Raw genomic sequence first — 57,671 nt, 5'->3', positions numbered from 1 at the left:
CAGAGGGAGAGACCTTCGAGGTCACTACCTTCCGCAAGGAATCCGACTACGCGGATTTCCGCAGGCCGGATGAGGTGGAGTTTATTTCCGAGCTGGAGGAGGATTTGCGCCGCCGGGATTTCACCATGAATGCCATGGCCATGGACAAAAACGGGGTGATCCGCGATCCCTTCGGCGGAAAGGACGATCTTCAGGCCGGTCTGCTCCGCTGTGTGGGCGATCCTGCCGAGCGGTTCCGGGAGGATGCGCTGCGGATGCTGCGGTGCGTCCGCTTTGCCGCCGTTTACGGTCTTGCGGTGGATGAAGCCACCTGGCAGGCGGTGCTGGAGCGGCGGGAGCTGCTCTTGCATGTGGCCATGGAGCGGGTCCGGGTGGAGCTGGAGCGAATGATGGCCGGGCCGCATCCCGTGGAGGGCTGGAGACTGCTTGCCGCCAGCGGCTTGCTGGCGTTTACGAAGGAAGCGCTGGATTGGCCGTATTCCGCTGCTGAAGGCTGTGCCTTGCCTGCGGAGCTTGGGACGCTGGCGGCGTTGGAGGATGCAGGACAGCGCTGGATTTTGCTCCTGCTGACGGCTGGCATGGATGCCAAGCGGAGTCGGGAGCTGCTTCGGAAGCTAACCTTTTCGCTGAAGGATTTGGAGCGTTTTGCCAGAGCGGCGGAATTCCACCAATGGGCGTCGGAAACAGAGTGGACTGCGGACATGGCCCGGAAATGCAATGGGCTGGAGGCTTGCTCAGCAGCCGAAGCGTGGCAATTGGCCGCCCTGCAAATCGGCGTGGAAGCGGCTTCCGATTGGCTTGCGGTGATGGAGGCGCTGGAGCGGCAGGATTATCCTGCAGCGCCGGGCCTTCGGCTGCCTGTGGATCAAGGGCGGGAGTGGCTCAACGGGCTCAAGGTCAGGGAATTGAAGGAGCTGGCCTTAACCGGCGGGGAGCTTATTGCCGCCTCCGGGCGCAGCGCCGGTCCTTGGGTAGGCGCGGCGATGTCCCGCCTGCTGCGGCTTGCGGCCGTTGGCCGGGTTGCCAACATCAAGCAGGAATTGCTGGAAGCAGCGCTGAAGGCTGAAGGAGGCGCATAGAATGAAGCAACGGCTTTTGGAGCTGTTTAAAAGCGCGGGCGGCGGCTATTTGTCCGGCGGAGAGATCAGCAAAGCTCTTGAGGTCAGCCGGACGGCCGTCTGGAAGCACATCCAGGCGCTGAAGGAAGACGGCTTTACCTTTGAGGCTGTGCCGCGGCGCGGCTACAAGCTGCTGTCCCAGCCGGACACCCTCTCGCCGGATGACCTGCTTCCCTTGCTGCGTACCCGGGTCCTGGGCAAGAGCATTCACTGCTTCGATGAGGTGGACTCTACGCAAAATGTGGCCCAGCGCCTGATCCGGGACGGAGCGCCGGAGGGCACGCTGGTGCTGGCTGAGCGCCAGACGGCCGGCAGAGGGCGGCTGGGACGCCACTGGCATTCCCCCAAGGGAAAAGGGATTTATATGAGCCTGGTGGTCAAGCCGGAAATTCCTCTGCACCTGACGCCGCATCTGACCCTGTTGGCCGCGGTGGCCTTAAACCGGGCCATCCGCAAGGTGGTGCCCGAGGTGGAGCCGGGCATTAAGTGGCCCAATGATCTGCTTATCGGCGGTAAAAAAATCAGCGGCATTCTCCTGGAATCCAGCGCCGAGAATGAGCAGCTGCAGTATATTGTGACGGGGGTGGGCATCAGCTGCAACCTGGAGCGGTCGGACTATCCGGAGGAGCTGGCGGACAGAGCCACCTCCCTCTTGATTGAATCCGGCAGGCGGATTGACCGCGCCAGGCTGATCGCTCAATTTTTGGGGCAGCTGGAGGAGCTGTACGGGCTTTATTACTCCCAGGGCTTCAGTCCCATTCAGACCCTCTGGGAGGCTTCGGCCGTAACCCTGGGGCAGACTGTGCGCTCCTCCGACGCCAACGGGTCCTTTGAAGGGACAGCGGTAGGGCTCAATGAATGGGGCGGGCTGCGCTTGCGGCTGGCCGACGGCAGCGAACGGACGATTTATTCGGCCGATGCCAGGGAACAGAATTACCGCTAGAATCGACATGGTGGTCTCGGGGCCATTGAATATTCTTGAATTATGAAGGGGGAACGGAGATGAAACGTTTGCTTCTTCGGAGTGTTGGGCTTACAGCCTGTCTGTTGCTTACCATGACTGCCTGCTCCGGCCAAAAAAGTTCAGAGACGGATGCCGTTAAGCTGGGCACCGCCTACAAGGAAACGCAGTACAATGTGCGGCAGGAAGCCTGGTCCGATGACGAGCAGGCGGTGAATGAAAGGCTGAAGCCGTTTTTGACCGGCGAACGGTACGAGAAGCTGCTTGCCAACCGGGAGGGATATTACCCCCTGTTCCTGGCCAAAAACTCCGAAAGCACCGTTTCTCTTCATTCCATCAGCTTCCAGCCTGCTGAACATACCGGGGAAACATTGGAATTTACCTACACCCTTCAACTGGGCCTGTCCAACGGAAAAGGCCAGACCAAGGTGGAAAAGGCCGGACAGATGGGCTTCAAAAAGGAAAACGGGGAATGGAAAATTTACCGGGATAGTGAGGAAAAGCTGCAGGAAAAGGACTTTCCCGCCAACTGAATGATTGAAAATGAATAGCTTTTTTTCATAAATTGCAGTATGATGCAAGTAAAGACTTAAGCAGCGTAAACCAGGTGCTTCTGGTCAGGCGGTATCTTCCACAGAACCGCACTTTCTCGCTGTTTGGGGAATGCTATACCTTAGGGCTTTCCGAAGGAAAGCCGGCATCGTAAGCATCAGCTTATATCGGATTCTGCTCTGAGCCGTTTGGACCGAGACAGAAGGGATCATAAGACAATTGAACCATGTCTTTTTGTGACCTTATCGGCCTTCCTGCGGCGGGAAGGTTTTTTTATTTTCATAAAATAAGGAGAGATCACTATGGAAAGCCGTAAACCGGTCACAATTCCGCAATTCAAAAAGATGAAAAAGGACGGAACGCCCATTGCGTTCCTCACTGCATATGATTATCCTTCCGCCCAATTGGCGGAGGAGGCCGGTGTGGACGGCATCCTGATCGGCGATTCCTTGGGCAATGTGGTGCTGGGTTATGATTCCACCCTTCCCGTTACTCTGGACGATATGATCCACCACACCAAAGCCGTCACCCGCGGCGCGAAGATCCCTTTTGTGATCACGGATATGCCTTTTTTGACTTATCATGGCAGTATCGATGAAACCATGCGCAATGTGGGCCGTGTGATGCGGGAGGGGTTGTGCAAAGGGGTAAAAATGGAGGGCGGCGCTGAAATTGCCGCTGCGGTGGAAGCATGTGTGCGCGCCGGGGTTCCCGTCATGGGGCATATCGGGCTGACTCCCCAGGCGGTCCACCAGATTGGCGGCTACCGGATTCAGGGCAAGGATTCCGCCGGGGCGCAAAAGCTGCTGGAGGATGCGCTGGCCTTGGAAAAAGCCGGAGCCTTCGCCATTGTGCTGGAGCTGGTGACGGAGGAGGTAGCCCGGATGATTACCTCCCGGCTGTCCATCCCCACCATCGGTATCGGAGCAGGCGCCGGATGCGACGGGCAAATTCTGGTGTTCCACGATATTCTCCATTACGGCCCGGACATCCGTCCCAAGAAGTTCGTGAAAACCTATACGGATGTGGGCAGTGCCATCCGCCAGGGCATCCGCCAATATGTGGATGAGGTAAAAACCGCACAGTTCCCCCGCGATGAACATGCATTTAAGGGGAATCAGGAGGCCATCGCCTATCTGTACGGCAATAAGGAGTAACTATTCCCCCAAAAGTGAAGAGAAGCTCTGATGTCTATACCCATTACTTTTGGGGGAGCCCCCCCTATAAGATTGTTTTTCAGAGGGAGAGAGAAACCATGCAAATCGCCAGAACGATAGAAGATGCGCGTTTTATGATTATGGAAGCCAAAACCCGGGCGCTTCAGGAAGGGCGCTCCACGGTAACCGGTCTTGTTCCCACCATGGGTTATCTCCATCAGGGACACGCCAGCTTGCTCCGCAGGGCCAAGGAGGAATGCGGCGTCCGGGTGTTGAGCATTTTTGTCAACCCCATTCAATTCGGGCCCAAGGAGGACCTGTCCCGGTATCCCCGGAATGAAGACGGCGACTTTCAGCTGGCGGAGGAGAATGGCGTGGATGTAGTGCTTCTGCCGTCTGTGGAGGAGATGTATCCGCGGCCCATTCAAACCAGCGTTCGGGTGGCAGGAGTTACGGAAAGACTGTGCGGCGCTTCCCGGCCCGGTCATTTTGACGGGGTGGCTACGGTGGTCTCCAAGCTGTTCAATATTGTCCAGCCGGATAAAGCCTACTTCGGCATGAAGGACGCCCAGCAGGTGGCGGTGATCGAGCAGATGATCTTCGACCTGAATATTCCCGTGGAAATTGTGCCTTGTCCCATTGTCCGGGAAGCGGACGGATTGGCCTTGAGCTCCCGGAATGTGTATCTCGGCGGGGAGGAGCGGCGCCAGGCCCTGATTCTTTCGGAAACCCTGCGTTTGACGGAAGGGTGGCTGGCGGAATGCCAGGGGGATTTTGCCGCGGTGAAGGAAAAAATGGCGGCCCATATCCGGACCATGCCTCTTGCCGATATTGATTATGTGGATTTGATGCTGTACCCGGACATTCGTCCGGTGTACGGATTGCCTCAAGAGGAATGGACCGGCCAACGTCTCCTGGCGGCGCTGGCAGTCCGTTTCGGAACGACCCGCCTGATTGATAACCGGTTGTTTGAGCTGGGGATGCCGAAAGGAGCGATTTCCAATGTTTAGAACTATGATGAAGGCCAAGCTGCACAGAGCGACAGTGACAGAGGCCAACCTGAATTATGTGGGTAGCATTACAATCGATGAGGATTTGATGGATTTGGTGGATCTGCTCCCCAATGAAAAGGTGCAGATCGTCAATAATAATAACGGCGCCCGGCTGGAGACCTATACGATTCCCGGTCCCCGCGGGTCCGGCGTGATCTGTCTCAACGGAGCCGCCGCGCGGCTGGTCCACCCCGGCGATATTGTCATTATTATCAGCTACGCCATGATGACCGATGAAGAGGCGCGTGCCCTAAAGCCCAAGATTGCAGTGCTGGATCACGCCAATAAGCCTGTGAATATGCTGGAATCCGAGCCTCCATCCACCGTTCTTATCTAGACAGCCCCTAATTTTAAGCGGTATGAAACCTGCTGCGGTGACAAAGAATGAGGGTACAACAATCTTGAAGCCCAAGGTGGTGTGCCCATGTTCAAACAGCTGTTTGCCTCCATGAACGGCGCATTGGATGATATTCTGTCGCGTCTCCCCGCGTCCAGCGGCAAAGAGCGTAAGGACCTGGAAGAGCGGCTGTCCGTGTTAAAGGCAATGAGCGACACCTGCATTGAGGAATGGCTGTTGTTTGAGGAAAAGCTGGGGCTGCTGTCGGATGGAGGAACTGCCCCGGAGACGCCCTCTCCCAAGGCTAAGACCCAGCCGCCATCCGCCAAGTCTGCGCCGTTAACGGCTGCGGCTGCCATATCATCTGCGACCGCCGGATTCATGTCCGAGTCGTCCGCCAAACCCAAAGCTGCGCCCTCCTCCGGGCTGAAAAAGACGCTGAATTCGGCCAGCTTTTCCAAAGGGCAGGGGTACTATAAGCTCTCCATGTACAAGCGGGCGGTGGAGGAGCTGGAGCGTGTAGTGGAGAAGCAGCCGGATGATCTGCTGGCCCGGATGTACCTGGCTATGGCGTACTTCCACTGTGAGGAATTTGCGGAGGCCTACCGCCATTTTCAAATTGTGGTGCCCTTGACGGATGATCAGAGGATCAAGGCCATTTCCTACAATGCCATGGGCTGCATTCAGGCCGAACGGCAAAATCTGGACAAGGCGCTGGAGCTGTTCCGGCTGGCCCATTCGGCGGACCCGGCCTCTGTTGAGCCTGTTTTGAGTCCGGCCCATTGGGATAAACGAAGGTAAACAAAACATTTGTTCTTCCCAATCCCGAATCCTTTTGGTATCCTAAAAAGGACAGGTCTAACATAACGAGAGAGGATTGGACGGGGAGAATGAAATTCGCCGTATTGGATTTTGAAACAACAGGCAACCAGCCCTCCGACGAAATCATTCAAGCCGGACTGGTCATCCTGGAAGATACTGAAATTATCGGCAGATACGCCTCCTTTATTAAACCGTCGGGGCCTATACCCGACTTTATCACCACCCTGACCGGCATCACGGACGAAATGGTGGAGAATGCCTCTTCCGTAGAGAACGTAATGGCGCAGATGGCCCCTCTTCTGGAGGACGCAGTGCTGGTGGGTCATAATGTATTGTTTGATCTCGGCTTTTTGCAGCGGGGTTTGGATGTTTCGGGGTATCGGCCCTTTTCCGGAAGGGTTCTCGATACCCTGGATTTTTTGCGTATGCTGTTTCCCATGCTTGGCAGCCTGCAGCTCTCCATGGTAACGCAGACCCTGGAGATTCCCCATGACCGGCCTCATCAGGCCGATTCCGATGCGGAAGCCACGGCGCTGCTCTGGGTGAAGGTGCTGGAGCGGTTTGAGGATTTGGATTTACTGACGGTACAGCGTCTTTCCTTTCTTTTTGAAATGGAAAACACGGACCTGAGCTGGTTCCTGAAGGAAATCCGGGAGCTGAAGGAAACGGCCACTTCTCTTGATCCCGACCAGGACCGGTACTTCCGGCAATTTTCCCTGAAGGCCGGGGAATGGGGCGAGGACAAGAAGCCCCGCGCCGGCAAGGAATGGCTAGCCAAACCCTTCGAGGAGTTTCATGCCCAGCTGACGGACCGGATGAAGGAAAAGTTCCCGGGCTACGAGGAACGTCCGGCCCAGGCGCAGATGATCCGCGAGGTGCAGGGAGCATTGTCGGACAGCGCCCATTTGCTCATTGAGGCGGGCACCGGAACCGGCAAATCCCTGGCTTATCTCATTCCGGCGCTTCATTACGGGATCAGCGAGGAGAAGAAAATTGTTGTCAGCACCCACACTATTCAGCTGCAGGAGCAGCTGCGTCAGCGGGATATTCCGCTTCTGCAGGAGCTGTTTCCCTTTGGCTTCGAAGCGGTGGTGCTGAAGGGCCGCAATCATTATCTGTGCCTGCGCAAGTTTGAGGCGAAGGTCAATCAGGCGGACTTTGCCAATGGCCGGGACGACCGGTTGACGGCAGCGCAAATGACGGTCTGGCTTTCCGACACGGAACGGGGAGACGATGAGGAGCTGTATTTAACCTCCAAGGGCAATGATTTCTGGCAGGATGTGCAAAGCGACGCGGACTCCTGTCTGAACCGCCACTGCCCGTGGTTCCGGCGCTGCTTTTATCACCGGGCCAAGCATGAGTCGAACCAGGCGGATGTGATTATCGTCAACCATTCCCTGCTGTTTACGGATATCAAGGCGGAAAACCGGCTGCTTCCGGCTTATTCCCAATTGATTGTGGATGAGGCCCATCATTTTGAGGAAGTGGCGGCCAAGCATCTGGGACTGGAATTGCATTATCTGAGCTTTGTGCACACGTTGACATGGCTGTACAAGGATTCCCGCTCCGGGCTCCTGCCGTTGGTTTCTCTGCGGATTCAGGAGCATGCGGCCGGGGACAAAGCCGCCAAGTGGCTTAGAGCCATTGTGGACGTGGAGGAAAAGCTGGTGGAGGCCAAGGAGCATTGGGACGAGCTGTCCCAGCTGCTGTATGACTTTGCCGGAATGTCGGCAAGCGCCTCCGACCCTGCGTCGGCTGAAGCCGGGCAGCTGGTGGTCCGGGTAAAGCCGGCCATGCTGCCCCCCAGCTGGGAAACCCTCCGCAAGATGGAGGAAAATATCTATGTCGGTCTGGGCGAAGCCTCGCGGCAGCTGGACCGGCTTTTGAATGATTGGAAGGATGTTCAGGATGACTTGGGCATTCAGACCCTGGTTACGGATTTGAATGGGGCAGGCAAGGATCTGGACCGGCACCGGGACACGCTGCACAGGTTCATGCATATGCCCGAGCAGGATGATGTCTATTGGATGGAAGCAAGCAGCCAGTTCAAAAGCAAGTCCCTTCAACTGGTAAGTGTGCCTGCAGATGTAAGCGCCATCCTTCGACAGTTCTTTTTTGATGCAAAAGATAGTATAATATTGACATCTGCCACCTTGTCCGTAGACAAAAAATTTCATTATATCTGCGAACAGCTGGGGCTTGCGGAGAATAGCCCGTCCGGCAAGGTCCGGACAGTGCTTCTGCCGTCCCCCTTTCAATACAGGGAGCAGGCGCTGGTAGCCGTGCCCCGGGATTTTCCCAATATTAAAGGCAGCGCCGCCGAAGCGTATTATATCGAGAAGCTGACGGAATCCCTGCGGGATGTGGCGGTGGCCACCAAGGGAAGAATGCTTGTGCTGTTCACATCCTACCGGATGCTGAAGGCGGTCCACCAGAGGCTGAAGGAGGAGCTGTCCCCCCATGGGATTCAGGTGCTGGGACAGGGGATGGACGGGGCCAACCGCAGCAAGCTGACCCGGATGTTCAAGGACAGCGCCGCAAGCGTCCTGCTGGGCACCAGCTCCTTCTGGGAGGGTGTGGATATTCCCGGCGACGCCTTAAGCTGCCTGGCGATTGTAAGATTGCCTTTCCAGCCGCCCAACCATCCCTTAGTGGAGGCCAAGTGCGAGCTTTATAAGGAAAAAGGACAAAACCCCTTTATCAAGTATTCGGTGCCCCAGGCGGTGATCCGCTTCAAGCAGGGCTTTGGCCGGCTGGTGCGGACCGCTACGGATAAAGGCACGGTTATTGTCTACGATACCCGGGTGATCGATACGGCATACGGCAAGCATTTTCTTTACTCCCTGCCCGGGCCGAAGATTGAGCATATGACGACTTCGCAATTGGTGCCGAGAATCATGGAATGGATGAGGAGTGAGGAAGGTTGAAGACGGAGAAGATTTCGGAGGCCGTCGTGCGAAGGCTTCCGGTATATCTGAGGTTTCTCAATGAATTGAACATGAAGAACGTTCAGACGGTGTCTTCCCAGGATCTGGGGAACAAGCTGGATCTGAACCCGGCCCAAATCCGCAAGGATCTGGCATATTTCGGGGAGTTCGGCAAAAAAGGCATCGGTTATGATGTGAATTACCTGATCGAGAAGATCCGCCAGATTCTGAAGCTGAACCAAGACATTGCCGTTGCCCTGGTGGGGGCAGGAAATCTGGGGCGGGCGCTGTGCAACTACAATGTCTATCTGAAGGATAATATGAAGATTACGGCCATCTTCGACGACAGCCCGGATAAGGTGGGCACCACCATCAACAATCTGGTTGTGCATCCCATGAAGGAGCTGGTGGGTATCATCCGGGAGGAGGCCATCCGGATCGGCATTATTACGGTTCCCGCTTCCGAAGCCCAATCGGTGGCGGATGAGTTTGTCCGCGGCGGGGTGGAGGCGATCCTGAATTTTGCCCCGGTGATTATCAAGGTTCCCATGAACATCCGGGTCCATAATGCGGACTTCACCACCGATTTGCAAAGCTTGGCCTATTATTTGGATGAATAGAGGAGTAAAGGGCTGGCCTGCGCTGCTGCGGGGCCGGTCTTTTTTTATGAATATAACGGTCGGAATGACCGCGGCACTGTGCAGCAGCTCAAGCGGCAGTTACCGCCGTGTGGAGCGGAAAAGGGGAAGAGACTGCAAGGGGAAGGAGCTGCAAAAAAAGGCCGCCCAACGGGCAGCCTTCCAGGGAATTCCGATTTACGCGTATTTCAGCACGATGCTGTCCAGGATATCGGCCACATTCTCGCAGGCATCCGTGGTCAATTCAAGCTGCTCATACATTTCCTTGAGCTTGAAGTCGTGGTACGGGTCCTTGGGGTTGTGGAAAATCTCCTTGATGCCTTGACGGAGCAGCTTGTCTCCCTCATTCTCCATGCTGTTGATCTTCACGGTGAATTCGGCAATCTGCATATACTTCTTCTTGGAAAGCAGCTTGATGGCGTCCAGAATGTACTGGCAGGCATTCACCAGCACAACCGAGAACTCCTTCATGCAATTGTCGGTAGATTGGATATTCAAATAATCAAACCGCGCGATACATTCCTCAATGCCGTCGATTACGTCATCCATCTTCGCAGCCAGCGCCAGGATGTCCTCCCGGTCGATAGGGGTAATAAACACCTTGTTCAGTCCGCGGAACACGGAGTGGGTAATGGTGTCTCCCTTATGCTCCAAGTCGCGGAGCTCCTGCTGGAAGGCGGTAGGTGAGCCTTCGCTCATCATCGCCTGGCGGAATACGTGGGCGGCCTGAAGTGTATTCTCTGCGGATTGTGTCAGCAGTACATAAAAATCCTCATCCTGTTTCTTGCCGATTGCCATCTCCAAAAACCTCCAAGGCTTGCGGGCATTGAAACCCGTGTATTCAAAACGTCCATGCACCAAAGTTATGCATCCGTACCTCCTAAAATACCATATTCTCTGTACCGTATGCAATGGAACTTTTCTTGATTTTCCCTTCCCGGCATTGTAGAGTGAAGAAAAGAGATTGCCAGCGGCATCCATGATCCGCGGCATCAGGAAAGGGGTTTAGCGGATGACCAGACTGATTATCGAAAATGGGGTTTTTGTCACCGGCGACGCAGCGCGTCCGGTGGTGCAGGGATATATGGCGGTAGAGGGCGACCGGATTGTTGAGCTTCAGGAAGGCGCGTACCGGCAGCAGACCACTGACGAAAGCGGGAACGTCCAGCGTTTTGACGCCCGCGGCAAGCTGTTTATGCCCGGATGGGTGAATACCCATGGACATGCGGCCATGGCTTATTTGCGCGGCTACGGGGATGATTTGGCGCTGCAGGTGTGGCTGTCGGAGAAAATGTGGCCCAATGAAGCCAAATTTACTGCGGAGGATGTGCGGTACGGAACTCTTCTCTCCATCCTGGAGATGATGAAGGGCGGCACCACCACTTTTGTGGACATGTACGATCATATGGACGAGGTAGCCAAGGCGGTGGAGGAATCCGGCATCCGGGCTGTGCTGGCCCGGGGCGTCATCGGCCTGTGCCCGCCGGAGGAGCAGGACCGGAAGCTGCAGGAGGCTATCCGTTTTGCCAGAGAGTGGAACGGCAAGGCCAACGGCAGAATCACCACCATGATGTCGCCCCACGCTCCGTATACCTGTCCGCCCGAATATATCGAGCGCATCGTCCAGGCAGCCCATGATCTGGACCTGCCCATCCATATCCACATGTCCGAGACAGTGCGCGAGGTAGAGGAGAATGTGGCCCAATACGGCTTGCGTCCGGCCGCCCACCTGGAGAAGCTGGGGGTGTTCGGACGGCCTTGCCTCATCGCCCATGGGGTCCATTTGACGGATGACGAGATTGATATTCTGTGCCGTTATGATGTCCGCATCAGCCATAATCCCGGCAGCAATCTGAAGCTGGCCAGCGGCGTGGCCCGGGTGCCGGATCTGCTTGCCGCGGGACTGCTGGTTTCCCTGGGCACCGACAGCTCGGCCAGCAACAATAACCTGGATATGTTCGAGGAAGCGCGGTTGGCCGCCCTGATTCATAAAGGCGTCTCCGGCGATCCCACCGCCGTCCCGGCAACGGTAGCTTTCCGCATGGGGACGGCGGACGGGGCCAAGTCTCTGTGGCTGCCGGACACCGGCGTTCTGAAGCCGGGCATGAAGGCCGACTTTATCGGGCTGGATAATAACCGTCCCCATTTCTATCCCCGGACGGATTATGTGTCCCATATCATTTATTCCGCATCCGCAGGGGATGTCACCGATGTGTGGATTAACGGCAAGCAAACCGTGAAGAATGGGGAATGCCTGACGCTGGACGAGGAGAAAATCAAGGTGGAGTTCCAACGCCGCTATGAAGGAATTATCGGAAGATAAGCCTCGCATCAAGCCGTTTGCGGATGCTTGGCCGTGAAGAGGGATGGGAGAATGAGCCGCTGGAAAAAGAATGTGCTTCTGGGGACCGTCTGCGTTATTGTGCTGCTCCTGGGACTGGTTGTTTATGTGGAGCGCTTGACCTCGGGTGAATGGCAAGAGAAGAAGGAGGCCGTTCTGGCCGCCTACAGCCAGACCATGTTGGTCAAGGCCGACCGGGTGGACACCTTCGTGGGATCGGAGACCTGGCGCATCGTGTTCGGGGAGGACAAACTCCAGAAGAAGATGATCGTATGGATCGGCGAAGAATCCGGCATTCATGCGGAGTATGAGTCTGCCGGCGTATCCATGGACAGTGTTACGGAGAAAGTGGCCTCGGCCGATCCCGCAACCCGGATTATCCGGGTGACTCCGGGCAAGCTGGCGGAGGAGCTGGTGTGGGAGGTTTATTACGAGCGCGAGCAGGAAGACGGGCGGGAAGCAGGCTTTTACGACTATTACCGGTTCGCCGACGGCCAGCTGCTGGATACCTACAAACTGGGAGCAAGAGGTTGAAAGTTTGTCAAGACACCTGAGAGGGTGTCTTTTTTGCGTGCAGATGTTCCATGGTAGGGGCGCAGATGCAGATGTTTCGCCGATGTTCCACGGATGTACCGCGGATGGGTCGTCGGTTGCGGACAGAGGAGCCGTTATTTTCGGCATGTAGCCCTTTTCCGGAGTTTCGCGGACAGACGATTCGTTATTTCTCGTCCGAAGCATGGAGAACCGCTATTTTTTCACACTTAACGGATTCTGTGTCCGCACCGGAGAAAAAAAGGCGGATTTTTGCGAAATAACGGAACCATGGTCCGTCCAATCAGCCGTCCACGTGATGCAGGAGTCAGGAAACGCCAATTCAGAGACTACACGGCAGAGATGAAGTTTTTCTCACTTCCGTTCCACAATTTAGCCAAGCAGTATTCACAAAGTTGATATACTCTAGTGTATAAAAAAGTGATATACTAATCTCTATATTAGTATTTATTCTAAATAACGAATCCTTTTCAATTAATAGGAAGGGGGACATACCCTTGAAACTGAAAGCAACGCCTATTCTGATTGCAGTTGCCGCATCTGCAGCCGTATTGTTCGGCGGTTGGTTCATTTATCATAGTGTCGCGCTTGAAAGCCCCTTGAATCATGCGCTGAATGAGACAGCCGGGGTTGTGGACTACAAAGCCAGCATCTCCGGGGAAAAAACGGTATTTCAAGTGCAGCTTGACAACCAAGCCAATATACGTGAAATTGTTCACAAAATTAACCAAAAAAACGATGAGGTAGCCGGCAACCGCGTACCCGAAATTAAAGTGAGCAGCAATACGTCGCCGGAGCTGGAGGAATGGTGGTCCACCGCTTTGTTCGATGTGGCCCAGGCCATGGAAACCAAACGCTACGCCGACATTCCCGCGGCCTTGGAGGCCAAAGCAGGCCAGCTGCAAGGGCTGGCAGTGCAAACCGAGATGGATGACAGCAATGTGTATGTGCGTCTGACGGAAGGGGAGCATGTGAAGTTTGTGATTCTGCCGCGCAGCGCTGCCAAGATGGGAGTGTGGAGCTATGATTAAATACGGGAAGGAAATTGTCATCGGCGTTGTGCCGGTTGTCATTATATTTCTTGCCTTTCTTGGACTGAATGTGATCCCTATCGTTTTTATGGGATTGATAGCGGGAGCGCTTTTTATGATCACCAAGGCCAGGACGGGCGGGGCTGCGGCAGTAAGCGGCGTGGACCGGAAATCCAAAAGCCGGACTCCTTCGTACATGACCTTCGAGGATATCGGAGGCCAGGATCGGGCCAAGAATGAGCTGAAGGAAGCCTTGGACTTTATTATTAAGCATGAGGATATCAAACGGCTGGGCATCCGCCCGCTGAAGGGCCTTCTGCTGGAGGGGCCTCCGGGCACCGGGAAAACCCTGATGGCCAAGGCCGCGGCCCATTATACCAACTCCATATTCGTTTCCGCTTCGGGATCGGAGTTTGTGGAAATGTATGTGGGTGTCGGCGCCAGCCGGGTCCGCGACCTGTTCAAGGATGCCCGGAACCGGGCCCAGAAGGAAGGCAAGGACAGCGCCATCGTCTTTATCGATGAGATCGATGTGATCGGGGGGAAACGCTCCGGCGGCCAGCATAAGGAGTACGACCAGACGCTGAATCAGCTCCTGACGGAAATGGACGGCATCCATACCTCGGACAGCCCGCGGATTCTCCTGATGGCGGCCACCAACCGCAAGGAAATGCTGGACAGCGCGCTGCTCCGCCCCGGCCGGTTCGACCGCCACATTACGGTGGATCTGCCGGACCGCAAGGGCAGATTGCATATCTTGAAGCTCCATGCCAGGAACAAACCCTTGGAAGAGTCGGTTGATCTGGAAAAGGTAGCGGACGAGACCTTCCAATTCTCCGGCGCCCAGCTGGAAAGTGTGATGAACGAAGCGGCCATCTACGCCTTGCGGGACGGTCTGGAAAAAATCAGCCAGCAGCATCTGTCTTTGGCTGTGGACAAGGTGATGATGGGCGAACGCTCGGACCGGGAAGCCTCCCGGGAGGAGAAAATCCGGGTGGCCTATCATGAACTTGGACATGCCATTGCCGCGGAATTGCTGAAATCCGGCTCCGTCTCCCAGGTTGCCCTCTCCCCGAGAGGCCAGGCGCTGGGGTATGTGCGGCATAATCCGCAGGCGGAACAATACCTGTACACCAAGGAGTACATCGAAGAGAAGATCATGATCGCCCTTGGCGGCGCCGTTGCCGAAGAAATGTTCTACGGCGGGCGCAGCACCGGCTCACGCAATGACTTCGAGCAGGCCCTGTCCATGGTGAAGAACATGATGGACGCCGGGCTGACCCGGCTGGGCATTATCGACCGGGAGATGATGACCAAGGAGGAGCTGATGAAGGAGAATGCGGCCATTATGGATGAGCTGACCACCCGTACCCGCACCCTTCTGGAGCAGCACCGCCGCGTGTTCGAGCAGTCCCTGGATATTCTTCTCCGGGAGGAAGTTATGTCCGGAGAGCAGTTCAGAGCCTTGCTCAAGGAAAAAATGTCGGCAGTGGAAGAACTCAAGAACGTTTCCGCTTAATGCCAAAAAAAGGCGAAAACTTAAGAAAAGTGGGGAGACCAGCTTGCACTCCTCACTTTTTTTTCGTATGCTTAGAAAGGGCCATCATCTATTATTGTCGAAATATCGAATGTTTGTCTTCATTCGACCCCAAGCGGATGGAAAAATGGTATGATAGCTCATGGCAGAAAAGCTGACCTGGATCTGCACGTCCGGGAGGCTTTTTCTTTGCGAATCGGATCTTGGGGCTTGGATACAATGTAAAAGAGCCCGGTTTGCATTTGCAAACGTGTGAATGTCCTACATAAATATAACAAGGAATGGGTGAAAAGAGTGCAATTCAAACGGATTGGTGTAATTGGGGCCGGCACGATGGGCCAAGGCATCGCCGAAATGCTGGCGGTGAAGGGGATGGAAGTATTCCTGGTGGAGAAAACCCCTGAAAAACTGGATCAGGCTTGGGACATGATTGTGGTCAGCCTGGACAAGCAGATTGAAAAATGGGCCATTACGGTCTCTGAAAAGAAGCTAATTCTCTCCAAAATCCACAAGGTTTATGCCTTGGATAAGATTGCCGAATGCGATATGGTGATTGAGACCATCAGCGAGGATCTGGAAGCCAAGAATGAAGTGATCCGCAGCCTGGACAAGATTTGTCCGCCGGAAGTGATTCTGGCCAGCAATACCTCCACACTCAGCCTGACCCAGTTGGCAGCGGAAACCACGCGTCCCGACCGGGTTATCGGCATGCACTTCCTGCATCCGGTGGCCAAGATCGATCTGGTGGAAATTATCCGCGGCCTGAAAACCTCCGAGGAGACCTTCCAGCTGACCCGCCAATTTGTCGAGGAGACCATTACCAAGAAGGGAATTCAGGTTTACGAATCCCCGGGCTTCGTGACTACCCGTCTGGTATGCACGCTGATCAACGAAGCGCTGCATGTGCTGGCTGAAGGGGTAGCCTCTGCCGAGGATATCGACTCCGCCATGAGAATCGGCTATGACTTCCACTACGGCCCGCTGGAAATGTGCGACCGCTTCGGTCTGGATGCCGTTCTGGCCGCCATGGAAGGCATGTTCCGCGAATTTGGCGACATCAAATACCGCCCGAGCTTCCTCCTGAAGCAAATGGTCCGCGCCGGACAACTGGGCACTAAAGTAGGACAAGGATTCTTCCGCTATGACAAGGATGGTGACCGTCTGTGAAAATTCTCGTAGTTAACGCAGGTAGCTCTTCTCTCAAATATCAGCTGTACGACATGAACGATGAATCCGTGCTGGCCAAGGGCCGGGTAGAGCGGATCGGCATGGATACCGCCATTCTGGTGCATGAGCCCACCGACAAGCCGGAGCTGAAGGAAGTCAGCGAAATTCTGGACCATAACGTGGCCATCAAGAAGGTCGTCGATTGCCTGATTCACCCGGAGCATGGCGTTATTTCCTCCATCAATGAGGTTGAAGCCGTGGGACACCGCGTGGTGCAAGGCGGCGACCTGTATTCCGAGTCCGTACTGGTGACTCCTGAAGTCAAAGCCGGCATTACCAGCCTGTTCGATCTGGCGCCGCTGCACAATCCGGCCCATATGATGGGGATTTCCGCTTGCGAAATCAACATGCCGGGTGTGCCGCAGGTTGTGGTATTCGATACAGCTTTCCACTCCACCATGCCGGAGAAGGTCTTCATGTACCCGCTCCCGCTTCGTCTGTACAAGAAGCACAAGGTGCGCCGCTACGGCTTCCACGGCACTTCCCACTTCTACGTTAGCCAAGTGGCCGCCCAATTCCTGGACAAGCCGCTGGAAGAAACCAAGATCATCACCTGCCATATCGGCAACGGCGGTTCGGTAACTGCCGTTCTGGGCGGCAAGTCCTTTGACACCTCCATGGGCATGACCCCGCTGGAAGGTCTGATGATGGGTACCCGCAGCGGCGACATCGACCCGGCGATCATCCCGTTTGTCATGGGCAAGGAAGGCATCGGCCCGATGGAAGCCAACTTCATGCTGAACAAGCACAGCGGCCTGCAAGCCATCTCCGGCGGCTCCAGCGACATGCGCGAAATTGTTGAAGGTATGGAGAAGGGCGACAAGGGCTGCACTCTGGCATACGAAATGTATGAATATCGTGTGCGCAAGCAAATCGGCGCTTATGTAGCCGGTATGAACGGTGTGGACGCCATCGTCTTTACGGCAGGTGTCGGCGAAAACTCCAGCGTTCTGCGTCAAAGCATCCTGGAGCAGCTGACCTGGATAGGCGTTGAAGTAGATCCGGAGCTGAACAAAATCCGCAGCGGAGAGCCCCGCGTGATTACCAAGGAAGGCTCCCGTGTGAAGGTTCTGGTCATTCCGACCAATGAAGAGCTGGTTATTGCCCGCGACACCCTCGAAATCGTTAAGAAATCCCATAAATAATCCAGTCACTATATTTTCGGGAGGCTCTCTATATGGCAGTACAGTGCATGATCCGGGAGGTCGGCGCCCATGCGGGTGAAACCGTCCGCATCGGCTGCTGGCTCCACAATGTGCGGTCCAGCGGTAAAATCGTATTTCTTCAATTGCGCGACGGTTCAGGCTATATCCAAGGCGTTGTGGTGAAAAGCGAAGTCCCCGAGGAGGTTTGGACGGCTGCCAAGTCACTGACTCAGGAAAGCTCTCTTTATGCCACCGGTGTGGTCCGTGAGGAACCCAGAAGCCAAAGCGGCTACGAGCTGACCGTTACCGGAATTGAAATCATCCAGATTACACAAGACTATCCGATTACCCCGAAGGAGCACGGCGTGGATTTCCTGATGGATCATCGCCATCTGTGGCTGCGCAGCCCGAAGCAGCGGGCCGTGCTGATCATCCGCGCGGAGATTATCCGGGCGGTGCAGGAGTTTTTTGATACCCGCGGCTTCAAGCTGGTGGACCCGCCGATTCTTACTCCGTCTTCATGCGAGGGAACTACGGAGCTGTTCCATACCAAATATTTTGACGAGGATGCCTTCCTTACCCAAAGCGGCCAGCTCTACATGGAGGCTGCTGCCATGGCGTTGGGCAGGGTGTATTCCTTCGGACCCACTTTCCGGGCGGAGAAGTCCAAAACACGCCGCCACTTGATTGAGTTCTGGATGATCGAGCCGGAAATGGCGTTTGTGGATCTGGACGAAAGCTTGCGCATCCAGGAGCAATTCGTCTCCCATGTGGTGCAGACGGTGCTGGCCAATTGCCGCAAGGAGCTGGAGGTTCTGGAGCGGGATATCTCCAAGCTGGAGAAGATCACCGCACCGTTCCCGCGGATTACCTACGACGATGCCATCAAATTCCTGCAGGAGCATGGGCATGACATTCCGTGGGGCGAGGACTTCGGCGCGCCGCATGAAACGGCCATTGCCGAGAGCTTCGACAAGCCGGTGTTCATTACCCACTATCCTACCAGCATCAAGGCGTTCTACATGAAGCCGGACCCGAACCGTCCGGAGGTTGTATTGTGCGCCGATATGATCGCGCCGGAAGGATATGGAGAGATTATCGGCGGCAGCCAGCGGATCGACGATCCCGAGCTTCTGGAGTCCCGTTTCACCGAGCATGAACTGTCCAGGGAAGCGTACCAATGGTACCTGGATCTGCGCAAATACGGCACTGTGCCCCACAGCGGCTTCGGCCTGGGGCTGGAGCGCACCGTCGCCTGGATTTGCGGTCTGGACCATGTGCGGGAAACCATTCCGTTCCCGCGGCTTCTGTATCGTCTCTATCCATAACAACGTCCCCCAAAAGTGAAGCGAAGCTGACGAAGCGTATTCCGATTACTTTTGGGGGAGCCCCCGGTAAAAGCGTAATCACATCACTTTTAGGGGAACAGTATACTGCACATCGATTGGAAGAGCCTTGACTATTCGGGGCTCTTTTCCCATAGAAAGATATGGCGGGAGGGAACCAGGGGATGAGCAACTTTATGGATCAATGGAAGGAACTCCGGGATGGGGTGATGGTCGGACTGCGTTCCGGCTCCATCGCCATTCCCATGCTATTATTGAGTGGTTATGCCAAGCTGGACTTATCCGAATCGGAGGCGATGCTCATCCTGCAGCTCATTGGCTTCCGGGAACGGGAGCATAAAGATTTCCCCACCCCGGGGGAATTGGCGGATCGGATGAGTCTGACGGAGGAGAAGGTGTCCGCCACGCTGCAAAAGCTGATGAAGGAAGGGTTTATCGGCATCGATGAAGCTACCGATTCCCTGACGGGGATGCGCTATGAGCAGTATAACCTGGATGGCTTGTGGACCCAGCTGGCCATGGTGATTGCCATGGAAACCCGGCAGGAGCAGGAGACGGAAAAAACGGGGCCCGCTGCAACAAGTTTATCTCCGGAAGCGCCGGCCGGCGCCAAAAAAACAGACCGCGCCAAGCAGGAGGGGAACATCTTCCTTCTGTTCGAGCGGGAGTTTGCCCGGCCCTTGACGCCGATGGAAATGGAGACCATTACGGGATGGCTGGATCAGGACCGTTACCCGGTGGAGCTGGTGCATATGGCCCTGAAGGAAGCGGTATTCGCCGGAAAGATCCACTTCCGGTACATTGACCGGATCTTGCTGGAGTGGAAGCGCAATAAGGTGTTCACCCTGGAGCAAGCCAAGGAATACGCCCAGCGTTTCCGCGGCGGAAGATGAGAAAAAGCCTTGACGATGGAGCTTGCATCCCGTCAAGGCTTTTTTAGTAGAGAGGGGTTCCAAGGTTTATTAACATGACGAGGTTTAGCCACGCATCAGAGGCGTTAACCCAGCCGGACAGAGGTTCCGCAATTAAGCTGAAAATCGGCAGTTTTTTATTTATGCGGACAGAGAATCCTCTATGAAGCGAAAAAGAGCCGGATTGAGTCGTTTTTCAGACGAATAGCGTATTGTGAGTCCGCGAAATTTTCTAAATCGGAAGAATTGGCAAAATAACGGATTTATAGTCCGGATAGCTCAACCAAGAGCGTTCGGAAATTGCCGGATCACATCGTGGAAGGTTTCAAACGGCAAATAAGGCATTTGCAGGCGGCGGCATTCCTCCTCCAGATGGGAACGGGCAAAAATCAGATCCGCAAAAGCGGCCCCGGCAAAATCGGTAATGCTGTCGCCGATCATGATCCGGTAATATTCCTCCTGGGGATATTGCCGCATGACTGTGCTTTTACACATGCCGCAGTCGCTATGGCAATGCTCGTCGCAGGGATGGGAGGAGGTGACGCGGATATGCGTTCCGTTGAAATCCGTGCTGTTGCAATAAATTTTCGACTGCGGGATTCCCAATGGCTCAAGGGCAGGATAGAGGATAAAATCCATGCCGCCGCTGGTCACAAGAAATTCCACGTCCCGTTCCTGGCAAAAATCCAGGAGCTCCCGAAGGCCGCTTCTGATCTGGAGCTGCCCTTGAACAAATTCCGTCAGCTGGGGGCGGAGGGCGCTGGGAAGCAAGGCAAACAGCGCCTCCACCCCTTCGCGGATGGAGTATTCCTTGGCGGCAATGCACTGCAGGATTTCCTCCGCGCCTTCAGGCCGGAAATGCTTGAACAGCTCTATAATGTTATCCGTCAGCGTAATTGTTCCGTCAAAATCGCAAAATATCACCGGCTTGCGTGTCATCATAAGCTTTGCCGCACCTCTTGGCTGAGCCCCTCGCCGATTTCCGCCGCGCGGGTGACACAGCGGACAATGCCGGCCTCCACGGTGCCGCTTAAATCCCGCCGCTGAAACTCCTCAATGGCCGCCTGGGTGGTGCCGTTGGGGGAGGTGACCTTGCGGCGCAGCTCAGCCGGCTCTTCGCCTGTCAGTTTGACCATGGAGGCGGCGCCCAGCACGGTTTGAACAGTCAGCTCCTTGGCCAATTCAGGGGAAAGGCCTCCTTTGATGCCTGCGGCAATCATCGACTCCATGAAATAATAGGCGTATGCCGGCCCGCTGCCGGAAATGCCGGTGAGGATGTTCATCTGCTCTTCCGAGATTGGATAGGCTTCGCCGATAGCGCGGAACAGGGACAGGGCCATATTCTGCTGGGACTCCGTTGCTTCCGGAGAAAAGCAGAGCCCGGTAGCGCCCAGGCCGATGGAGCTGGGGGTATTGGGCATGGCGCGGACCACCGGCATTCCTTGGGGCACAAGCAGAGAGAGGGTGTTAAGGGACAGTCCCGCCACCAGGGAAACCAGAAGCTGTGACGGCTTCAGAAAGCCGTTGAACTCCCCGAAGGCCTGCCGCACATCCTTGGGCTTCATGGCCAGAATCACAATATCGGCCTGGCGGATGAAGCTTTCCTTTTCCTCAGGCGTAAAAGCGGCATGGACTCCGTAGGTATCCCGCATTGCGGCAAGATGGGCGGCGTTGCTGCGGTTCATAATATAAATTTGCTCCGGCTTGACGGTCTGTTGCTGGATCAGGCCTCCCCAGATAGGCTCGGCCATCGACCCGGCGCCGATAAAGGTAATGCTTTTGCCTGTAAGCGGCATGGAACTCCACTCCTTTTATTAATCTTCTATATGGTTTCGGGGGATTTTTTCTACCCGCGGATTTGGCCGCTTCCGTATACCAGAAACTTCGTGGAGGTTAATGCGGGCAGCCCCATGGGACCCCGGGCATGAAGCTTCTGGGTGCTGATGCCGATTTCCGCGCCGTAGCCGAACTCGAAGCCGTCGGTGAACCGTGTGGAGGCATTGTGGTAAACCGCCGCCGCATCCACCTCCTGCAGGAAGCGCTCCGCCCGTTCCGGATGCTCCGTTACAATACACTCGGAATGCTGGGTGCCGAACCGGCGGATATGCTCCAGCGCCTCGTCCAGGCTCTCCACAATGCGGACATTCAGAATATAGTCATTGTATTCGGTAGCATAGTCCTCTTCCGTTGCTTCCTCCATGGGACCGGCGATGCGGATGGAGGCGGGGCAGCCGCGAAGCTGGACGCCCAAGGTGCGGAAGGTTTCCGCAATGCCCGGCAGATACGCCTCGGCGAAATCCTCGTGCAGCAGCAGGGTTTCCATGGAGTTGCAGACGGAAGGCCGCTGCACCTTGGCATTGACGGCGATATTGAGCGCGATAGTCGGGTCAGCAGTTTCATCCAGATAGGTGTGGCAAACGCCTGCGCCTGTTTCGATAACAGGAACAGTGGCATTGGCTACCACCGTCTGGATCAGCATACGTCCGCCGCGGGGGATGACCACATCCAACAGGCCATTGAGCTTCAGCATCTCATCCACGGAAGAGCGGTCGCTGGAGGTGACCAGCTGCAGCGCTTCAGGCGGAACTACGGTGGAAGCCAGAGCAGCTTTAAGCACCTCCACAATCCGGATGTTGGAGCTTAAGGCGTCCGAACCGCCGCGCAGCAGTACGGCATTGCCGGCTTTCAGACAAAGACCTGCCGCGTCCACGGTTACATTGGGTCTGGCTTCGTAGATGATGCCGATAAGCCCCAAGGGCACACTGACTTTCCGGATAATGAGACCGTTGGGACGCTCGAACTGGTCCAGCACATCTCCTACAGGGTCGGGCAAACCAATAATTTGCAGCAAGCCCTCGGCAATGCCCTGAATCCGTTTCTCATCCAGCGCCAGCCGGTCCAAGAGGGAGTCGCCGATGCCGTTTTGCCGGCCTCTGGCCAAATCCTCCTGATTGGCGGCGATAATCGAGGCGCTCTCCCGGACCAGAGCGTCCGCCATAGCCCGCAGGGCGTCATTTTTCTGGCGGGTGGTCAGCTTCGCCATCCGGATGGAGGCATCCTTTCCCAGCAGCGCTTTTTGTACAACTTCACTCATCGTCAAGCCCTCCCTATAGGTTTAAAATGTTATTCGGATAAGGTAATCCATTCATCCCGGTGAATCACTTCGATGCGGGAAACATCCACCCGCTTCTGTACTTCCTCGGTGCTGAGCCCGGCCACAGCCTTCAGCTGCCAGGATTCGTAGTTGACCACGCCCCGGCCGATGACGCCGCCGTCGGGATTCACTACCTCCACCACGTCCCCGGGATGAAAATCCCCTTCGACACCGGTTACCCCTGCGGGCAGCAGGCTTTTGCCTCCGGCGAACAGCGCCTTTTCCGCTCCGGCATCGACGGTGACAGTGCCATGGGGAACGGACAGAAAGCCAACCCATTGTTTTTTGATGGGGAGCTTGCTCAGGCTGGTGGTGAAATAAGTGCCTTTGCCGGTGCCCTGGACAGCAGCGATCAAATCTCCCGGCTCCGTCACCTGGCCGATAAAGACGGGAACCCCGCCTCTGGTGGCAACACGAGCCGCGTCCAGCTTGGAGCGCATGCCCCCGGTGCCGACAGAGGAGCCTGCCCCTCCGGCATATTCCAGAATTTCGCCACTGATGTGATCTACTTGGCCGATGCGCACAGCGGACGGGTTTTTCCGGGGATCGCCGGTGTACAAGCCGTCCATGTCGGTGATGATCACCAATTGGCGGGCCTTCACCAGATTGGCTACCAGAGCGGAAAGAGTGTCGTTTTCGCTGAATTTCAGCTCTGCCACCGACACGGTGTCATTCTCGTTGATAATCGGAACAATGCCATGGGCCAGCAGCTCCTCAATGGTCATAAGCGCGTTGTGGCCCCGCTGGCGGCTGGAAAAGTCGGTGCGGGTCAGCAGAATCTGGGCCACGGCGATTCCGCTTTCCTGAAAGGCCTCGTGATAGGCCTGCATCAAGAGCGCCTGGCCTACGGCAGCGGAGGCCTGCTTCTCATGCAGCAGCTTGGGCCGTTTGGCGTAGCCGATGGTGGTGAAGCCTGCGGCTATGGCGCCGGAGGTAACCAGGAGCACCTGGTGGCCGGACTTCTGCAGGGCGGCCAGCTCGTCGGCGAAGAAACGGACCTTGCTCCGGGTGAGGCCCCCCTCCGCCGAGGTAAGCGAGCTGCTGCCGATTTTGACGACGATTCGGGTCATACCATCAACTCTCCTGTAGGCAAAATAAAAGACCTTCGTCCTTCATGCGCGAAGGACGAAAGCCTTGGCTTCCGCGGTACCACCTTGGTTGGCGCCGGTCGGCGCCCTCTTAAGTCCCTGATAACGGCAGGGGCCGTTCAACTCGTCGTTGACCGTTCAGGGGCGGGTTCCGCTGTTACCTTGGTGGCGGCAGGCTCTTGCAGCCGGGAAGCCTGCTCTCTGGTCGCCGGGAAGACAGCGTACTATTCCCATCGGGACGTTATTGTAATAAAGTTCTTTTGTTAAAGATAGCATCCTGGGGCGGCTTTGTAAAGTAGGGAAGCCGTCTTGGAGGGAGCTGCCGAAGGGAGTATCCAGCCATGGGCGGGTGGTTTTTGCGCTTACGGAACTCAGAGACGCTTAAAGGGTAAATATCCGGCAGCGGGGGTTTTAATGGAAATGAGACGCTCTTAGCTGGGGTGTGGCGACCGGATAAGGCGCTAACGGTTGCTGATTTCCGCTGTCCGGCAAAAACCACCGAAATCTGCTTATAAAGCAGCATTGCTCTTGCCAAAACTGCTGTACCGGCAGCCCACAGGAGAAACAGGTTCCACGCGGCTGCGTGTCGTTGGAAATTTGCTGCGTAGAGCCTCCAGGAGAAACTCTTTCATTGCAGAAGCGCAACACCGTCCATTAAAATGAAGAAAAGCGTAGCTGAAAGGAGGGGAATAGGATAACCCGCATCAGCCTTTTGCAGATGGACATAGCCTTCGGCAATGTGGAGGAAAATTACCGGAATGGGGAGCGGCTGATCCGAAAGGCCGCCGCCGCGCCCGAAAAACCCGGGCTGCTGGTCCTTCCCGAGCTGTGGGACACCGCATATGATCTGGAGCGGCTAGAAGAGCTGGGGGATTGGCAGGGGGAACGGGTCCAGGCATGGGCAGGGGCATTGGCCCGGGAGTTAAACGTATCCATTGCCGCCGGCTCCATCGCCGAAAAGCGGGAGGACGGCATCCGCAATGCCGGCTTCGTCGTGGACAGAACCGGCTCAGTTGTTTCCCGCTATGCCAAGCTGCACCTGTTCGGCCTCATGGGGGAGGACCGGCATCTCACTGCCGGGGAGAGTCTGGAGCTGGCAAAGATAGAAGGGCTGACTGCCGGCATGATGATCTGCTACGATTTGCGGTTCCCGGAACTGGCCCGAGCCCTGACGCTGGAGGGAGCCGAGCTACTTATTGCCCCTGCCCAATGGCCGAAGCCGCGGCTGCACCATTGGCGGATCCTGGTTATAGCCAGAGCTATCGAAAATCAGGTGTTTGTCGCCGCCTGCAACCGTGTGGGAACAGGAGGCGGGCAGGAATTTTTTGGGCACTCCATGATCGTTGATCCTTGGGGTGAGGTTCTGGCGGAAGGGGATGAAGAGGAATCGATTATTGCCGCTTCCCTGGATCTAGGCCGGATAGCAGAGGCGAGAGAACGGATACCGGTCCTCCGGGACAGGCGGAAGGATATGTATAATTAAGCCAGGGCAAGCACCAGAAAGGTAAAGAAATATGCAGTTCATAGAGACTGCCGCGAAAGAAGCAGGGGCTTTTTTCGCGGCAGCACAAGGATTTTGCAGCAACTTACTTTGCATGCTTAGCAACAAACCATACTATCCTCTCCCGTCCTGCAAAAAGTGCATCTATTTTTCGCTAAAACCGACAAACGGCTGGAATCTGCAGGAAATACATGCATTTCTGCATTCTGATCCCTCGCTTAGCGGCTGTCCCACAACATACATGCACTTTTACATTCAGTAGAAGACGATCATTTCTTGCGGAGTGTTCCCGCCGGTGATGGCAATGATATTTCCATTGGCATCCTTGGCGCGCATCTGTGAAGAAGGGCCGCTATCCAGAAAAATGGCGTCTTCGAAACTGTAGCCGGCCTTGATCGCGGCGCGGAATTCTCCCGGCAAGCATCCTGTGGTAGCGACAATCCCGTATACAACTGGGGAGGGATGATTCGTGTAAGCCAACGCGGTTCGCTGGGTTGACCAATCAGGAGAAGGAAGTTGTTGCGCCTGCATAATGGCCTGCCAATTTGCATCATTATTCAGACTCATGCTGATGCCTCCCTGGGCCCAATAATTCCCGCGCTTGACAACGGTAATATCCGTATATCTGTCGGTAATCTGATGGTTCACATTGTTTTCCGCGCCGTCAAAGACAATATTTCCCTTGTCCAGAGAGTTTGAGTTATCTCCGACATTATAACGTCCTCCATAGCTGAATGACGGCTTTAACGGATAGTCATTGACTACGGAAATAGATAACAAGTCACCATTTCCAGCGTAGAAACTCCCGTTAATCCCCCAATAATTGCTTTGATCAGGAACCTTGGAGTTAATCGTCTTGAGGGTGACATTGGCGGCCGGAGCGCTGATGACATGGAGAGTGATAGACTTCCCGTTCACAGTTACTGTTTTACTAGAATACACAGACATATACATACCTCCCGATGTGTAAGATAGATGCTGAATGTTCATAGAGCTGTCTGAACGATTACGATATCAAGTTATTCTACTTGGGACGGGATTGAACCGGTCAAAAGCTGAATTTGCTATAATAGAAAATAGATTCATACAGAAAAAACTAGAATGTTATGGAGATGATGGAGATGAAATGGATGGGAAGCTTCATTATGTCTTTGTTGATCGTGCTGGTGATACCGGCATGTGACCGTGGGGCAGAGGCTCCTTCTGCGGTAAATCTGAAGGAGGCGCGCTATTTTGACGTAAGCTTGTTTCCCGCAGAGCAACAGGAGATGGTTGCGATCATTAATCAGCATGAGAAGGCGTTGAATGAGAGAGACGAGTCAGGTTTGGTAGCGACTTACGCTTATGCGGATCCTGCCTACCTGGAGAAACAGCCTAAGTCGTACTATGATTTCCGAACCAAGGAGTGGGNAAGTCGTATTATGATTTCCGAACCAAGGAGTGGGTCACTTACATACTGTCGCTTGATAAGATTGAATGGCATAAGTCGGATGATGGTCAGCAAATGGAAGCTCGTGTTTATAAAAAGGTAATGGTTAACAACGAGATGAAAGATGAGGGAACGCTGTTTGTCTTTCACCTGAAAGAAGGTCACTGGAGACTGGTTTTCCTGGATTAGAATAACCACTATATGGTCTGGAGATGATGGAGTGAAGTGGATTGGCGGCCTCATTTGCGCTTTTGATAATTGCGCTGGTGATACCGGGATGTGACCACGGGGCAAAGGCTCCTTCTGCGGTAAATCTGCAGGAGGTGCGTTATTTTGATGTAAACTTGTTTCCCGCAGAGCAGCAGGAGATGGTTGCGGTCATAAATCAGCATGAGAAGGCGTTGAATGAGAGAGACGAGTCAGGTTTGGTGGCGGCTTATGCTTATGCGGACCCTGCTTACCTGGAGAAACAGCGCAAGTCGTATTATGATTTCCGAACCAAGGAGTGGGTCACTTACATACTGTCGCTTGATAAGATTGAATGGCATAAGTCTGATGATGGTCAGCAAATGGAAGCTCGTGTGTATAAAAAGGTAAAGTTAACAACGAGATGAAAGAGGAGGGAACGCTGTTTATCTTTCATCTGAAAGAAGGTCGCTGGAGATTGGTTTTCCTGGATTAGAATCATCGCTCCCGTTGTCCATCACCTCCCGCATGACGCCCATAAACGCCTCCGCCGCTTTGGAAATATACCGGCCCTTCCGGTAGGCGGCCACCAGTGTCCGGTAAGGCCGTTCCTTCAATTGAAGATAGGCGGGGCGGAATGAGCTGCCGTGACCCAACGCGATCATGCTGGGCACAAAGGCGATGCCCATGCCGGCGGCAACCAGAGACTGAACCGTCTCAATATTGCTGCTTTCAAAAACGATCCGCGGTTCGAAGCCGTTGGAGCGGCACAGCTCCAGGGCGATCTGCCGGAAGCCCTGGCCCCGCTTCAGGACAATAAAGGCTTCATCCCGAAGCTGGCGGATGCCGACGACGGCAAGCTCCCCAGCCTTCTTCGCCAGCGGATGGGAGGGAGGAACCGCAAGCAGAATTTCCTCGTCCAGGAGCGGCTCCCAGCTTAGGTTGGAGTCCATGACCGGGAGGGTCAGCAGGCTGATATCGGTGCGCCCGGCGGCGGTCAAATTTTCCAATACATTGGTGGTATCCTCGATCAAATGGATTTCGATGCCGGGAAAACGGCTGTGAAAAAGAGGCAGCACCCGGGGCAGCACATGGGACCCGGTAATGGGGAGGGAGCCAACGTTCAACCGTCCCTTTTTCATATCGGAAATATCCTCCATCTCCCGCTCCAGCTGGCCCACCATGTCCAGGATCATCTGGGCCTTCTCCATAAAGGCATAACCCGCATGGGTCAGCTCCACGGAATTGGTATTGCGCTGGAACAGCAGCACCCCCAGCTCCTTCTCCAGCTTGGACAGCTGCTGACTTAACGAGGGTTGGGCGATGTGAAGCTTTTCGGCGGCGCGGGAAAAATTTTTCTCGGCGGCAATTTGCAGGGCGTATTGCAGTTGGCGCAGTTCCATGATGAAGTCCTCCGTCAGGTCAGTTGGTTTATAGTCAAGGGTTTTATAGCTGAAAACTATAACGATTATAGATATTATATCTTGGATCAATGAAGAGATTCAATGCTATGATAGCAGCAGAGGAAACCGCTGAACCTGCCGGGAGGCGGTGGCGGCGTGTAGAGATAGATCATCAGGATAACGAAGAGGTGGCTAATGATGAGCAAAAAAACCATGTTCGAGAAAATTTGGGACAATCATGTTATCTACCAGGAGGAAGGCAAACCCAGCATCATTTATATTGACCTTCAGCTGGTGCATGAGGTCACATCTCCCCAGGCTTTTGAGGGCCTGCGGCTCACCGGGCGGAAAGTGCGCCGTCCCGATCTGACCTTCGCAACCATGGACCACAATGTTCCCACCAAGGACCGCTATAATATTACCGACCCGATTTCCAAGCAGCAAATTGAAACGCTCTCCAAAAACTGCGCCGATTTCGGCGTAACCCTCTTTGATCTGGACCATATCGATCAGGGCGTGGTTCACGTTATGGGCCCGGAGCTGGGGTTGACCCACCCCGGCAAAACCATTGTTTGCGGCGACAGCCACACCTCCACACACGGAGCCTTCGGGGCCCTTGCCTTCGGCATCGGCACCAGCGAGGTGGAGCATGTGCTGGCTACCCAATGTCTCCAGCAGGCGAAGCCTAAGACACTTGAGGTCCGCATCAACGGCAAGCTGGCTACCGGCGTTACCGCCAAGGACCTGATTCTCGGCGTTATCTCCCAATACGGCACGGATTTTGCCACCGGCTATGTCATTGAATATACCGGCGAGGCCATCCGCGGCCTGTCCATGGAAGAGCGGATGACCGTGTGCAACATGTCCATCGAAGCCGGCGCCCGGGCCGGACTGATCGCCCCGGACGAGAAAACCTTCGAGTACCTGCGGGGACGTCAATATGCGCCCCAAGGGGAAGCCTTTGAGCAGGCCATCAGCGAGTGGAAGAACCTGGTTTCGGATGAAGGCGCCGTGTATGACCGGGTAGTGGAATTTGATGCGGACGCCCTGATTCCGCAAGTGACCTGGGGAACCAGCCCGGGCATGGGCGCAGGCATCACCGACACCGTTCCGGTGCCGGGCGAATTCACCACCGAGAATGAACGCAAGGCGGCCGAGAAGGCCATTGAATATATGGGACTTATGCCGGGGACGCCCATGTCGGATATTCCGGTGGATGTGGTCTTTATCGGCTCCTGCACCAACGGCCGCATTGAGGATCTGCGGGCGGCCGCCAAGGTAGCCAAGGGCTACAAGGTAAGCCCCAAGGTGCAGGCCATGGTGGTTCCGGGTTCCGGCCGGGTGAAGGCCCAGGCGGAGAAGGAAGGGCTGGACAAAATCTTTACCGAAGCGGGCTTTGAATGGCGCGACGCAGGCTGCAGCATGTGCCTGGCCATGAACCCCGATGTGCTGGTGCCGGGCCAACGCTGCGCCTCTACCTCCAACCGCAATTTTGAGGGCCGTCAGGGACGGGGCGGACGCACCCATCTGGTATCCCCGGAAATGGCCGCAGCGGCAGCCATCAACGGCAAGTTTACCGATGTGCGCAATTGGCAGTTCTTGGCCTAAGGAGCAAGCGGCCGTGCAGCGGCCGGACCATTTTTCTGTTCGTATATGAAATCAGCGCCGAAAGGAGTTTTCCATCATGGAAGCTTTTAAAACCCATACAGGTCTTGTAGGCCCGGTTGACCGCGTCAATGTGGACACCGACGCCATTATTCCCAAGCAATTTCTGAAACGGATCGAACGGACCGGCTTTGGCCAGTACCTGTTCTTCGAATGGCGGTTCGACCAGGAGGGCCAGGAAATTCCCGAGTTCAACCTGAACAAACCCCGTTACCAAGGGGCTTCCGTTCTTCTGTCCCGGGCCAACTTCGGCTGCGGCTCCTCCCGGGAGCATGCGCCGTGGGCGATTCAGGACTACGGCTTCAAGGTGATTATCGCCCCGTCCTACGCCGACATTTTCTACAACAACTGCTTCAAGAACGGCATCCTGCCCATCAAGCTGAGCGAGGAGCAGGTGGAAGAGCTGTTCCAGCGGGCGGCTGCCCAGGAGGGCTACCGGCTGACCGTGGATTTGGAGAACAAGGTGATCACCGACAATGCGGGCTTGAAGATTCCCTTCGACCTTGACGAGCACCGCCGCCAATTCCTGCTGCTGGGCCTGGACGACATCGGCCTGACCCTCCAGCATGGGGACGCCATCACCGCTTACGAAGACAAACATGCCTACCGGCTGGGCGCCAGGGCTTAACGGCAGACGGACCGGCTGATATGCAGCACAACAATACTCCCTGTCCATGAGGATAAGGGAGTTTTTGTCGTCTGCGCGGACGCTGCCGTAAGGCATTTCGATTTTGTGGGGATTTTCTTCCAAAGTACGCAACAAAATGCGCTTTCCCGCGTCTATATGTTGACGGTACAGAGGCTTTTTTTGCCAGGCCCTGTCGCGAGAACAGCATGCAGAGGTGAATCATGAGGAAACTTGTAACAGCGTTGGTCGGTGCTGTATTGTTGGTGCTGATGTGGAGCGGAAGCAGCGGGACAGGCTATGCCGCGGACAACCAGGTCCGGCTTTTCCTGAACCGTCTGGAGCTGAAGCCCGAGGTGCCGCCGCGGATTGTCAATGAATTGACTCTTGTTCCGGTCCGGATTATTTCGGAGGAGATGGGGGCAGAGGTTTCCTGGAATCAGGAGAAGCAGCAGGTTACCATTCAGCGGGACGGCATGCTGCTGCAAATGGCCATCAATAACCCTGTCGCCACCGTAAACGGAACCGCGTTCGAGCTGGAAACCGCTCCTATTCTGGACAAGGGCAACACCCTTTTGCCGGTTCGTTTTGTCACGGAGAATTTGGGCATGGATGTCCAATGGGACAACCTGACCCGTTCCGTATTCCTGTTTGACAATGGCGATTCCATTCCGGTTTCAACCGGAGAAAGCACGGCGCCGCCCAAGGCGGGAGCTTCGTCTTCTCCTGGGGCAACGGTTCAGCCCAGCCCCGCTGCAACGCCTAACCCGTCGCCTGCCGCCACACCTTCGGTTTCTCCCTCGGCATCGGTCAAGCCGTCCGTTTCGCCGACATCCACCCCGTCGAATTCGCCATCGTCGTCGGTTAAGCCAACCGCCACGCCTTCACCCGGCTCTACGGCTGCTCCCGGCGTCACACCGGGAATATCTCCATCCCCAGGCTTGGATACTCCCATTGCCGTCATCCATACCATTAGCCTCGAGGATGGGCGCATAACCATATCGGCAGACCAGGCGGTGCCGCAGCCGGTATTCAGCCATTTGACTAATCCTTCGCGTCTTGTGATCGATTTACCCGGCGCCCGGCTGGCTCAAACGGTGAACGGAAAGGCCGTCGGATCAATGAATGAAATGCCGCTTGCAGCCGAGTTTGCCGAGCGGATCAGATTCTCCCAATTTCAGGATCAGCCGCCTACAGTCCGAATCGTAGTCGACCTGAAGCAGAAAATCGACTATACTTTATTAGAAGGCAAGAACCCGGCCGAGCTTTCCATCGCATTGAAGGGGTATAATTTCCTCGTTGTGCTGGATGCAGGCCACGGTGACGGAGATCCCGGGGCAATCTCCAAAATCACCGGCCGTAAGGAGAAGGACTTTAACCTGTCCATGGTGCTCAAGATCGCCAAAGCGTTGGAGGGCATCCCCAATCTTCAGGTGAAGCTGACCCGGCAGGACGATACGTTTGTGGAACTGAACGAAAGAGCCGATTTCGCCAACCGTCTGGATGCGGATGTATTTGTGTCCGTACATGCCAACAGCTTCAGCAAGGAAACCATAAGCGGAACGGAGACCTATTACTCCAGGGATGAAAGCCGCGCTTTGGCAGACATTCTGCACAACCGCATTTTGCCGGCTACAGGCTTTAATGACCGGGGCGTGCGCAAAAGCGATCTCCGGGTAACCCTGCGGACTGTTATGCCTGCGGTGCTTTGTGAAATTGGCTATCTTTCCAGCCCTGAAGAGGAAGCCGCTTTATTTACGGAGAAGCTCCAGCTCCAGACAGCAGAGGCCATTGCCGCGGGCATCCGGGAATATTTGCAGATTCCATAAGGAGGGATTGATACTTGAACAGAAAAATGTGTGCAATGCTGGGAGTTGCCGTTTCCCTTGCGCTGGTAGCCGCGGGCTGCGGGGCCAAGGAGAGGAATGCCGCTTCCACTACCGCAGCAACCGGCACGCCGGCCGTATCGGCGGCGCCCTCCCAGTCCACCGCTCCGGCTACGCCGTCGCCTGCACAGGAGAAGGAACTGGCCATCAAGGCTTATTTCGGCCAAGCCAACGGCGACAATACAGCTCTTGTGGAGAAGCAGGTGAGCATCAAGTTCGATAAGGACGAGAACAAATATCTGGCTGCTTTGAACGCCCTGAAGAAAAGCCCGTCCACGGATGCAGTCTCCCTGTGTCCCAGAACGACCTTTTTGTCCGCGAAGCTTAATTCCGGCAAGCTGTCCGTCAATTTGAAGCTGCCCGATGAGGACAGGCTGGGCTCCGCCGGAGAAGGGCTTTTGCTGGATGCTTTCCGCAAAACCTTATTTCAGTTCAACGAAGTGGAAACCTTTGAAATTCTTGTGGACGGCCAAAAGCCCGATTCCTTGATGGGGCATTTTGAGCTTCCCGAGTGGTTCAAGCGCTAATCCGGCACTACCCCGACATAGACAGATAGAGAGGAGAACAATGACTTTGAAGAAAAGAGCGACAAAAGCTGCAATTGTCTTGCTGACAGCAAGCATGACTCTGGGCGCTCCAGCCCTGGCTGCCCTTGACACCAACGTTCCCCAGTCTACAGTTCAGAATGTCTCCGCCAAGCCCAATCTGAAATTCACCGATGTGCCGCTTTCCCATTGGGCCAACAAGTACATAACCAAGCTGGCCCTGCTGGGGATTGTGGACGGCAAGTCGGCGGGAATCTACGATCCCGGCAGCTCGGTGACCCAAGAGGAAGTGATTACCATGCTGGTCCGGATGCTGGGGCTGGAGCAGGCGGCGAGGGAGCTTTCCTCCTTTGCTTCCGATCTGGAGATATCCGACTACGCCAAGATGTATGTGTTTATGGCTCTGGAAAAGGGGATTATTCAGTATCCCGAGGAATCGGCCACATCGGGAGTTGGCTGGGGCACCCGCCCGGCCTCCCGGGAGTGGGTGGCCAAGCTGGTGATCCGCGCCATCGGCAGGCAGGCCGAAGCCAATGAGCTGGCCGGACAGGCTACCCGGTTTGGAGATGACGGGGACATTTCCGCCTCCACCAGAGGCTTTATTAACGAGGCGGTGGCGCTTAAAATTGTAGACGGGATGGATGACGGCACCTTCAAACCGGCCAAGTCCGTCACCCGCGCCGAAATGGCCACCTTCCTGAGCCGGACAAGCCCCTACATGGATTCTACCGATATTTCCGGTCTGGGCATTGTGGAGAGCGCTACCGACAAAGCGGTAGTGCTAAGCGATGATTACGGCGATCAGAAGACCTTTGCTTTTACCGCGGACACCGTATTTTACGGGTACAACCAGTCTACGCCCGCCGCATCCCAGCCCTTCAAGCAGGGCAACAAGCTGTTTATTGTGGTAAAGGATGCCAATGTGGTGTATGCCGAAGTGGTGGAAGAGAACGGGAAAGCCGCCAATGTGCTGGAGGGCACGCTGGTGAACCTGGATTTTAACACCTCCCAAATCGTGATGAAGAGCAACGGCAAGGAAATTACCGCGCAAATCCAGATTCCCCTGTCCATTGTGGACAAGGACGGCAAGGGGCTGGCGTCCAGCGAGCTGGTGCCGGGAACCGTGCTGGAGCTGAACAGAACCGGCAGCAAAGCCAAATACACCTCCATAATCGTCAAGCATATTCCGCTGAATAAAACGGCGGAGGGCGTGATCCAATCCGTCAACCTGACGGACAAAAAGATCACCATTCTGGAAACGGACGGCTCCACTGCCACCTATCCGATGGCCAATACGGTTACTTATTACGCAGGAACCGCCGGCGGAGATATTTCGGCGATTAAAGCCAAGGACAAAATTTCCTTCGTCATCGATACCGATGTGCTGACGGAAATGACCATGCTGGCTGCCTACGAGCCGCCCAGCGACAAGGGCAGGATTTCCGATATCAAGGAAGACAAGAACTACTTGTACATTACGATTATCCGTTCGTCGGACGGCAAACCTGCCTCCTATACCTTCGACAGCAATTTGAAGGTGAATATTTCCGGCATGGAATATACCAGCTTCAGAGATCTGGAAGTGGATGATGAAGTGAAGCTGCTGCTGGATGACGATAACAAGGTTATTGAGGCGGTTGTGACCAACCGCGCCCTGCAGACCGAATTTATGAATACGGTAGTCAGCTACGATTCCAAGAACAGATACTTGGTTGTCAAAAACCAGGCAGGCAAAACCGTCTTCTATGAGCTGTCGGATTCCACTGTGTTTGAGCTGTACGGCTCTACAACCACCTTTACTCTCGGAGCATCCAATCTGACCGAAGGCAAGAAGATCGATATTTTATCCTCTTCGGAAAACACGGTGAAGAAAATCAGCATTGTATACAACTATCAGGGCACCATCGCCCGGGTATCGCCGCTGGCCAGAACCATAACCCTCCAGGTAGGGGACCAGTATTTGACCCTGACTCTGGGCACTGGCGTGGGCATTGTAATCCCGAATAAATCCAATCCGGCTATAACCGATCTCATCGTCGGAGAACCGGCGACCATTATGCTGGACTCCACAGGCACCAATATCAGCATGGTGGAGGTTTCCCGCTCTTTCCTGGTGTACCTGGCCAACAAAAGCGGCTCTAACCGGCAGTTGACCCTGCAAGACCAGTTGAACGGGTCATCTACTATCACCATTCCGTATTCGGCCAAGATCTACAACATGAGCGGCCAGGAAATCCCCATTGATTCCATGTCCAATGAGGACCCGTATGTCCTGTATTACAAGGGCAGCACCATTGAGAAGGTGCAGGCGGCTCAGGTATCCAGAGGCAATGTGCTGGCAGTGGACGCGGCAGCCGGCAAGATTACCATCTCCGAGGCGGGCTCCGCCGGCAAGACGCTGGAGGTGGGCACTGCCGCCGTTGTGAAGCGCACAAGCCTTTCCGATACCACGCTGGCGGATCTGAAGGCCGGCGACCGGATAGAAGCCGTAAAAGGGCAGGACGGGGTGTATACGATTTATACCGCCACCGCCATGACCCGCAAGACCGATTATTACGATACCGCCACAAGCAATCTGTATATTCTCCGGGAAAGCCTGGGCGAAGCGCGGAATTATCCTTTCCATTCCAAGGCGTATATTCATCAAGGCACCATATCTTACGCGCCTGCAAGCATCCCTTCCGGCAAAACCGTAACGCTGTATCTGATCAACGGCAAAATTGTGGAAGTGGATATTCAGTCCTGATCCGTTTTTCACATCCATGTGTCCTGAGCCGCCAAGTATGCGGGATATCCGCTTGCTTGGCGGTTTTTCCTGCCTAAACCCTCCCCCAAAAGTAACAAAACGCTTCGGGTACTTTTGGAGGAGCCCCGCAGGGGAAAGCGCCAAGAGCCGACATTTCGCGTTAAATCTTGCCATTGTTCCGAAAATATTCGATTTTCTTTGAACTATTGCATTGATTTACAAGCTGATTTTCGTTAAACTTTGGTTTATCTAAAATAATTCTTGACGTTCTGCAGGCATCAAGGAAGGTACGGCAATCATCGGAGGTGAAGACCGCCGTATGAATAAAAAGCAGTTGCGTCATATTCTGGATACCATTGCTGGAATGTTTCCGGATGCCCATTGTGAGCTGAATCACTCGAATCCCTTCGAGTTGACCATTGCCGTTTTGCTCTCCGCTCAATGTACGGATGAGACGGTGAATAAAGTGACCGCAACCCTTTTTCAAAAATACCGTACGCCCGAGGATTATATTGCTGTTCCTGTCTCCGAATTGGAGCAGGACATCAGACGCATCGGCCTGTTCCGCAACAAAGCGAAGAATATTCAGAGCTTGTGCCGGATCCTGCTGGAGAATTATCATGGACAAATCCCGGAGGCGCATGAGGAGCTTGTCAAGCTGCCCGGGGTAGGCCGCAAAACGGCCAATGTTGTTGTGTCCAATGCATTCGGTGTACCTGCTATCGCAGTGGATACGCATGTGGAACGTGTGTCCAAGCGGCTGGGCATCGCCAAAGAGACCGATTCGGTCCTGGAAGTGGAGAAACGCCTGATGGAAGGCGTTCCCCGGGATGAATGGACGATGACGCATCACAGGCTGATTTTTTTCGGCCGTTACCATTGCAAGGCGCAAAATCCCGCTTGCGGCGTATGTCCGCTGCTGGATGTCTGCAAAGAAGGCAAAAAACGTATGAAAACCGGCGGAAACAGGAAATCTAAGGAAAGCAGTACCGGTTCCACCACTGTATTCACTTGAACATTTAAAGGATGGGATTACATTGAAGTGCATTGCCGTATACACCAAGAATTTTGAGCTTTTCTCCGATATCTATGAAGAAGTGCTGAACATTTCTTTTAAGGATAACGAAGAACGCGTTATTGAAGGCGTAACCGTCAGCGAAGCGGGAGAGGTGCCGGAGCATTATATCGAGCGCATGAAGGCCAAGCCCGATGTGGTAGTGATGAAGGTCAAGTCCAAGGATATTACGATTTTGCAGCACGGTGACGTGTTCGAAATCTTCATTCCCACCAAGGAAAATGTCGTTCACTAGAAGCCGTTTGCACGGCTTCTTTTTTTTTTTTTTGCGAAAATGCAGGGTGTTGCGCTTCAAAGCTTCGTGTCACTTTTGGGGGATTGTTTTTGCGCTGAATTTTCATGTATTTGCAAATTGCGGCAGGAAGACTTACTCTTACTTTATGTGAATTCATTAGACAAGCAGACGAGGAATGGGGGACTTCTGACATGAGCAATACCCGAATGCTCTGGCGGATTGCCGGAACTGCCGGGCTTCTAACCACCCTGCTGCTGATCGCAGGTCTGGTGTACGGCATCAAAACTGTGCTTGTTCCCCAAGGGGAAACACTGGAATCGGCTGTGCCGTCCGCCTCGGCAGCACCTGAGCGCCGGGACAAGCTGCAAATTCTTGCTTTGGGGGATTCGCTGACCCGTGGCGTGGGGGACGACGATGCCGAGGGTTATGTGGGCAAGGTAAAAAAACTGCTGGAGAACAAAACGGAAAAGCCTGTGTTTGTCTGGAATTATGCGGTAAGCGGGGCTGCCACAACGGAAATGCTGGCGGACATCGCCAAACCCGCCGCCCAGGATTATATCGCTCAAGCGGACATTATCCTATTTACCATTGGAGGCAATGATCTCAACCGGGTGGCGACCCAAATTGCCGGATTCACCGGAGCTTCCACTCCTGCACCTGCCGTTTCGCCTGCTGCAGGGATTGCTTCTGGAGCTCCTGCATCCGAAGGCTCCGCTTCACCGGGCACGGCCGCTCTCCCTGGGGATATATCCTTTGATTATGCCGCCTTGGCCAAGGAGTTTCCTTCCTCCATCAACCGGCTGGAGACGATTATCGACAAGCTGGCCACAGCCAATCCCAAGGCTCAAATCGTGTATGTGGGCTTGTACCATCCTTTTGCCGAATTTGATCCCGAGCGCCAGGCAGCCGAATGGATCGGGCGCTGGAACAATGCCGCTTTCGTGGCGTCCAACCGCCACTCCAACGTTACGGTGGTGCCCACCTATGACCTGTTCCAGAATTTCGGGCAGGAATTGCTTTACACCGACCATTTTCACCCCAATACGGCCGCCTATGAAGAGATTGCAGCGCGTGTGGCGCAGGTTATCAGGACAGGAGGCTGATGCGGATGAAGCCCGGAGAAACGGTGCTGTCCGTTAAAAATTTAAAGAAAAAAATCCGCAGCAAATGGATCATCAAAGGGGTTAGCTTTGACGTAGGCGCCGGAGAGGTGTTCGGATTTCTCGGTCCCAACGGGGCCGGTAAAACCACTACCATCCGGATGCTGGTGAATTTGATCCGCCCCACGGAGGGGAGCATCGAAATTTGCGGCATTCCGCTGCAGGACAGGCCCTTTGAGGCATTGCGGCAGATCGGCTGCATTGTGGAGAATCCGGAGCTGTATCCTTATCTGACAGGGTGGGAGAACCTGGAGCATTTTGCCCGGATGATCCCCGGCGTTACGGAAGCGCGTATCCGGGAGGTTGTGGTCATTGTGGGGATGGAGCAGCGGATTCGGGACAAGGTGAAAACCTACTCCCTCGGCATGCGCCAGCGTCTGGGCATTGCCCAGGCCTTGCTGGGCTCCCCCAAGCTGCTGATTTTGGATGAGCCTACCAACGGTTTGGACCCCCAGGGCATCAAGGAAATGCGGGAGTTTATCCGCAAGCTGGCTGAGGAGGGCTTAAGTGTATTTGTATCCAGCCACCTGCTCTCGGAAATCCAGCTTATGTGCGACCGGGTGGCGATTATCAGCCACGGGGAAGTGATTGCCGTAGGCGAGGTTAAGGATTTGATCGAGAAGAATATCAGTACGGTGATGTGGCATACTGCGCCGCGGGAGACTGCTTTGAAGGTAATTGGGGCATTTCCCGGTGTGCAGCTGGCGGAAGAAAGGGAGACGGTGCAGGCGGAGGAGCTCAAGGGAACGGAGGCGGAGCAGGGCATCCGCACGGAAATGGGCACCGGGGACATTCCGGCGTTATCCCGGGCGCTCCAGGACCATCAGGTATCCCTGTATGAGGTTTCCATCAAACATCCGACGCTGGAGGAGCTGTTCCTGCGTCTGACGGAGGGTGAGCGCATTGAGTAGCCTGTATCCCCTGGTTCAGAATGAAACCATCAAGCTGATCAAAAAGCGCCGCTTTCTGGTGGTTGTGCTGATCCTGCTGGTGCTGATCCCCATGTTTACCTATGCCCAATACCGGGTTTCGGCGGAGCGGGAAAAGCAGTTCGGCACCAGCAACTGGAGGATTGAAGCGGAGCAGCGGCTGAAGGATATGACCAACCGTATGTCCAGCCCGCGGATATCGGAGGATTGGAAAAAATATATGCGGGTGGAGATGACCCGTATTGAATATGCCTTGGACAAAAACGTGAACCCCAGCACCCCCAATGGAGTGACGTTTACCCGGGAGTTTATGAAAAATGCCCTGTCCTTGTTCGTCCCGCTTCTAATCGCCGTAGTGGGGGCGGATTTGGTGTCCTCGGAGCACTCCTCGGGCACCATCAAGCTGCTGTTGACCCGGCCTGTGGCCAGGTGGAAGGTGTTGACAAGCAAATTGATAGCGCTTATTATGTTTGTCTCCCTTATTGCGGTTATGATCGGGTTGGTCAGCTATGGGGTATCCGGGGCGGTTTTTGGCTTTCACGGCTGGGGAGAGCCGGTGCTGGTGGGCTATCGTGTGGTGGGAGAGGAGCTGTCCACGGCGGATGTGTACGCTGTTTCCCAGTGGAAATTTATCCTGATGGAATACGGGCTGGCCTGGTACCCGCTGGTGGTGGTCGCCTGCATCACTCTGATGGTGTCGGTCCTGGTGCGCAGCACCGCGGCGGGGATGGGGATTATGCTGGCCACTCTTATCGCCGGAACCATCCTGTCCGAGATGGCTTCCTCCTGGACCAGCGCCAAATACCTGTTTATGCTGAACCTGGGCACCATCGATTTTCTCACCGGCGACCTGCCCTCTATCCCCGGTCTGACCCTGACTTTTTCCCTGATTGTGCTGACCGTATGGGCGGTGGGCGCGCTGATCACCGCATACGCGGTGTTTACAAAGCGTGATGTTTTAAATTAAAATAAATAATTGTCGAAGCAAATCAAGAAGCGGGTACGTCTTTAGCGGAAATTTATTATGCCGATTCACGATGGGGAAGCCAGGAAGCAGCACAGTGGGCGCTTCAGGCTTGCAGCAGATGATTGGATTGCTGACTTATGAAACGAAGGTGAGGCACGCCGATGGCGGAACAAATAGAGTTGTTTGCAAATGCGGGACAAACCCAGGCAACCGGATACGATGCAGATGATATTCAGGTGTTGGAGGGCCTTGTGGCCGTCCGCAAACGCCCCGGAATGTATATCGGCAGCACCGGACCCTCGGGACTTCACCATCTGGTGTGGGAAATCGTCGATAATGCGGTGGACGAGCATCTGGCCAAATATTGCACGGATATTCAAGTGACTATACATAAGGATCATTCCGTCACAGTGAAGGACAACGGGCGGGGCGTTCCCACAGGGATGCACAAAACGGGAGTACCGACGCCGCAGGTGGTGTATACGGTTCTTCATGCCGGCGGCAAGTTTGGCGGGGCCGGCTACAAAAAATCCGGCGGCCTTCATGGTGTAGGCGCGTCGGTTACCAATGCGCTTTCCGAATGGCTGGAGGTGACCATCTGGCGGGAGGGCAAAACCCACCGGATGCGCTTCGAGTCCTGGGTGGACGGCAAGGGGAACGAGCATGTGGGCGAGCCCGTTACCGGCCTGGAGGTGCTGGGCAATACCAACCGCACCGGCACCAGCGTTACCTTTAAGCCGGATATTAAGGTGTTTCCCGGGGGCATTGCCGTCAGCTACGATACCCTGGCCGAACGCCTCCAGGAGATTGCTTTCCTCAACTCCGGATTGAACATTGTCCTGAAGGACGAGCGCAGCGGGCGGGAGGATACATTCCTGTACGAAGGCGGCGCCAGCCAGTTTGTGGAGTTTCTGAACGAGGAAAAAACGGTGCTCCACCCGGTGATCCATTTTTCCGCGGAAAAGGACGACATTGAGGTCGAGGTGGCGCTCCAATACAATGACGGCTACACCGAAACCATCGCCTCCTTCGTCAACTCCATCCCCACTCGGGGGGGCGGCACCCACGAAACGGGATTTAAGACCGCTTTCACCCGGGTGATGAACGAATATGCCCGCAAAATCGCCCTTCTCAAGGAGAAGGACAAAAACCTGGAAGGCGCCGACCTGCGGGAAGGCATGATGGCGGTCATCAATATCAAAATGGGCGAGGTTGAGTTTGTCGGCCAGACCAAGGACCAGTTGGGCAGCGCATCGGCCCGGGGAGCGGTGGATTCCGTGGTGTCTGAGAAGCTGGGAGTGTTCCTGGAGGAGAACCCGCAGATCGGCCAAGGCCTGCTGAAGAAGGCGGTTCAGGCCTCCAAAGCCCGCGAGGCGGCCCGCAAGGCCAGGGAAGAAGTGCGCAGCGGCAAAAAAGGCAAAGGCGAAAGCTCCAACCTGAACGGCAAGCTGACCCCTGCCCAGTCCAAGGATTATATCAACAATGAGCTGTTCATTGTGGAAGGCGATTCCGCCGGCGGCTCCGCCAAGCAGGGCCGGGACTCCAAGCATCAGGCGATTCTGCCCCTGAAGGGCAAGCCGATGAATCCGGAAAAAGCCAAGCTGGCGGACATCATGAAGAATGATGAATACAGAGCGATTATTTCCGCCATCGGCGCGGGGGTGGGTTCGGAGTTTGATCCGGATGAATCCAACTACGGCAAGATCATTATTATGACGGATGCGGATACCGACGGCGCGCATATCCAGGTGCTGCTGTTGACCTTCTTTTACCGGTATATGAAGCCGCTGATTGATACGGGCCGGGTGTTCATCGCCAATCCGCCGCTGTATAAAATCTCCAAGAAATCCGGCAAAAACACCATGCTGAAGTACGTCTTCTCCGACGAGGAGCTGCAGCAGGCGGCCAAGGAGCTGGGCAAGGGGTATGAGCTTCAGCGCTACAAGGGGTTGGGCGAAATGAACCCGGAGCAGCTGTGGGAGACGACCATGGACCCGGCCGGCCGGATGCTTTATCAGGTGCAGATTGAGGATGCCGCCAAGGCGGAGCGCCGGGTATCCACACTGATGGGAGACAAGGTAGAGCCGCGGAAGCGCTGGATTGTGGAAAACGTGGATTTTACCGAATTCGAGGAGTAGCCAAACTTCTAACGGAAGTCATAGACTTTATTTGGCCCCAAAATAGGGCTTGGCGATTCTAACGGAAGTAGGCGCCGCTATTTCATATGGATCAGCCTAAATGGGGCGGAAATGCTGCCATTAACGGCTCTGGCCGCCGTTAGAATTCGGGGGACGCTGTTTTTCAACAAATAGCGTCTCTCACTTCCGTTAGGATAGTCTGACTCCCGCTGATTTACATAACATATCCAGTCCAGGGACTAGGACCATGTTATTACAGAGAAAGTGGTGATACTGTTGAGTATGATGGAGCAAATTATGCCGGCCTTCCTGGAAGAGGTAGTTGGGGACCGGTTCGGCCGTTATTCCAAATATATTATTCAGGACCGGGCTATACCCGATGTGCGCGACGGATTGAAGCCCGTGCAGCGGCGGATTCTGTACGCCATGTACGATGCCGGCAACACCCCGGACAAGCCGTACCGCAAGTCGGCCAAAACCGTGGGCGATGTTATGGGCAATTTCCATCCCCATGGCGACTCCTCCATCTATGAGGGCATGGTCCGGATGGCCCAGCCTTGGAAGATGGGGCATGTGCTGGTGGACGGCCACGGCAACTGGGGCTCGATGGACGATGACCCGGCTGCGGCCATGCGGTATACGGAAGCCCGCCTGTCGGAAATTGCCATGGAGCTGCTCCGGGATATCGACAAACGGACAGTGCTGTTCAAGGACAACTTCGACAATACAGCCAAGGAACCGACAGTCCTGCCCTCCCGGTATCCGAACCTGCTGGTGAACGGGGTCAGCGGCATTTCCTCCGGCTTCGCCACGGAAATTCCTCCCCATAACCTCCGGGAGGTGATCCAGGGCGCCATCATGCTGATGGAAAAGCCGGATACCACTCTGGAAGAGCTGATGACCGTTATCCAGGGACCGGATTTCCCTACAGGCGGCATTATTATGGGCGAAGAAGGCATCAAGGAGGCGTTCCGCACCGGCAAGGGCCGCATCTATCTGCGCTCCCGCACAGCCATCGAGGATTTGCGCGGCGGCCGCCAGCAGATCATCATTACGGAGATTCCGTATCAGGTGGTGAAATCCCGTCTGGTGACTGCCATTGAAAATCTTCGCCTGGAGAAAAAGGTGGAGGGCATTGCCGAGGTCCGGGACGAAAGCGGCCGGGCCGGCCTGCGGATTGTCATCGAGCTGAAAAAAGAAGCCGATGCCCAGGGGATTCTCGCCTTTTTGCTGAAGAAAACCGATCTCCAGGTGGCCTATAACTTCAACATGGTGGCCATCGTCAATAAAACTCCCATGCAGCTGGGCGTCAAAGCCCTTCTCACGGCCTATATCGCCCACCAGAAGGAGGTTGTCACCAACCGGACCCAATATGAGCTGGAGAAGGCGGAGGACCGCGCTCACGTCCTGGAAGGGCTTGTGAAGGCTCTGAACATCCTGGACGAGGTGATCGCCACCATCAAGGCCTCCAAGAACCGCGCCGACGCCCAAAAGAATCTGGTGGAGCAATACGGGTTTACCGAGCGCCAGGCCGACGCGATTCTCACCCTGCAGCTGTACAGGCTGACCAATCTGGAAATCCATGCCCTGGAGAAGGAGCACCGCGAGCTGCAAAAGCTCATCGGCAATTTGCGCGAGATTCTTTCCAGCCCGGCCAAACTGGTGAAGGTGATCAAGGGCGAATTGACCGAGATCCGGGACAAATACGGCATCGACCGCCGTTCGGAGATTCAGGGCGAGGTAGAGGAGCTGAAGGTGAACGTGGAGGTTCTGGTAACGGCGGAGGATGTGCTGGTTACCTTGTCCAACGAGGGGTATATCAAACGGATCAGCAAGCTCAGCTTTACCCGGTCCGGCGGCGACATCGGCAGCACGGGGCTGAAGGCGGGGGACTATCTGAAGGCTCTCCTGGAAGTCAATACGGTGGAGAAGCTGTTGATTTTTACCAAGAAGGGCCAGTATTACATGCTGCCTGTCCATCAGATTCCCGAATTCAAATGGAAGGACAACGGCACCGCTCTGGTCAATGTCATTCCCATTCCCAAGGATGACCAGCCGGTCAGCGTTATTCCGCTGAAGAGCTTCCAGGACCCGGACAAGTCCCTGGTTTTCGTCACCAAACGGGGCCAGGTGAAGCGTACGGAGCTGAAGGAGTACGAGACCACCCGTACCAACGGGATTGTGGCCTGCAAGGTGGCGGACGGCGACGAGGTGCTGAAGGTGGAGCTGTCCGACAACAGCCGGGAGCTGGTGCTGGTCAGCAAGCTTGGCATGAGCATCCGCTTCCAGGAGTCGGAAGTGAACCCCATGGGCAGGGCCGCCGGAGGCGTCAGAGGGCTTCAGCTGCGCGACGAGGATGAGGTTGTAGCGGCGGAGTGGGTCCGTGGCGAGGAAGGCGAAATTCTGGTAGTCAGCGATCTTGGTTATGTCAAACGTTCTTTTGTCTTCGATTATCCTCTGCAGGGACGGGGCGGAAAGGGCGTCATTACCTTTGAATTCAAGGAGGGCAAGCGGGTGCGTCCCAACGGTTCGTCGCTTGTTGCCGGTTTTGCGGTGAAAACGCCCTTTGCTCTAATAGCCGTAAACAGCAATGATGACCGTTATGTGTTCACCACCGAGGAGACGCCCATCGAGGATCGGAAATCCGTAGGCATCAGCCTGATTCCCGTCGTGAAGGGCACGCAGGTCGCCTCCGTTATCCGCCTGCCGGTGCTTCAGTCGTAGGTGGCGCAAGGCGGGTCCAGCTTTTCCAATAATAGCAAGGCAACTTCGAGCACCGCCCACACGGGCATGGGCTCGTCTTTTTTGTTCAGCCAGCCGGGATCGTGGATCAAACCTTCGGCCAGCGCGCGCTTAATAATCTCCGTTTTCCATTGCTCCAGCTCCATAGGGGTCCCTCCGTTATCGCAAGATAAGTGGAACATGCCTTCCGACAAAACCAGGCGAATGTCCCGTCATTTCAATAAAGCATATGTTGAAAAACTGCGCTTGGTTCCTGAAGGCGTCGATTCATGAGATAAATTATTTACGCCATTAACCTTTATTCCGCAAATCGGGGATGGTATAATCAGGATATATCACTCTAGGAGTCTGTCCGACGAAAGAGAAAAGTGAATCAATATTCATATGGAATGAGTGGGAGGGAAAGAGTGACTTGAGGGCGAGTTTTTTTGGCGGCTTTGGCCCTTAAACCTTCAATTCAAATCAAGGCCGACAAAAACTGTTTGAGCATCCAAGGCACTGCTTTCCCGGTAAGGAATGAAATTCGATGAATATTGATTTACTTAAGAAACACCGTCGGACAGACTCCCAGGCAGAAAATGAGGGGAAATCATGTACGCACAGGAATTTGGCAAGTTATGGTCCAAAATGTCCCGGGATTTGAAGACGCATATGGAGACGGAGCTGGCTCCCGCCCTGACGGAGGGGCAGTTGGCCGTGCTGGAGCTTTTGGTGCCGGAGACCAGGATGAAGCCGTCGGATTTTTTGCCCCATCTGTCCACTACCCCGGCGGCTGTCACCACCCTGCTGGACCGGATGGAGAAGGCGGGGCTGATTGAACGGGTCAGGGATGAGAAGGACCGGAGAATCGTATGGGTAACGGCTACGGCCAAAGGGGAGGCGGAATGTATCAGAGGAGTGGAGGCGCGCAAGCAATTCCTCGACTCGTACCTGAACCGGATCTCCTCGCATAATCAGCAGCTGCTGGTCTATCTGTTGGGCAAGGTGGCGAATTTGTAAGCCATGCGGGCAATAGGGAGGCAAGATAAAAAAAGGGAAAAGGAACTGCTCTGGGGCGGCAGCCATTTCCCTTTTTTCGCTGTGCTTTTTGGCGTCAGACCAAAGAAAATACCTCATGCTGCGCGGAAAGCTCGATAAAGCGTTTCATCGAGGAAATCTCCCCGGCATACAGCTTGTCGCCGATTCCGTAATAATCCACGCAGGTTTTGCAGGCCAGCACGGGAACTCCCTTGTCCTGAATCTCCTTCAGGTGCAGCGCGATCACCGAAGCTTCCGTCAGGTTCAGCACGCCACGGTGCATGCAGAAGATGGCGGCCGGGGGCTCTTGCTCCTGCTTCAGCAAGGTGAAGAAGGTTTCCAGCAGAGTTTGTCCCAGTGCGTCGTCGCCCGATCCCCAATGATCCGTATTCAGCAAAATCAGCTTGTTTCGCATAATGGCTCATCCTCCATAAGGTAATAGATGTTCCTCCGCCCATAAGGACCAGGGATACTCCCCGGGCGGCCGGGAGGAGAAGGCCATCCGCTCCCGCAGGGTAGGGTGCTCGAAAGCCACACACACCGACCACAGCGCCAGCTGCTGGCCGGGCCGGTTCACCTTGGCTCCATACTTCTGGTCGCCGTACAGGGGACAGCCGCTCTCCGCCATCTGGACGCGGATCTGGTGGGAGCGCCCCGTGTGCAGGACAATGGATACCAGCGACAAACCCTCCGCAGCTTGCAGCACCTCATAATCCAGCACCGCCTCCTTGGCGTCGGGATGGGACTCGGCGGCCACCGCCTTCACCGTATTGGTGCGGCTGTCCTTCAACAAATAGTGCCGCAGGGTTCCCTTAGGCTGCGGCATGCTGCCGTGGACCACGGCCAAATACCGTTTGCCGAAGGCCCGGGTCCGCACGGCATCCGAAAGCCGGGAGGCGGCCTTGGAGGTTTTGGCGAACACCATGGCCCCTCCCACGGGGCGGTCCAGCCGGTGGACCAGGCCCAGGAATACATTGCCCGGCTTCCCGTGGCGCAGCTTCAGATCCTCCTTCAGGGCGGTGAGCAGGTCCGGATCGCCTGACTCGTCCGCCTGGGTGGGCATGTTCACCGGCTTTACGGCCACGAGCAGATGATTGTCCTCATAAAGGACGGGAATCTCCCGTCTGCGCTCCTCAGGCATGGGTTTAGGACTCCCAGCGGCCGAGAATGCCGCAGGGCAGCGCCAGGGAGCTGGCGGTAATCGGCAGGCCGATTTCGCCGCTGGAGATAGCGCCTCCGTACTTGCGGCCCATGGCCATGGTGAGGATATTGGTCAGCACCGTCGCCGAAATCCCTGTGGTATACGAGTTGATCAGGAAGAACAGCGGCTTCTCCGTGAGAATGGCCGAACATGAATCCACGAAGCGGTACAGGTCATTCTCCAGCTTCCACATCTCGCCGTTGGGCCCGCGGCCGTAGGAGGGCGGGTCCATGATGATGGCGTCGTAGGTATTGCCGCGGCGCTGCTCCCGCTGGACGAACTTGAACACATCGTCCGTGATGAACCGGACAGGCTTATCCCCCAGGCCGGAGTGGTGCAGGTTCTCCTTGGCCCAGGTGACCATGCCCTTGGCCGCATCCACATGGCACACTTCAGCGCCTGCGCTGGCGCAGGCTACTGTGGCGCCGCCGGTATAGGCGAACAGGTTCAGCACCTTGACGGGCCGCCCCGCGTTCCTGATTTTGTCCATCATCCACTTCCAGTTTACCTGCTGCTCGGGAAACAATCCCGTGTGCTTGAAGCTGGTGGGTTTGATGATGAATTTCAGGTCCCCGTATGATACGGACCAGCGTTCGGGAAGCTTCACCTTTTCCTCCCATTGTCCGCCTCCGCTTGAGCTGCGGTGGTAATGGGCATGGGCGTCCTTCCACAGCCCGGTTTCATTTAACAGCGGCCAGATAATCTGCGGATCGGGCCGGCGCAGAATATATCCGCCCCAACGCTCCAGCTTTTCGCCTCCGCCCGTATCCAGAAGCTCATAATCTTTCCATTCGTCGGCTAAATACATCGTGAATCTCCTTTTAAAGAGGTGTCTTTTCCGGATTACAATACTTCATCATGCAATATACGGTTGAATCATGTCAAATCTAACGCTCCTTGTCAAGATATTGCCATACCTAACCCTGTTAATCATCGACATTATTGTGAACGCCCTTACATGAATGTTGCCGCATTCATTATACTTAAGATCAGACTCCATGCGAATTGTCTCTTCCTGGAAAGATAACATGGCAAGGAATCTCCGATGCATGTCTCTAGGAGTGTGGACCATTTGTTTAAAATGACGTTGAATCAGAATGACGGGATTCTGCTCATTTCCTATTCCGGTTATTTTACCGTGTACGAGGCCAAGCTGTTCCAGCGGGAGCTGGAGCTGCGCTTGAGCAGAATTGAACCGAAGGAGTACGCACTGGTTGTCGAGGTGCAGGAAATCCGGCTTTCCACGCAAGAACTGGCGCCTATGTTCGAGGAGATCAAACAAACCTATCTGAGCGCTCCCTTCCGGTCCATTTATTCGGTGGAGTGCCAGACACAGGCAGCGGCCAAAATAAAGCGCAAGGGCCAAGACCGGCCCAACTGGACGCCGGTCCGGACGGTGGATGAGGCGCTGCGGCTGGTCAAAAGCGGAAGAGGTGCGGAAGCGTGAGGGAGAGCGGGCGGATCGGACAGAAAAAGCGCACGGCTGGTGAATGAGATGCGGACAGGAATTTCCCTGGGCCGCATCTTTTTTTGCGAGAATGCAGCGTATTGCGCCATTTTCATTCGGGGGCTCCCCCAAAAGTATCCGGATTCCGCTTCGGAGCTTCTCGTCACTTTTGGGGAATTGTTTTTGCTTAACAGACGGGATACCCCTTACAATAATATAAAGTGGAATTATGGGTACTTAAGTCCCAAAGGATTGCATATTATCGATTGTTCACCATATATGGGAGGGTAATACATGGAGAACCGGATCAGCTCGGATGTCAAAATCAAGCGGATAGCGCGTGCCGCACTGGTTGCCGCATGTCTTGCGGCTTCGGCGGGTTCGGGAACCCCGGCCGTCTACGCCGAGGATTTCTGGGCGCTGGAGCGCCAGGCCCGCCAGGACGAGCAGAAGGGCGATCTCCAGGCCGCCGTCCCCAAGTGGAAGCTCCTGCTCACGCATTATATGGCGGAGGGAAATCCCGTAAATGCGGCCCTATACGCCAAAAATCTGGGCCAATATTATGACGGGCAGAAGCAGTACGAAACCGCCATTTATTATTATGAGCTGGAGAATGAAAATTGGTTGAAGGCCGGTTATGACTGGGGAGCCCAGGATTTGTTCCGGGCGGAGGAAATCCGCAGCACACTGGAGCTGTATGTGCAGACGGAGGATGAGCCGGCGCTGGCGGCTGCAAGCGGCGGAAACGGCGGAGGGCTGGCCAAGTTTGAGCCGGTATACGGCACTTATTTGGGCATGTACTCCGAATTGGACCCGCAGATGGGCAACCAATATGCCCGCTCGGAGCAATTTTATAATAAGAAGCACGCCATCTACCTGGCTTATACCCAATGGGGCAAACCTTTCCCCAGACAGTATGCGGTCAATGCCAAAGCGGCGGGAGCGGCGCTGCAAATCGCTTTTGAACCCGGCAACGGTCTGGATGAGGTGAAGGACGGGGACTATATCCGCCAGTGGGCGGCTGGGGCCAAGGCAACCGGTCTCCCCATTTTTCTCCGCTTCGCCTGCGAGATGAACGGCAATTGGGTTCCCTGGCATGGCGACCCGGCCCAATACATTGAAAAATTCAAGCTCGTCCATGACATCATGGAGCAGGAGGCGCCTAACGTAGCCATGGTGTGGAGCCCCGGCGACGTGCCCATTAATACCATGTCCGCCTATTATCCCGGGGATGACGCAGTAGACTGGGTGGGCGTCAGCATGTACAGCATCCCCTACGAAAACGGCGATCCGTCCAAGCCCCAGCCGGGGTTGGGGCCTGTGGACAGGCTGGAGGAGCTGTACCGGCTGTATGCGGACAGGAAGCCCGTCATGATCAGCGAAACGGCGGTTACTCATACTACGGTCACAGACGGGAAGAGCTGGACAGATTGGGGCGTTATGAACCTGGAGCGGCTTTACGAGGTGATGACCAAGCAGTATCCGCGGCTGAAGGCCATTACTTACTTTAACCGGGGCGCTGCCCAGCCCGGTGTCACCGACAATTTCCTGCTCCGGGACAACAGCGCCATGATGGAGGCCTATAAGCGGCTCATCGGAAGCTCCCATTTCCTGACCAAGGTGGAGAACGGGGCCAAGCCGTCTAAGGCGGGAGGTTATGTCAAGGCGCAGGGAAGCGCCGCCTTCAGCGGCCGGACCGTGGTTTATCCGTACATCAAGCTTCCCGATGTCTACAACGGCAAGGTGGAATACCGGCTGAACGGCATGCTTCTCAAAACGGAGCTGCCGCCTTATAAGGGTGTGGAGCTGGAAGCGGGAGGCATTGTGCCCGGTTCAGTCCTGGAGGTAAAAGCCTTCAACCAGGCGGGAACGCCTGCCGTCACCCGCCAGCTGGTTCTGGAGCCGCGGACAAGTGTGACGGTGAACGGCCGGAGCCTTGCCTTTGAGCAGCCGCCGGTGAATTGGCAGGGGAATGTGCTGGTGCCGATGCGCGCCGTTTTTGAGGCAGTGGGGGCGCAGGTCGGCTGGAATCAGGCCGCCCTGACGGCAACGGGCCGGAAGGGGGAGACAACGGCCAGCGTAACCATCGACAGCCTCACAGCCATGCAAAACGGCAGGGAGTACCAACTGGAGGCGGCTCCCCGCCTGATTAACGGCTATACCATGGTGCCGGTGCGGTTTATTGCCGAAGCCTTCGGCGCCAAGGTGGAGTGGGACGGAGCCCACGCGGCAGTGCGGATCACGACGCCATAAATTCGAAAAATTCATCCTTTTTTTACGAAGCCCAAAGAAGGAAAAAGTATTTGCGGTCTAGAAAGGGTAAGAAGGTAGAGAGGAGTTGATCCCAGGCTTGCCAAACCGTATTCCGACTGCTCATGATCTGCATTTGTTTCACGAAGGAAATTTGCACCACAGCTATCGCATGCTGGGTGCGCATCCGGCCGAGGAAGACGGAGAGCCGGGCGTGCGCTTTACCGTATGGGCGCCCCATGCCAGGAAAGTGGGGGTCAGCGGCGGCTTCAACGGCTGGAAGGCTGAGGGGCACCGGATGGAGCAGCTTGTTGACTCCGGCGGGATATGGACCCTTTTTATTCCCGGAATCGACGAGGGGACAGTCTACAAATACGAGATAACCGGCCCCAGCGGAAGACGCTTTCTCAAAAGCGATCCGTATGCGTTTTTTTCCGAGCTGCGGCCCCGGACCGCTTCCATTGTCAAGAGCCTGGAAGGCTTCCGCTGGAGCGATGCGCGCTGGCGCAGGAAGCAGGTGAAGGAGCCCGCTTTTGCCAAACCCCTGAATATTTATGAGGTGCATCTGGGGTCATGGAAATATATTGAAAACGAAGTGTTTTATACCTACGAGGGGTATGCGCAGGAGCTGGTCCAATATGTGAAGGAGATGGGGTATACCCATATTGAGCTGCTTCCCGTAATTGAGCATCCCTTCGACCGTTCCTGGGGCTATCAGGCCACCGGCTATTACAGCGCTACCAGCCGCTACGGGCGGCCAGAGCAACTGATGTATTTCGTCAACCACTGCCATGAGAACGGCATCGGCGTTTTGCTGGATTGGGTGCCCGGGCATTTCTGCAAGGATGACCACGGGCTGCGGCTGTTCGACGGCACTCCCCTGTTTGAGCATCCCGATCCGAATATTGCGGAGAAGCGGGGCTGGGGCACGCTGAGCTTTGATTTCAGCAAGCCGGAGGTGGTGAGCTTCCTCATCTCCAACGCCATCTTCTGGATGGACGTGTACCATGTGGACGGGCTTAGGGTGGATGCGGTGGCCAGCATGATCGATCTGGCGTTTGACCGGGATAAGGCCTCTGCTCCCCGGAATGTGTACGGAGGCTACGAGAATCTGGATGCCCTGGGTTTCCTGAAGCGCCTGAACAAGGCGGTGTTCCAGTATTTCCCCGGCGCCTTAATGGTGGCCGAGGATTCCTCGGACTGGCCTTTGGTGACTGCTCCCGTCCATGCGGGAGGGCTTGGCTTTAATTATAAATGGAACATGGGCTGGATGAATGATGTGCTGCGCTACATGCAGCTGGACCCGCAGGAACGCAGGCACCGGCACAATCTGATGACCTTTTCCATGATGTACGCCTACGCCGAGAATTATGTGCTTCCCTTTTCCCACGACGAGGTGGTCCATGGCAAAAAGTCGCTGCTCAATAAAATGCCCGGCAGCTATGAGGAGAAGTTCGCCAATCTTCGTGTGCTGTATGCCTATATGACCGCCCATCCCGGCAAGAAGCTGCTGTTTATGGGAAGTGAATTCGGGCAGTTTGACGAATGGAAGGATATGGAGGATCTGGACTGGGAGCTGGTGGGTTATCCCATGCACGGCAAAACTCGACATTATGTCCGGAGCCTGAACGCCATATACATGAAAGAAAAGGCCTTGTGGCAGCAGGATCACAGTCCCGGCGGCTTCCAGTGGATTGATGCGGACAATGCGGAGCAAAGCGTCCTGTCCTTCGTCCGGTGGAGCAAATCGGGAGACGAACTGATCCTGGCCGTACTGAATTTCCGGGAGTACGGGTATCCCGAATACCGCATCGGGGTTCCCGCCGCCGGCAGCTACCGGGAGCTGTTGAATTCCGATGACGGCGAATTTGGCGGCAGCGGAATGAAGACGCGCTCCAGGCTTACCGCGGAGCCCGTGCCGTTTCATGGGCAGCCGTTTAGCATCCGCATTACGCTTCCGCCGTTTTCCGCTTTGTTCTTCAAGCATACAACCAAGAGAAAGGGGAAATGATGTATGCCGCAGAAGGAATGTGTAGCAATGCTTCTGGCCGGAGGGGAAGGCCGGAGACTGGGGGCTTTGACCAAGAATTTGGCAAAGCCGGCCGTCCATTTTGGCGGGAAGTACAGAATCATCGATTTCACCTTGAGCAACTGCACCAATTCCGGCATAGACGCAGTGGGGGTGCTGACCCAGTATCAGCCCCTGGTGCTGAATTCCTACCTGGGCATCGGAACACCGTGGGATCTGGACCGCAAGGGCGGCGGCGTCACCGTGCTGCCTCCCTTCATGAAGTCCAAGGGCGGCGACTGGTATAAGGGAACGGCCAACGCCATATACCAGAATATTGGTTTTATCGAGCAATACGCGCCGGAATATGTACTGGTCATCTCAGGCGACCACATCTACAAGATGGACTACGACCTGATGCTCCAGTACCACAAGGAAAAGAATGCGGACGCTACGATTGCCGTTATCGAGGTCAAGTGGGAGGAGGCCAGCCGCTTCGGCATCATGAAGGCGGATGAGGACTTCCGGATCACCGAGTTTGAGGAAAAGCCCAAAGCGCCCAAGAGCAATCTGGCCTCCATGGGTGTCTACATCTTCACTTGGCCGGTCCTGAAGAAATATCTGATGGCCGATGCGGAGAACTCCTCCTCCAGCAATGACTTCGGCAAGGATGTAATTCCGGGCATGCTGAACGCCGGGGAAAAGCTGATGGCCTACCCGTTCCAGGGTTATTGGAAGGATGTGGGCACTGTGGAGAGTCTCTGGGAAGCCAGCATGGATCTCCTGGAGGAGGAGCCGGGCTTGAACCTGAATGACCGGAGCTGGAGAATCTATTCCCTGAATCCCAACCAGCCCGCCCAGTACATTGCCCCAACCGCTTCCGTCAAAAATTCCATCCTGAACGAGGGCTGCTCCGTAGCGGGCACGGTGGACCACTCCGTTCTCTTCTACGGCGTCCGGGTCGGGCAAGGTACGGTAATCCGGGATTCCGTCATTATGCCCGGTGTCAAGATCGGGGAGAACTGCGTGATCGACCGGGCCATTATCGGGGAAGCCACCATCGTGGCGGACGGCTCCGTCATCGGCGCTCCGGACAGCAAGGAGATTACTTTGATCGGCAGCCACGAAATCATTGCATAAGCCCTTTTCGCCCTGATCCCACACGAAAGGAAGCTGGCCTCATGAAAAATGTGCTTGGTGTTGTGAACTTGGTGAACGAGCCCGATAATCTGGAGGAGCTGACCTACAAGCGCTCCATGGCCTCGGTTCCTTTTGGAGCGCGCTACCGTCTGATCGATTTTGTCATGTCCAGCATGGTGAACTCCGGCATGGTGAATGTGGCGGTTTTCGCCCATACCAAATACCGCTCCCTGATGGACCACCTGGGCTCCGGCAAGGAGTGGGATTTGAACCGCAAGCGGGGCGGTTTGTTTATCCTGCCGCCGGCTGTGGACGAGATCCGCGAGATTGTGAAGGGCGACCTTTACCATTTCTACGCCCACCGGGATTATTTCTACCGCAGCACCCAGGATTATGTGCTGATTACCCGCAGCCATATGGTCTGCAACATTGACTTTACGGAGGTTTATGAGCACCACCGGCTGTCCGGCGCCGATATTACCATGATTTACAAGGATATGGAGGAGGATGATTTCTCCCATTCGCGGCGGATTCTCCTCAATCCTCTGGGACAGGTGAAGGATATCCAGGACCATACCGGCCGGCTCAAAAGCGGCAAGGTCTCCATGGAGATGTTCCTCATGAAGAAGGATCTGCTGCTGGATCTGGTGGAAACCTCCCTGGCCCAGGGTTATGACCATCTGGTGCGGGATGCGGTGATGAAAAATGCGGACCGCCTGAAGATCAACGCCTTCCCCTATCAGGGGTATCTGGGCGTGATCAATACCATCCAGGCCTACTACCATCACAGCATGAATCTCTTGAATCCCTCCATCTGGAAGGACCTGTTCTCCCGCCCGGGCCTGATCTACACCAAGATCAAGGACGAACCCCCGGCCAAATACACCCAGCACTCCAATGTGAAAAACGCCATGATCGCCAACGGCTGCGTCATTGAGGGCGAGGTGGAGAACTGCATTCTCTTCCGGGGTGTGAAGGTGCGCAAAGGGGCTGTGCTCCGCAACTGCATTGTGCTGCAGAACTGCGACATCCAGGAGAATGTGAGCGTGGAGAACGCCATTCTGGATAAAGACGTGATGATCAACAGCGGCCGCGTATTGAAGGGCGCCGTCACCGCTCCTTTTGTGGCCTCCAAGAAAAAAGTGATTTAGGGAGCCTGTTCGACGAAAGGGAAAGGTGAATAAATATTCATAGTGGAATGAGTGGGAGGGAAAGGAGTGACTTGAGGGCGAGTTTTTTGGCGGCTTTGACACCTTAAACATATGATCCAATCAAGGCCGACAAAACGTGTTTGAGCATCCAAGGCACTCCTTTCCCGGTAAGGAATGAAACCCAATGAATATTTATTCGCCTAAAACACTCCATCGGACAGACTCCTGGGAGGAGTTTGCCTGCAGCCCCGCCATTAGGCCGGCGTCGGTGGCGGGGCATTCAATTGCAATCCGAATCTTCCCCCTGTTGCCAGGGGACTGGAGGGACATTACACGCATGAACATTCTATTCGCCGCTTCTGAAGCCGTTCCATTCGTCAAATCGGGAGGGCTGGCCGATGTTATCGGTTCGCTTCCCGCATCCCTCCGGCATCATCACGTGGACGTGCGAATTATTCTGCCCAAGTATGCGGACATCCCCCAGCACTTCCGGGACCAAATGGAAACCGCCAGCACCTTCAGCGTCTATCTGGGCTGGCGCAACCAATATTGCGGCATTCAGCAGCTGGAGGTAAACGGAATCCATTATTATTTTGTGGACAATGAATTCTACTTCAGGCGGAACGGCCTTTATGGTTACGACGATGATGCGGAACGGTTCGTTTACTTCAGCCGCGCTGTGCTGGAGGCCTTGCCGCATCTGGATTTCAAGCCGGATATTATCCATTGCCATGACTGGCAAACGGGACTGATTCCCTATCTGCTTCGCCGCAACTATTCCGCCCATCCGTTCTATGCATCCATCAAAACGGTGTTTACCATTCATAATCTGCGCTACCAGGGCAGATACAACCGGAAGCTGATGCAGGACCTGCTGGGGATCGATGACGGCATGTTTGCCGAAGGAAACGGAATCGAGTATTACGGTGACGGCAACTGCATGAAGGCCGGACTGACCCACGCGGACAAGGTGACAACGGTAAGCAAAACCTATGCCGAGGAAATCAAAACCGCTTTTTTCGGCGAAGGCATGGAGGGTGTGCTGCAGGAGCGGAGCCACCACGGCGGGCTTGTGGGGATATTGAACGGGCTGGACAACGAGCAGTTTGATCCCATGAACGATCCCAATCTGGCGGAGCCTTACCGCAACTCTCTGGCCAAAAAGCGCCGCAATAAATCCGCTCTGCAGGCAGAGCTGGGGCTGACTGTGGATGAGCGGATTCCCATGATCGGGCTGGTTTCCCGCCTGGTGGACCAGAAGGGGCTGGATCTGATTCAGGCGGTGATGGACGAAATTGTGGCGCTGCCCTTGCAGCTGGTGGTGCTGGGCACGGGAGAAGGGCGGTTCGAGCATCTGTTCAAGGACAAGGCCTATTGGCATTCGGACAAGGTGTCCGCCAATATCACCTTCAGCGACGGCCTGTCCCGGAAAATTTACGCCGCCTCGGACATGTTCCTGATGCCGTCCTTGTTCGAGCCTTGCGGATTGGGGCAGTTGATCGCTTTCCGCTACCGCTCCGTGCCGATTGTGCGGGAAACCGGCGGGCTGAAGGATACGGTGATCCCCTTCAACGCGGCTACCGGGGAAGGCACCGGGTTTACCTTCTATGAGTACAATGCCCATGAGATGCTGTTTGCCATCAAGCGGGCTTTGGAAGCTTATAAGGATGAAGCGGCATGGACTGCCATCATCAAAAATATCAGCAAAACGGATTTTGGCTGGGAGCAATCCGCCAAGCAGTATGTGGCGCTGTACAAGCAAGTGCTGGGTGTGTGAGCGGCAGACAGGCTAGAGGCGGCGCCGTGGCGGCAGGCCATATGCCTGGGGGCTGCGGCGCAGTTGGAGGCAATGGGAGGGGATGCGGAGAAATTCCGTTGTCCCTGACCGTTGCCTTATTTTGGTTTTGCAAAAGGCCAGATGGGGGGAGCGTTCCGGCCTGTACGGCGCGGCAGGTGCGGCGCGAAATAACGAAACCAGGGTCCGTGAAATGAGGCGCATGATAGGGGGAGGCTGGAGGGGGCCAATGGGAGGTCAGAAGTCAGAAGGCGGTCGGAGGAAGGCGCCAAAGGGAGGTCAGAAGGAGGTCAGAAGGTGGTCGTAGGAAGAGCGATGAAGGATCACACAGCAGGGGGGAACGCCTCTGTCCATGCAATGACGAAACTCAGCGCACTTAGAACGCTTGCGGACGCAGGAAATGGCTTACGCATGCAGTAGCGGAACTGAGCGGCGCTTAAAGGCGGAAAATGGGCTGTGCCAGTTGTTAGTTATAATGAACGAAACCGACATCCAGTTTGCTTCAACGTAGGTTAATTTGGAAATAATGGGAAT

Annotated in this window: 49 protein-coding genes and 1 other annotated feature (1 of these 50 running past the window's edge); of the genes, 38 read left to right on the top strand and 11 right to left on the bottom strand. The window is 55.4% G+C overall.

The features are described 5' to 3' along the window. From DQG13_RS22065 to DQG13_RS22025, 9 genes are all read left to right on the top strand, one after another. Positions 1–1,079, top strand: the 3' portion of a protein-coding gene (locus tag DQG13_RS22065; protein ID WP_181592918.1) for a CCA tRNA nucleotidyltransferase. Its footprint begins 208 nt before the window's first position; 1,079 of the gene's 1,287 nt are visible here — the last part of the coding sequence; its start codon lies beyond the left edge, outside the window; the stop codon is at positions 1,077–1,079. Position 1,080: 1 nt separating this feature from the next. Continuing rightward, a complete protein-coding gene (locus tag DQG13_RS22060; RefSeq protein WP_113022240.1) occupies positions 1,081–2,061 on the top strand; it encodes a biotin--[acetyl-CoA-carboxylase] ligase in 981 nt (326 codons plus the stop codon). 59 nt (positions 2,062–2,120) lie between these two features. After that, on the top strand, positions 2,121–2,612 hold the full coding sequence (locus DQG13_RS22055; RefSeq protein WP_113022238.1) for a hypothetical protein: 492 nt from the start codon (positions 2,121–2,123) through the stop codon (positions 2,610–2,612). A gap of 321 nt (positions 2,613–2,933) precedes the next feature. Next, positions 2,934–3,788 (top strand): 3-methyl-2-oxobutanoate hydroxymethyltransferase, encoded by an 855-nt coding sequence (gene panB, locus DQG13_RS22050; RefSeq protein ID WP_113022236.1) that lies wholly within the window; start codon positions 2,934–2,936, stop codon positions 3,786–3,788. Positions 3,789–3,886: 98 nt separating this feature from the next. Continuing rightward, on the top strand, positions 3,887–4,798 hold the full coding sequence (gene panC / locus DQG13_RS22045; protein WP_113022234.1) for a pantoate--beta-alanine ligase: 912 nt from the start codon (positions 3,887–3,889) through the stop codon (positions 4,796–4,798). After that, a complete protein-coding gene (gene panD, locus DQG13_RS22040) occupies positions 4,791–5,177 on the top strand; it encodes an aspartate 1-decarboxylase (protein ID WP_113022232.1) in 387 nt (128 codons plus the stop codon). Before panC ends, panD begins: the two co-directional genes overlap by 8 nt. 87 nt (positions 5,178–5,264) lie before the next feature. Then, positions 5,265–5,978, top strand: a complete 714-nt coding sequence (locus DQG13_RS22035; RefSeq protein WP_113022230.1) for a tetratricopeptide repeat protein — start codon at positions 5,265–5,267, stop codon at positions 5,976–5,978. A gap of 89 nt (positions 5,979–6,067) precedes the next feature. Then, complete coding sequence (gene dinG / locus DQG13_RS22030; protein WP_113022228.1) at positions 6,068–8,926, top strand: ATP-dependent DNA helicase DinG; 2,859 nt, start codon at positions 6,068–6,070, stop codon at positions 8,924–8,926. Further along, complete coding sequence (locus DQG13_RS22025; RefSeq protein ID WP_113022226.1) at positions 8,923–9,546, top strand: redox-sensing transcriptional repressor Rex; 624 nt, start codon at positions 8,923–8,925, stop codon at positions 9,544–9,546. The genes dinG and DQG13_RS22025 overlap by 4 nt, the downstream gene beginning before the upstream one ends. A 195-nt stretch (positions 9,547–9,741) precedes the next feature. Here the strand turns inward: DQG13_RS22025 and DQG13_RS22020 are convergent, their stop codons facing one another. Continuing rightward, complete coding sequence (locus DQG13_RS22020) at positions 9,742–10,362, bottom strand: DUF47 domain-containing protein (protein ID WP_113022288.1); 621 nt, start codon at positions 10,360–10,362, stop codon at positions 9,742–9,744. A gap of 214 nt (positions 10,363–10,576) precedes the next feature. Between DQG13_RS22020 and DQG13_RS22015 the strand changes: the two genes are divergently transcribed. From DQG13_RS22015 to DQG13_RS21980, 8 genes are all read left to right on the top strand, one after another. After that, entirely contained in the window at positions 10,577–11,887 is a 1,311-nt protein-coding gene (locus DQG13_RS22015; RefSeq protein WP_113022225.1) for an amidohydrolase, read from the top strand. A 51-nt stretch (positions 11,888–11,938) separates the two neighbouring features. Then, complete coding sequence (locus DQG13_RS22010; RefSeq protein WP_113022223.1) at positions 11,939–12,439, top strand: cell wall elongation regulator TseB-like domain-containing protein; 501 nt, start codon at positions 11,939–11,941, stop codon at positions 12,437–12,439. Between the two features lie 515 nt (positions 12,440–12,954). Beyond that, the gene (locus tag DQG13_RS22005; protein ID WP_113022221.1) at positions 12,955–13,488 is read left to right on the top strand and encodes a hypothetical protein; all 534 of its coding nucleotides are present in this window, start codon (positions 12,955–12,957) and stop codon (positions 13,486–13,488) included. Next, positions 13,481–15,007: an AAA family ATPase gene (locus tag DQG13_RS22000; RefSeq protein ID WP_113022219.1), complete on the top strand. Its 1,527-nt coding sequence runs from the start codon at positions 13,481–13,483 to the stop codon at positions 15,005–15,007. Before DQG13_RS22005 ends, DQG13_RS22000 begins: the two co-directional genes overlap by 8 nt. A 303-nt stretch (positions 15,008–15,310) precedes the next feature. Further along, positions 15,311–16,192 (top strand): 3-hydroxyacyl-CoA dehydrogenase family protein, encoded by an 882-nt coding sequence (locus tag DQG13_RS21995; protein WP_397334013.1) that lies wholly within the window; start codon positions 15,311–15,313, stop codon positions 16,190–16,192. Then, entirely contained in the window at positions 16,189–17,397 is a 1,209-nt protein-coding gene (locus DQG13_RS21990; RefSeq protein ID WP_113022215.1) for an acetate kinase, read from the top strand. Before DQG13_RS21995 ends, DQG13_RS21990 begins: the two co-directional genes overlap by 4 nt. A 32-nt stretch (positions 17,398–17,429) precedes the next feature. After that, positions 17,430–18,725, top strand: a complete 1,296-nt coding sequence (gene asnS / locus DQG13_RS21985) for an asparagine--tRNA ligase (RefSeq protein ID WP_113022213.1) — start codon at positions 17,430–17,432, stop codon at positions 18,723–18,725. A gap of 182 nt (positions 18,726–18,907) precedes the next feature. Continuing rightward, positions 18,908–19,636, top strand: coding sequence for a DnaD domain-containing protein (locus tag DQG13_RS21980; protein ID WP_113022212.1), 729 nt, complete (start codon positions 18,908–18,910; stop codon positions 19,634–19,636). Positions 19,637–19,933: 297 nt separating this feature from the next. Here DQG13_RS21980 and DQG13_RS21975 read toward each other — a convergent pair whose 3' ends face one another. The 4 genes from DQG13_RS21975 to proB are packed head-to-tail and all read right to left on the bottom strand — an operon-like array spanning position 19,934 to position 23,878. Continuing rightward, positions 19,934–20,593 (bottom strand): MtnX-like HAD-IB family phosphatase, encoded by a 660-nt coding sequence (locus tag DQG13_RS21975; RefSeq protein WP_113022286.1) that lies wholly within the window; start codon positions 20,591–20,593, stop codon positions 19,934–19,936. After that, positions 20,593–21,450 (bottom strand): pyrroline-5-carboxylate reductase, encoded by an 858-nt coding sequence (proC, locus tag DQG13_RS21970; protein ID WP_113022210.1) that lies wholly within the window; start codon positions 21,448–21,450, stop codon positions 20,593–20,595. Before proC ends, DQG13_RS21975 begins: the two co-directional genes overlap by 1 nt. A gap of 50 nt (positions 21,451–21,500) precedes the next feature. Beyond that, positions 21,501–22,748 (bottom strand): glutamate-5-semialdehyde dehydrogenase, encoded by a 1,248-nt coding sequence (locus DQG13_RS21965; protein WP_113022208.1) that lies wholly within the window; start codon positions 22,746–22,748, stop codon positions 21,501–21,503. A 29-nt stretch (positions 22,749–22,777) separates the two neighbouring features. After that, positions 22,778–23,878: a glutamate 5-kinase gene (gene proB / locus DQG13_RS21960; RefSeq protein WP_113022206.1), complete on the bottom strand. Its 1,101-nt coding sequence runs from the start codon at positions 23,876–23,878 to the stop codon at positions 22,778–22,780. A gap of 48 nt (positions 23,879–23,926) precedes the next feature. Beyond that, positions 23,927–24,142, bottom strand: a binding site (T-box leader). A 448-nt stretch (positions 24,143–24,590) separates the two neighbouring features. Between proB and DQG13_RS21955 the strand changes: the two genes are divergently transcribed. Then, positions 24,591–25,379: a carbon-nitrogen family hydrolase gene (locus DQG13_RS21955; RefSeq protein ID WP_258525808.1), complete on the top strand. Its 789-nt coding sequence runs from the start codon at positions 24,591–24,593 to the stop codon at positions 25,377–25,379. A 273-nt stretch (positions 25,380–25,652) separates the two neighbouring features. On the opposite strand, the gene DQG13_RS21950 is transcribed toward DQG13_RS21955, so the two are convergent. Beyond that, positions 25,653–26,345, bottom strand: coding sequence for a hypothetical protein (locus tag DQG13_RS21950; RefSeq protein WP_113022202.1), 693 nt, complete (start codon positions 26,343–26,345; stop codon positions 25,653–25,655). 711 nt (positions 26,346–27,056) lie between these two features. On the opposite strand from DQG13_RS21950, the gene DQG13_RS21940 reads away from it, so the two are divergent. Then, positions 27,057–27,440: a hypothetical protein gene (locus DQG13_RS21940; RefSeq protein ID WP_113022199.1), complete on the top strand. Its 384-nt coding sequence runs from the start codon at positions 27,057–27,059 to the stop codon at positions 27,438–27,440. An 18-nt stretch (positions 27,441–27,458) separates the two neighbouring features. Here the strand turns inward: DQG13_RS21940 and DQG13_RS21935 are convergent, their stop codons facing one another. Next, complete coding sequence (locus DQG13_RS21935; protein ID WP_113022197.1) at positions 27,459–28,415, bottom strand: LysR family transcriptional regulator; 957 nt, start codon at positions 28,413–28,415, stop codon at positions 27,459–27,461. Between the two features lie 198 nt (positions 28,416–28,613). On the opposite strand from DQG13_RS21935, the gene leuC reads away from it, so the two are divergent. The 12 genes from leuC to gyrA all read left to right on the top strand — a co-directional run bounded on the left by leuC (position 28,614) and on the right by gyrA (position 45,110). Further along, positions 28,614–30,023 (top strand): 3-isopropylmalate dehydratase large subunit, encoded by a 1,410-nt coding sequence (gene leuC, locus DQG13_RS21930; protein WP_113022195.1) that lies wholly within the window; start codon positions 28,614–28,616, stop codon positions 30,021–30,023. A gap of 76 nt (positions 30,024–30,099) precedes the next feature. Continuing rightward, positions 30,100–30,708 (top strand): 3-isopropylmalate dehydratase small subunit, encoded by a 609-nt coding sequence (leuD, locus tag DQG13_RS21925; RefSeq protein ID WP_113022193.1) that lies wholly within the window; start codon positions 30,100–30,102, stop codon positions 30,706–30,708. A gap of 221 nt (positions 30,709–30,929) precedes the next feature. Then, positions 30,930–32,534, top strand: coding sequence for an N-acetylmuramoyl-L-alanine amidase (locus DQG13_RS21920; protein ID WP_113022191.1), 1,605 nt, complete (start codon positions 30,930–30,932; stop codon positions 32,532–32,534). 14 nt (positions 32,535–32,548) lie between these two features. Continuing rightward, positions 32,549–33,118 (top strand): GerMN domain-containing protein, encoded by a 570-nt coding sequence (locus DQG13_RS21915; RefSeq protein ID WP_113022189.1) that lies wholly within the window; start codon positions 32,549–32,551, stop codon positions 33,116–33,118. Positions 33,119–33,164: 46 nt separating this feature from the next. After that, positions 33,165–35,882, top strand: a complete 2,718-nt coding sequence (locus DQG13_RS21910) for an S-layer homology domain-containing protein (RefSeq protein WP_181592917.1) — start codon at positions 33,165–33,167, stop codon at positions 35,880–35,882. 319 nt (positions 35,883–36,201) lie between these two features. Next, positions 36,202–36,897, top strand: coding sequence for an endonuclease III (gene nth / locus DQG13_RS21905; protein WP_113022185.1), 696 nt, complete (start codon positions 36,202–36,204; stop codon positions 36,895–36,897). A gap of 22 nt (positions 36,898–36,919) precedes the next feature. Next, positions 36,920–37,192 (top strand): NAD/NADP transhydrogenase alpha subunit, encoded by a 273-nt coding sequence (locus DQG13_RS21900; RefSeq protein WP_113022183.1) that lies wholly within the window; start codon positions 36,920–36,922, stop codon positions 37,190–37,192. 191 nt (positions 37,193–37,383) lie between these two features. Further along, positions 37,384–38,295: a GDSL-type esterase/lipase family protein gene (locus DQG13_RS21895; protein WP_181592916.1), complete on the top strand. Its 912-nt coding sequence runs from the start codon at positions 37,384–37,386 to the stop codon at positions 38,293–38,295. A gap of 5 nt (positions 38,296–38,300) precedes the next feature. Beyond that, entirely contained in the window at positions 38,301–39,263 is a 963-nt protein-coding gene (locus DQG13_RS21890) for an ABC transporter ATP-binding protein (protein WP_113022179.1), read from the top strand. Further along, positions 39,256–40,248 (top strand): ABC transporter permease, encoded by a 993-nt coding sequence (locus tag DQG13_RS21885; protein WP_113022177.1) that lies wholly within the window; start codon positions 39,256–39,258, stop codon positions 40,246–40,248. The genes DQG13_RS21890 and DQG13_RS21885 overlap by 8 nt, the downstream gene beginning before the upstream one ends. Before the next feature lie 161 nt (positions 40,249–40,409). Beyond that, positions 40,410–42,386, top strand: coding sequence for a DNA topoisomerase IV subunit B (gene parE / locus DQG13_RS21880; RefSeq protein ID WP_113022175.1), 1,977 nt, complete (start codon positions 40,410–40,412; stop codon positions 42,384–42,386). Positions 42,387–42,662: 276 nt separating this feature from the next. After that, positions 42,663–45,110 carry a DNA gyrase subunit A gene (gene gyrA / locus DQG13_RS21875; protein ID WP_113022174.1) on the top strand — a complete coding sequence of 816 codons (2,448 nt, stop codon included), beginning with the start codon at positions 42,663–42,665 and terminating at the stop codon, positions 45,108–45,110. Here gyrA and DQG13_RS30950 read toward each other — a convergent pair. Continuing rightward, complete coding sequence (locus DQG13_RS30950) at positions 45,101–45,274, bottom strand: hypothetical protein (protein ID WP_181592921.1); 174 nt, start codon at positions 45,272–45,274, stop codon at positions 45,101–45,103. The two genes, gyrA and DQG13_RS30950, sit on opposite strands and share 10 nt — an antisense overlap. A gap of 445 nt (positions 45,275–45,719) precedes the next feature. On the opposite strand from DQG13_RS30950, the gene DQG13_RS21870 reads away from it, so the two are divergent. Beyond that, a complete protein-coding gene (locus tag DQG13_RS21870; RefSeq protein WP_113022172.1) occupies positions 45,720–46,127 on the top strand; it encodes a MarR family winged helix-turn-helix transcriptional regulator in 408 nt (135 codons plus the stop codon). A 94-nt stretch (positions 46,128–46,221) separates the two neighbouring features. On the opposite strand, the gene DQG13_RS21865 is transcribed toward DQG13_RS21870, so the two are convergent. Genes DQG13_RS21865 through DQG13_RS21855 form a run of 3 tightly spaced genes read right to left on the bottom strand, consistent with a single transcriptional unit; the run spans position 46,222 to position 48,154 of the window. Then, positions 46,222–46,560: a DsrE family protein gene (locus tag DQG13_RS21865; RefSeq protein ID WP_113022170.1), complete on the bottom strand. Its 339-nt coding sequence runs from the start codon at positions 46,558–46,560 to the stop codon at positions 46,222–46,224. Positions 46,561–46,566: 6 nt separating this feature from the next. Beyond that, positions 46,567–47,286: an RluA family pseudouridine synthase gene (locus DQG13_RS21860; RefSeq protein ID WP_113022168.1), complete on the bottom strand. Its 720-nt coding sequence runs from the start codon at positions 47,284–47,286 to the stop codon at positions 46,567–46,569. A 4-nt stretch (positions 47,287–47,290) separates the two neighbouring features. Next, positions 47,291–48,154, bottom strand: coding sequence for a class I SAM-dependent methyltransferase (locus DQG13_RS21855; RefSeq protein WP_113022166.1), 864 nt, complete (start codon positions 48,152–48,154; stop codon positions 47,291–47,293). Positions 48,155–48,418: 264 nt separating this feature from the next. Here DQG13_RS21855 and DQG13_RS21850 point away from each other — a divergent pair, with 264 nt between their 5' ends. The 6 genes from DQG13_RS21850 (at position 48,419) to glgA (ending at position 57,119) form a co-directional block, all read left to right on the top strand. Further along, positions 48,419–48,793, top strand: a complete 375-nt coding sequence (locus DQG13_RS21850) for a hypothetical protein (protein ID WP_113022164.1) — start codon at positions 48,419–48,421, stop codon at positions 48,791–48,793. Between the two features lie 294 nt (positions 48,794–49,087). Then, a complete protein-coding gene (locus DQG13_RS21845; protein WP_113022162.1) occupies positions 49,088–51,046 on the top strand; it encodes a stalk domain-containing protein in 1,959 nt (652 codons plus the stop codon). Between the two features lie 97 nt (positions 51,047–51,143). After that, on the top strand, positions 51,144–53,054 hold the full coding sequence (glgB, locus tag DQG13_RS21840; RefSeq protein ID WP_113022160.1) for a 1,4-alpha-glucan branching protein GlgB: 1,911 nt from the start codon (positions 51,144–51,146) through the stop codon (positions 53,052–53,054). A gap of 3 nt (positions 53,055–53,057) precedes the next feature. Further along, positions 53,058–54,191: a glucose-1-phosphate adenylyltransferase gene (locus tag DQG13_RS21835; protein WP_113022158.1), complete on the top strand. Its 1,134-nt coding sequence runs from the start codon at positions 53,058–53,060 to the stop codon at positions 54,189–54,191. A 41-nt stretch (positions 54,192–54,232) separates the two neighbouring features. Continuing rightward, positions 54,233–55,342, top strand: a complete 1,110-nt coding sequence (gene glgD, locus DQG13_RS21830) for a glucose-1-phosphate adenylyltransferase subunit GlgD (protein WP_113022155.1) — start codon at positions 54,233–54,235, stop codon at positions 55,340–55,342. A gap of 337 nt (positions 55,343–55,679) precedes the next feature. After that, a complete protein-coding gene (gene glgA / locus DQG13_RS21825) occupies positions 55,680–57,119 on the top strand; it encodes a glycogen synthase GlgA (protein ID WP_113022153.1) in 1,440 nt (479 codons plus the stop codon). Positions 57,120–57,671: the final 552 nt, after the last annotated feature.

This window comes from Paenibacillus sp. YN15, assembly GCF_003285005.1.
In the GTDB taxonomy this organism is placed as follows: domain Bacteria; phylum Bacillota; class Bacilli; order Paenibacillales; family NBRC-103111; genus Paenibacillus_AR.
Note: the sequence above shows the minus strand (reverse complement) of the source record. Positions and strands in the feature narration are given on the sequence as shown.

Coding starts and splice junctions, on each gene's coding strand:
- DQG13_RS22060 (WP_113022240.1), top strand. CDS start 1,081: ATGAAGCAACGGCTTTTGGAGCTGTTTAAAAGCGCGGGCGGCGGCTAT.
- DQG13_RS22055 (WP_113022238.1), top strand. CDS start 2,121: ATGAAACGTTTGCTTCTTCGGAGTGTTGGGCTTACAGCCTGTCTGTTG.
- panB (WP_113022236.1), top strand. CDS start 2,934: ATGGAAAGCCGTAAACCGGTCACAATTCCGCAATTCAAAAAGATGAAA.
- panC (WP_113022234.1), top strand. CDS start 3,887: ATGCAAATCGCCAGAACGATAGAAGATGCGCGTTTTATGATTATGGAA.
- panD (WP_113022232.1), top strand. CDS start 4,791: ATGTTTAGAACTATGATGAAGGCCAAGCTGCACAGAGCGACAGTGACA.
- DQG13_RS22035 (WP_113022230.1), top strand. CDS start 5,265: ATGTTCAAACAGCTGTTTGCCTCCATGAACGGCGCATTGGATGATATT.
- dinG (WP_113022228.1), top strand. CDS start 6,068: ATGAAATTCGCCGTATTGGATTTTGAAACAACAGGCAACCAGCCCTCC.
- DQG13_RS22020 (WP_113022288.1), bottom strand. CDS start 10,362: ATGGCAATCGGCAAGAAACAGGATGAGGATTTTTATGTACTGCTGACA.
- DQG13_RS22015 (WP_113022225.1), top strand. CDS start 10,577: ATGACCAGACTGATTATCGAAAATGGGGTTTTTGTCACCGGCGACGCA.
- DQG13_RS22010 (WP_113022223.1), top strand. CDS start 11,939: ATGAGCCGCTGGAAAAAGAATGTGCTTCTGGGGACCGTCTGCGTTATT.
- DQG13_RS22000 (WP_113022219.1), top strand. CDS start 13,481: ATGATTAAATACGGGAAGGAAATTGTCATCGGCGTTGTGCCGGTTGTC.
- asnS (WP_113022213.1), top strand. CDS start 17,430: ATGGCAGTACAGTGCATGATCCGGGAGGTCGGCGCCCATGCGGGTGAA.
- DQG13_RS21980 (WP_113022212.1), top strand. CDS start 18,908: ATGAGCAACTTTATGGATCAATGGAAGGAACTCCGGGATGGGGTGATG.
- DQG13_RS21975 (WP_113022286.1), bottom strand. CDS start 20,593: ATGACACGCAAGCCGGTGATATTTTGCGATTTTGACGGAACAATTACG.
- proC (WP_113022210.1), bottom strand. CDS start 21,450: ATGCCGCTTACAGGCAAAAGCATTACCTTTATCGGCGCCGGGTCGATG.
- DQG13_RS21965 (WP_113022208.1), bottom strand. CDS start 22,748: ATGAGTGAAGTTGTACAAAAAGCGCTGCTGGGAAAGGATGCCTCCATC.
- proB (WP_113022206.1), bottom strand. CDS start 23,878: ATGACCCGAATCGTCGTCAAAATCGGCAGCAGCTCGCTTACCTCGGCG.
- DQG13_RS21950 (WP_113022202.1), bottom strand. CDS start 26,345: ATGTCTGTGTATTCTAGTAAAACAGTAACTGTGAACGGGAAGTCTATC.
- DQG13_RS21935 (WP_113022197.1), bottom strand. CDS start 28,415: ATGGAACTGCGCCAACTGCAATACGCCCTGCAAATTGCCGCCGAGAAA.
- leuC (WP_113022195.1), top strand. CDS start 28,614: ATGAGCAAAAAAACCATGTTCGAGAAAATTTGGGACAATCATGTTATC.
- leuD (WP_113022193.1), top strand. CDS start 30,100: ATGGAAGCTTTTAAAACCCATACAGGTCTTGTAGGCCCGGTTGACCGC.
- DQG13_RS21920 (WP_113022191.1), top strand. CDS start 30,930: ATGAGGAAACTTGTAACAGCGTTGGTCGGTGCTGTATTGTTGGTGCTG.
- nth (WP_113022185.1), top strand. CDS start 36,202: ATGAATAAAAAGCAGTTGCGTCATATTCTGGATACCATTGCTGGAATG.
- DQG13_RS21895 (WP_181592916.1), top strand. CDS start 37,384: ATGAGCAATACCCGAATGCTCTGGCGGATTGCCGGAACTGCCGGGCTT.
- DQG13_RS21890 (WP_113022179.1), top strand. CDS start 38,301: ATGAAGCCCGGAGAAACGGTGCTGTCCGTTAAAAATTTAAAGAAAAAA.
- parE (WP_113022175.1), top strand. CDS start 40,410: ATGGCGGAACAAATAGAGTTGTTTGCAAATGCGGGACAAACCCAGGCA.
- DQG13_RS30950 (WP_181592921.1), bottom strand. CDS start 45,274: ATGGAGCTGGAGCAATGGAAAACGGAGATTATTAAGCGCGCGCTGGCC.
- DQG13_RS21870 (WP_113022172.1), top strand. CDS start 45,720: ATGTACGCACAGGAATTTGGCAAGTTATGGTCCAAAATGTCCCGGGAT.
- DQG13_RS21865 (WP_113022170.1), bottom strand. CDS start 46,560: ATGCGAAACAAGCTGATTTTGCTGAATACGGATCATTGGGGATCGGGC.
- DQG13_RS21860 (WP_113022168.1), bottom strand. CDS start 47,286: ATGCCTGAGGAGCGCAGACGGGAGATTCCCGTCCTTTATGAGGACAAT.
- DQG13_RS21855 (WP_113022166.1), bottom strand. CDS start 48,154: ATGTATTTAGCCGACGAATGGAAAGATTATGAGCTTCTGGATACGGGC.
- DQG13_RS21845 (WP_113022162.1), top strand. CDS start 49,088: ATGGAGAACCGGATCAGCTCGGATGTCAAAATCAAGCGGATAGCGCGT.
- DQG13_RS21835 (WP_113022158.1), top strand. CDS start 53,058: ATGCCGCAGAAGGAATGTGTAGCAATGCTTCTGGCCGGAGGGGAAGGC.
- glgD (WP_113022155.1), top strand. CDS start 54,233: ATGAAAAATGTGCTTGGTGTTGTGAACTTGGTGAACGAGCCCGATAAT.
- glgA (WP_113022153.1), top strand. CDS start 55,680: ATGAACATTCTATTCGCCGCTTCTGAAGCCGTTCCATTCGTCAAATCG.